The following is a 56,008-nucleotide window of genomic DNA, read 5'->3' on the forward strand; positions in this document are numbered from 1 at the left end:
GTCCATGCGGAACTTCCGGCGCAGCCTGTCCTCTTCAGGAATGATGAAGCGGCGTTCGATGATCCACACGAACACCGGCAGAAGCGGCAGCGCCAAGGGCGCGTCGAACCTTAGGATGAACCCCAGCAGCATCAGCGCGTCACCAAGGTAGATCGGGTTGCGCGTACGCCTGAAGATACCCGACTGGACGAGCCGGTCGGCCTCCATATGCGGAATGATGGTGGTGCGCTGCTTGCGCATCTCTAATGCTGCAAGAGCAATAAGAATAAGGCCGCCGCCGATGAAAATGCCTGCCAGAAGGCCGATCCAGTCACCGCCGAAAGACAGCCCGAAAAGCTCTGCGCGACCGATCCACCAAGACAAGGCAACGAACGCGGCCCACCAGACCGGAGGTATGTCGATCCACTTCATACGTGCACAGTGCAACGCGACGTGTGCCTTGTCACGGGATCAAAGACGTATGAGGGTGCGGCCAAATACCCTTATGACGAAAGTAGCCGCCCGATGACCGATTTTGCAGCAACCCGCAAAGCCTTCGACCTGCCCGACGGGGTAATCTATCTGGACGGAAACTCGCTCGGGCCGCTCCCGACTGCGGCCAAGACCAAAGTTGCAGCCAGAATGCAGGATGAATGGGGCGAAATGCTCATCACGGCGTGGAATCGCGCGGGCTGGATGGGAGAGCCGCGTCTGATCGGCGACCGCATTGGAAAGTTGGTTGGCGCCCCGAAAGGGTCCATCGTGATGGGCGACACGCTCTCGATCAAAGTCCATCAGGCGCTGGCCTCTGCATTGGAGCTACGACCTGACCGCCGCGTGATCCTGTCGGACACGGGCAACTTCCCGTCCGACCTCTATATGGCGCAGGGCATCGTGCGGACGCTGGACAAGGGTCACGAGCTCAAAACCGTCGCGCCGGAGGACGTGCTGGCCAATATCGACGAGACCGTCGCCGTCGTCATGATCACCGAGGTCGACTACCGCACGGGCCGCAAGCACGACATGGCAGCGATCATCGAACGCGCCCATGAAGCAGGCGCTCTGGTGATCTGGGATCTCGCTCACTCCGCCGGCGCGATCGAGGTCGACCTTGGCGGCACCGGCGTCGATTTCGCCGTGGGCTGCACCTACAAATTCATCAACGGCGGTCCGGGCGCGCCTGCGTTCATCTATGTCCGCCCTGATCTAGCCGATCAGTGCCGCCCCGCGCTGTCGGGTTGGCTGGGCCACGAAGCGCCGTTCGCCTTTGATCTGGACTACCGCGCCGGTGATGGCATCGACCGGATGCGTTGCGGCACCCCGCCCGTGCTGGCGCTCGCCGCGCTGGGTGCAGCGCTGGATGTCTGGGATCAGGTGGATATGGCCGATCTGCGTGCGCGGTCCATCGAACTGTCCGAGCGTTTCATCAAAGGTGTCGAGGCCGCCTGCCCCGCCCTCACCCTCGTCAGCCCGCGCGATCCAAAGGCGCGCGGCTCGCAGGTGTCGTTCGCGTTCCCAGATGGTTACGCCGCGATGCAGGCCGTCATTGATCGCGGCGTCATCGGCGACTTCCGCGCGCCCGACATCATGCGCTTCGGCATCACACCGCTGTATCTGAACGAGGACGACATCGACAAAGCGGTCGAGATCATCGCGGACGTGATGAATAACGAACTGTGGAAAGACGCGAAGTACCAGACCCGCGCCGCGGTCACTTAAACCTTCAGGCCGCGCCCGATGAGGCCCGCAACCTGACGGATCGAGGCTTTGTAGGCGTCAAAGCTATCGACCTGCTCCTTGATCCCGAACCACAAACGCTGGATCAGCAGCGCCATATCCTCGGCGCTGTTGTCCGTCTCGCGCAGGCTGATGCGGTTCGCGCCCGCCTCTTTCGTGAGCCACGCCGCGACCTTGGTGCGCAGGAGCGCCGCCCACTCCGCGATCTCTGTCGCCGCGACGGAGCTTTTCGCCTCCAGCAGCTCCTGCCCGTGAGTCGTGGACAGCATCAGTTCAATCGCAGGCCCGCCCGCAGCTTCGAACACCGCGAGGATCGCCTCGGACGGATCGCGTGCGGGGGTCAGTTCACGCTCCAGCGCCTCCGCCCCCTGCGCGAGGTAGAGCACGGTCAGAGAGCGGAAAATGTCTTCTTTATTGCGGTAATGCAGGTACAGCGCCGCCCGCGACATGCCCGCGCCCTTGGCGATATCCTCCATCGAGGTCCGCCGATAACCGTACTGGCTGAACGCGACGATGGCGGCGTCCATGATCGCCTGCACGCGCGGATCTGATTTGAGCGATATCGTGTCCATACTGACCACCTGACATTTCACGTTTATTTTGTCAATTGACACCCTGACATTTCACGACCATTTTGTCAGAAACGGATAACGGAGGGACAGATGGCCCATTCGCTGAAGATCAACGGCCGGACGCACAGTGTCGACACGCCGGACAACGTGCCTCTTTTGTGGGTGCTTCGCGACGAGCTGAGCATGACCGGCACCAAATACGGCTGCGGCGTTGCCGCTTGCGGCGCGTGCACCGTGCAGATCGACGGTGAGGCCGTGCGGTCCTGTCAGGTCGCCGTGGCCGATGTCTGGGGCGAGGTTACGACGATCGAAGGCGTGGGCACTCCCGACAATGTCGCGACCATCCAGCAAGCGTGGATCGACCATCAGGTTGCCCAATGCGGCTACTGCCAGTCGGGCCAGATCATGCAGGCCGCCGCGCTGCTGGCCGAGAATCCCGCCCCCAGCGATCAGGACATCGACGACGCGATGCAAGGCAACCTCTGCCGCTGCGGAACATACCCGCGCATCCGCGCCGCGATCCATGACGCCGCCCAGCGCATGAAGGAGGCATAAGATGTCCCGCATCGGTAAAATCGCCCGCCGCACGTTCCTTTTCGGCGCTGTCGCCGTCACCGGCGGCGCGGCCTTCGGCTATTACAAACTGGTCGAAACGCCCCCGAATCCGCTGAAACCCACCGAGGGCGTAGCGCTGAACCCCTATGTCATCGTGGATGGCAACGGCGTGACCGTCGTGGCTCCGCGCGCTGAAATGGGTCAGGGCATTTCGACGACCCTCGCCGCGCTGGTGTCCGAGGAACTGGACGTTGCCGTCGAGGATGTGACCGTCATCCATGGCCCGCCCGCCAAGGCTTATTTCAACCAAGCCATCATGGGCGCTGCGTTCCCTGTCCTTGAATACAAGCGCAAGGACTGGCAGGAGGACGCCGCACATTTCGTCGGCAACGCTGCCAAGTTCTTTAACATGCAGATCACGGGCGGCTCGTCCTCGACCAAGGACGGCTATGTGAAGATGCGCGAAGCCGGTGCGCAGGCTCGCGAGATGCTGAAAGAGGCCGCGGCGAAGCGTTTGAGCGTGGCGGCGGATCGCCTCGGCACGGATAACGGCGCTGTAGTTGCGCCTGATGGCACACGCATTCCCTATTCCGATCTGGCTGGCGAGGTTGCAGGACTTGAGCCGCGCGAGGTTGCGCTGCGCGATCCGTCCGATTGGAAAGTCTTGCGCACGTCCCAGCCGCGCACTGATATGGTCGGCAAATCCACGGGCACCGCGACCTTCGGCATCGATGTTCGCGTGCCAGGGATGAAGTTCGCCACCGTCCGCATGAGCCCGCGCCGTGCGGGCATGGTGACGTTCGATGCCTCGGACGCGATTCTGATGGACGGGGTGGAGAAAATTATCGACCTCGGCGATGGCATCGCTGTCGTTGCGCAGAACACTTGGCTCGCCATTCAGGCGGCTGAAGCCGTGTCGATCACTTGGGCAGATGCGAGCTATGACGGCAGCACCGAACAGCACATCGCCGCGCTGATCTCGGGTTTCGATACCGAGCCGAACAACACCGGCCGCGACGAAGGCGATGTCACGCAGGACGTGGCAGGCACCGAAGTCACGGCGGAATACACCGTGCCGTTCCTCGCCCATGCGACGATGGAGCCGATGAACGCCACAGCGCTCTACACCGGCGACGCGCTGGAGGTCTGGGCCCCGAACCAAGCCCCCGTCAAGATCCGCGATGGCTGTGCAGAGGCCGTCGGTCTGAATTCGGACGCGGTGACCGTTCACACGACGCTCATGGGCGGCGGTTTCGGGCGGCGCGGCGAGTTCGACTATGCCGTTATCGCGGCCCGCGTCGCACACGAAATGCCGGATGTGCCGGTTCAGGTCACATGGTCACGCGAAGAGGACATGCGCCACGACTACTACCGTCCCGCCGCGATGGCGCGGATGCGCGGCGTTGTGGATGGCGGGAAGCCTGTGCTGCTGGACGCCAAGGTGTCCTCGCCTTCGGCAACCCACCAGGCGATTGGCCGCATGATGGGCATGAACATGAGCGGACCGGATGCGGAGATCACGGCGGGGATGCACGACCAGCCATTCGCGATCCCCAACTACCGGACCACGGCGCATATCGCGGATATCGGCGTTCCGATGGGCTTCTGGCGGTCGGTCGGCGCGAGCTACAACGGGTTCTTCACTGACTGTTTCATCGACGAGATGGCGGTTGCGGCTGGCGCAGATCCGCTCCAGTTCCGTCTGGACATGGTCCGGCCCGAGCATGAACCCTCGGCCAAAGTGATCGAGGCCGTCGCGGAGATGTCCAACTGGGGCAGCGCCCTGCCCGCAGGCACCGCGCGCGGTGTGGCGTTTACCTATTCCTTCGGCACCCCCGTCGCGCAGGTGATGGAGATTGCGGAGACGGGCTCCGGCATCAAGATGAACAAGGTCTGGATTGCCTGCGATCCGGGTATCGCGCTCGACCCGCGCAATATCGAAGCGCAGATGACCGGCGGCTGTATCTATGGCCTCTCGGCGGCGCTGCACGGGCGGATTACGTTCGAGGACGGTGAGGCGCAGCAGTATAACTTCCCCGACTATGACGCGGTGCGGATGTACAACACCCCCGCCTTCGAGGTGCGTATTCTGGAAAATGCGGGCCGCGTCAGCGGTGTAGGAGAGCCCGGCACGCCCCCTGCTGCCGCCGCGCTGGCCAACGCTCTTTTCGCTCTGACCGGCAAACGTGCGCGGAGCCTTCCGCTTTCTGAAGAATACGCTCTAATTATTTAAGATTGTACATAAAAACCTGTGGTGGCGGATCGCTTTCCGCCGCCATTGAATCGCCCCATTAGCCTCATATTTACGCCTTTCGCGCTTAATAACCATCCGAATGGATAGGTGTGCCACCTCCTTCGTCGGGCACACAAAGGATGGAAGACGCATGGCCGATATTACCGGTTTTAAGCTCAATAATGGATCGCTTGGTCCGTATCTGAACCTCAAGAACGCGACGTACGACGCACTCGAGCCTGTCTATGCCGGCAACGTCACGGTCTATTACGTCAACAGCAACGGCGACACGGTCACAACGACAGTCAGCGGCACGTATTATGTGGCCTCGACCGGCGACGTCGTCTTCGTCCCTTCATCGTCGTTCCCGCAGAACCTCGTTTACATCACGCTGGATGATGCGACGCGGGACTATCTGAACTCCATTCCCAAGGGTGATGCGTCGAACAATACGTTCAACGGCAGCAACAACCCCGACTACTACTGGGATGGCCGCGGGGTCGAGCAAGCCTCCGGCGGCGGCAACGACACCATTAACACCTACGGCGGCAACGACCGTGTGTTCTCTGGCAAGGGCAATGACACGATCAATGCGGGCACGGGCAACGACTTTGTCCGTGCGGGTGGCGGCAACGACCGCGTAATTGCGGGCGACGGTGATGACACCGTTTACGGCGGTGCCGGTCAGGACACGATCTTTGGCGGAGCTGGCAACGACTCCATCTACGGCGGTGCAGGTCAGGATTCCATCGACGGCGGCGCTGGCAATGACGTGATCGACGCACATACCGGCGGCGAGAAAGAGTACTTCAGCTGGACCAACTTCGATCAGTCCGGCGCCCAACAGGATATTTCGGGCGGGTTCACGCAGAACACCGGCTCGATGAATGTCACGTTCACGCAGAAGAACGACGGCTTCCTTCAGGAAACGAAGACATATGTCGGCGACGATGCCAGGAGCATTTCGCCGCTCTATACCGAGAACGGTGAGCCGTATGACCCCTACTCTGCCGTGTTCATCCGCGGTCAGGGCGGCGAGAACGTCTCCACCTCGACGCTGACGTTCGACGCGCAGGATGGCTCCGGCCTTCAGGATAACGTCTCCAACGTCAACTTCCGCATCAACGATATCGATACCGGCGCATTCACTGATCAGGTGATCATCCGCGCCTATGACGCGAACGGCAATCCGGTCCACGTCGACCTGACGGGCGCCTCGGGCCACATCGTCACCGACGGCACGACCGCGACTGTCACGGCGAACAACCCGGGCACCACGCAATCGAGTGGGACTGGCTCGGTCAAGGTTGAAATCGCGGGCCCTGTCAGCCGGATCGAGATCGAGTTCAATCAGGTCTCCGGTACGGGCGACCAGAACGCGATCTATATCACCGATGTCCACTTCGAGACCCTGCCCGACACCACCATCGGCGACACGGTCGAGGGCGGCCTCGGTCAGGATACGATCTACGCAGGTGCAGGTGCCGACTGGATTTCGGGCGGCGATGATGCCGACCTGATCTATGCGGGCGATGGCGCGGACACGATTTATGGCGGCGCGGGCAACGACCGCATTTTCTATGGCGAAGGCGCGGATACCGTTTATGGCGGTGACGGCGACGACACCATCGACGACGTGGGCGGCTATGCCCACAACACCGCGTCGACCATTTACGCTGGCGCGGGCAACGACCTTGTCTACGGCACTTCGGGCGGCGATTCCATCGACGGCGGCAGCGGCAACGACAACATCTTTGGCGAGGTCGGCGCGGACTCGATCACGGGCGGCGCGGGCAACGACTACATCGACGGCGGCAGCCAGAACGACACGCTGGACGGCGGCACAGGCGACGACCGCGTCTACGGTGGCGACGGCTCGGACGTCTTCCGCCTGAGCGACAACTTTGGCCACGATACACTCGTTGGCGGCGAAGGAGCCGAGGTTGATTTCGGCGACGTCATCGACGCCACCGGTCTGTCAAACGGTGTCACGGTCGATTTCTCGGCTCCCGAAACCGGCGTTATCTCTGACGGTACGAATGACGCGAACTTTTCCGAAATCGAGGCCCTGCTCCTCGGGGCCGGCGACGACACGGTGTACGGCTCGGATGGCGCGGACTACGTGTCGACCGGCGCGGGCAGCGATTATGTCGACGGTGGCGCGGGCGATGACATTTTCGAGCTCGGCAACACGCTCACAGGCGTTGCGGACAATTCGTCGGACACGATCTACTTTGCCGATGGTGACGGCCACGACCTGATTTACGGCTTCGCCTCTCCGCAGCTCCAGCCCGACGGCACCTACTACGCCCAAGACAAGATCGACGTCTCGGGGATGCACGACGCCAACGGCAATCCGGTCAATATCTGGGATGTCACGGTCGAGGATTACGGCGGCAACGCCCGTCTCCTCTTCCCCAACGGCGAGTCGCTCACACTCTATGGCGTCAGCCCTGCGACGATGCAGGACCCCGTTGCGCTGCTCGCGGTCGGCATTCCTGACACCGACGGCACGATCGAGGGCTCCGACGGCGCGGACGTCATCGACTTCAGCTATACCGGCGATCCCGACGGCGACCGCGTCGATCACGACGATAACTTCAAAGGTGGCGAGCGCAACGCTGACACCATCGAAGCCAAAGGCGGTGACGACACCATTTACGCAGGCGTCGGCGATGACGTGGTCTACGGCGGCACCGGTGCGGATACGATTTACGGCGGCATGGGCGCGGATACGCTCTATGGTAACGCCGATGACGACGACATCTTCGTCGGTGCTGGCGATGAGGCTTTTGGCCAGCGCGGCAATGACGATTTCTATGTCACCGACACCGGCGATGACCCCGCTGACATCCATATCTACGGCGGGTCCGAAGATGACGACGGCGACGGCGATACGCTCTACCTCGGCGATATGGCCGATATGTCGACGCTGGTCCGCAACCAGAATCCCGACGGCAGCTACAGCGGTTCGGTCCAGCTCAAGAACGGCTCGACCCTCACCTATGACAATATCGAGAACATCATCTGCTTTACCCCCGGCACGATGATCCTGACGCCTTTTGGTGCGCGGGCGATTGAAACGCTGGAGCAAGGCGATCTGGTCATCACCCGTGACAACGGTATCCAGCCGATCCGCTGGATCCAGCACCGCACGGTGCCCGCGTTCGACAATTTTGCGCCGATCCGCATCAGCAAGCACGCTCTGCCAACGTTGGATCGTGACCTGCTGGTGTCACCGCAGCACCGGATGCTCCTTGATGGCTACCAGACAGAGATACACTTCGGCGAAGACGAGGTTCTGGTCGCGGCGAAGCACATGATCGACGATGCGCATGTGACGGTCCAGCAAGGCGGCTTCGTCACCTATTTCCACATGATGTTCGACAAGCACGAGATCGTCTATGCCAACGGCGCAGCGAGCGAGAGCTTTCATCCCGGTGAAATCGGTCTGTCGGCTGTCACGGATGCCGCGCGCGAGGAACTCTTTGGTCTGTTCCCCGAACTTCGCGCGAGCCCCGATGCCTATGGCGATACCGCGCGTCGCTGCCTGAAGCGTCACGAAGCGCAGCTGCTCATGCCAGCGAAGCCGAAGCTATCGGCTGGGATTTACGCGGCTTAGGCTGAGGCGAGCTCTGCGGACTTGGCGGCCTGCCACTTGCGGGCCGCATCGCCCAACGCTTCGAACAGCGGGCGGGACACCGGATCATTGGAGGCATTCCATTCGGGGTGCCACTGGACGGATAGGGTAAAGCCCGGCGCGTCCTTGATATAGATCGCCTCGGGCGTGCCGTCGGGAGCGTAACCGTCGACGACCACGCGGCTACCCGGTTCCTTGATCCCCTGCCCGTGTAGCGTGTTGGTCATCACCTTCGGACTCCCGAGCAGCGCGGCGAACGGGCCGTTTTCGCTGAGCGATACGCAGTGGCGGAGGGCGAACTTTTCCTCCAGCGTGCCGTCGGGCGGCATCCGGTGGTTATCACGTCCGGGAAGATCACGGATTTCGGGATAGAGTGACCCGCCCATCGCGACGTTCACCTCTTGGAAACCACGGCAGATGCCCATGATCGGCTGGCCGCGCTCGACGCAGGCACGCACCAGCGGCAGCGTGATCGCATCGCGGTTTTCGTCGAAATCGCCGTAAGCGGGCGTGGGAACTTCGCCGTACTGGCTGGGGTGAACGTTCGGGCGACCACCCGTCAGCAGAAAGCCGTCACAGGTTTCCAGCAGTTCCTCGACCGTGACGACCGTGGGGTCGGCAGGAATAAGGAACGGGATGCAGCCTGCGACCTTGGAGATCGCCTGACTGTTCATCTGCCCGCCGGTGTGTGCGGGGTACTGGCCGTTGACGAGTTCGTTGTTGCTGATGATCCCGATGATTGGGCGCGCCATTTACGTGGTCCTTTCGCTCTTACAGCAAAAATAACCATGAAACGGCGCACGCAAAAGGACTTTGAAATGCGCGGTTAGTCTGCGTCAAAGCACTGAGTGGATCAGTCTTCGCCCACAAAACCCGCAGCTTTGATGCCTGCGAGGGCACAAGTTGCATCGTTGTCGCTGGTATCGCCGGTCACGCCGACCGCGCCGATTAGGGTGCCTTCGCCGTCGCGGACCAGAACGCCTCCCGGAACCGGAACGACTTTGCCGTCAAAGAGGCCGTTGATCGCGCCCATGAAATAGGCCTGTTGTTCGGCGCGGGCCATTTGCGCACGTCCACCCATGCCGAGCATGATGCAGCCGTTGGCCTTGCCGCGGGCGATTTCGAAACGACCGGCAGAGGAGCCATCCTCGCGCTCGAACGCGATAACGTGGCCGCCAGCGTCCAGAACGACGACGGACATCGGCTTGAAGCCGTGATCGCGGGCGGTTTGCAGGGTCACTTCGACGATTTTACGGGCAGCGGCGAGGTTGAGAGCGGTCATGATGCGGGTCCTCCAATCAGATTTGGCGAGAGCCTATCACCGCCGACGTCAGGCGCCAGCGGCAAGTTTCGTTTGCAAGATCTTCAACCTGTGCGACAGTTTGCGCGTTACATTTCATGGAGGCCAAGATGGCCGAAGATACAGACCTGTCTTTCACTCACACCCTGCCCGTGTCCCGCGAAAAGGTGTTCACCTGCTGGACCACGCCCGAGCACATCAAACACTTTTTCGTCCCGCGTCCGCACAAGGTGCTGGATTGCGTGATCGACCTGCGGCCTGGCGGCGCGTTTAACACGACGTTCGACATCGACGGTACCGTCATGGAGAACGGCGGCGTTTGGCTGGAGGTCATTCCGAACGAAAAACTGGTGTTCACCGACGGTTATACGAGCGGCTGGAAACCCTCGCCCGAGCGTTTCATGACCGCGATCATTGAGTTGTCGGACGCCCCTGACGGCGGCACGGTCTATACCGCGACGGCCCGCCACGCGAATGCGGAAACCGCTCAGCGCCATAAGGACATGGGTTTTTACGAGGGTTGGGGCACGGTCGTCGACCAGTTGGTCGAATACGCGCAAACGCTGGACTAGGCCTTGGGTTTACGCTCGGCGCGGCAACGGTCGGAGCAATAACGGACGTTTTCCCAGTCCTTTGCCCACTTCTTGCGCCAAGAAAATGGCCTGCCGCAGGTTTCGCAGATCTTCTGCGGCAGGTCGGATTTTTTGCGCATCCGCGCCATGGTGTCAGCCGCCGTTGGTGACCGGATCGACAGTCGTGGCTTCGGTATCGGTACCCGGCGCTACGGTGTCGGCGGGCATACCGCCCGAGAACACGCCGCCCATCCACGCGAAGAAGACGACGACGACGATGGCGACTGCGATGCCCATTCCGATGAGCGGACCGCTATGACGCTTTTCCTGTTTCTTGAGATTGGTGTCAGGAGCTGACATGAATAGACCTCTTTAATTCATATGATCCCGGCCCGTTGAAGGCCATCTGGTTACGGCCTACCTAGCTAGGACAATAAGAACTGCAATCAACTCGTTCGTGCGAGATCGCAGCAGGAGAATTTAATGAAAGATGCTACACCGCAGACCATTTATCTGAGCGATTACAAACCGTTCGGTTACAATGTCGAAGCTGTCGAGCTGACGTTCCGGCTTCACCCGACTCGCACCCGCGTGATTTCCAAAATCAAGTTCACTCCCAAACCTGATGCGAAAGATGGCGACTTTTTCTTGCATGGCGAGAATATGACGTTGATTTCGGCGAAAATTAACGGTGCCGACATCTCGCCCGAGATCACCGCTGAGGGTCTGCGCGCCAATGCACCGAGCGATCCCTTCGTTTGGGAAGCAGAGGTCGAAATCAGCCCCGAGACCAACACCGCGCTCGAAGGTCTTTATATGTCGAACGGCATGTACTGCACCCAGTGCGAGGCCGAGGGCTTCCGCAAGATTACCTACTATCCCGACCGCCCCGATGTGATGAGCGTCTTTACCGTCCGCATCGAAAGCGATCTGCCGGTGCTGCTGTCGAACGGCAACCCCGTGAAGATGGATAACGGCGTGGCCGAATGGCACGACCCGTGGCCGAAGCCCGCGTACCTCTTCGCGCTCGTGGCCGGTGAACTCGTCAACTATTCCGGCGACTTCACCACGATGTCTGGCAAAAAGGTCGACCTGAACATCTGGGTCCGCGAAGCCGATCTGGGCAAATGCGCCTTCGGCCTTGAGGCGCTGAAGCGTTCGATGAAATGGGACGAGGACGTTTATGGTCGCGAGTACGACCTCGACGTGTTCAACATTGTGGCCGTTGACGATTTCAACATGGGCGCGATGGAGAACAAGGGTCTCAACATCTTTAACTCGTCCTGCGTTCTGGCCTCGCCGGAGACGTCGACCGATGCGAACTTCGAGCGGATCGAGGCGATCATCGCGCACGAGTATTTCCATAACTGGACCGGCAACCGCATCACCTGCCGCGACTGGTTCCAGCTGTGCCTGAAGGAAGGTCTGACCGTGTTCCGCGACCAGTCCTTCACTGGCGACATGCGCTCGCACGCGGTCAAGCGCATCGACGACGCGATCATGCTGCGTGCCCGCCAGTTCCGCGAGGACCAAGGCCCGCTCGCGCACCCAGTGCGTCCCGAGAGCTTTGTCGAGATCAACAACTTCTACACCGTCACCGTCTACGAAAAGGGCGCCGAGGTTATCGGGATGCTCAAGCGTCTGGTGGGTGACGAGGCGTATAAAAAGGCGCTCGACCTCTACTTCGACCGTCACGATGGCGAGGCGGCGACCATCGAAGACTGGATCAAGGTGTTCGAAGACTCCACTGGCCGCGATCTGTCCCAGTTCAAGCTGTGGTACAGCCAAGCGGGCACCCCGCACGTCCACGTCACCGACAGCTTCGAAGACGGCACCTATTCGCTGACGCTGCGCCAAGAACACAAGCCGTCGCCGGGTCAGGACACCAAGAAACCGATGGTTATTCCGGTGGCCGTTGGCCTCCTGTCCCCCAACGGTGACGAGGTCGTTCCGACCACCGTTCTGGAACTGACCGAGGAAGAGCAGACGTTCACGTTTGACGGTCTGGGCGCAAAGCCGATCCCGTCGGTCCTGCGCGACTTCTCGGCGCCTGTTGTGCTGCACATGGACCAGTCAGACAAGGATCGCGAGTTCCTGCTCGCCCAAGACACCGACGCGTTCAACAAGTGGGAAGCGGGCCGCACGCTCGCCCGCAACACGCTGATCGACATGATTAGCAATAACGCCGAGCCGAACGCCGATTTCCTTGCCGCTCTGGAAAGCGCGATCAAGGACGAGAGCCTCGAGCCTGCATTCCGCGCCCTGCTGCTGGGTCTTCCGAGCGTCGATGACCTCGCCCAGACCCTCGCCGGTGCTGGCGAGACGCCCGATCCGTGGAAAATCCACGCCGAGCGTGACCGTCTGAAGCGCGCGATTGCGGAGCACTGCAACGACACGCTGGCCGACCTCTACTTTGCCCATCAGGTCGAAGGCGAGTACGAGCCGGATGCCGTCAGCAGCGGCAAACGTTCGCTGACCAATGCGGCGCTGGCCTACATCACGCTGGTCGACGGCGGCGAGACCGCCCAGCGGCAGTTCGCGGCGGCCAACAACATGACGCAGGAGCTTGCGGCTCTGTCCGCGCTGATCACCATCGGCATGGGCGAGGAAGAACTCACGGACTTCCATAACCGCTGGCAGAACGACCGCCTCGTTATGGACAAGTGGTTCAGCCTCCAGACCGCGCTGGCCGCGCCCGAGGATGCGAGCGGCATTGCCCGCCGCCTCACCGAGCACGCTGCGTTCGACTGGAAGAACCCCAACCGCTTCCGTTCGCTGTTCGGCGGCCTCACATCGAACACCGCCGGTTTCCACAATCCCGATGGTTCGGGCTATGCGCTGCTGGCTGACTGGCTGATCAAACTCGACGCGATCAACCCGCAGACCACCGCACGTATGACCACCGCGTTCGATACGTGGAAGCGTTACGACGAAGAGCGTCAGGCGCAGATGCGCGGCGAACTGGAGCGTATTCTGGGAACAGAGAACCTGAGCCGCGACACCTACGAGATGGTGTCGCGTATGCTCAAAGCCTAACCTTCGGGCGGCGCGGCCATGGCTTCGATGAAGTCGGGTCGCGCCCTCGGCGCAGGCATGTTGTAGGACACGCAATAGTCCTGCTCTCGCGTCCATGCCGCAATCGCATCGACCATTGCTTCGTTGCGCATCGGCCCCCAATCGGCGGCCAGCCCCCTCCAACGCCCGTCATGCAGCGCGATCGCGTTATCGCGGCGCACCGTGTAGGTCATGATCTTTGCCGCACAGCGCAGATTGGCCATCGGGAGCTTCAAGGCTTCACCCGTGGTGGCTCTGCAATCGAAGTGCTGCGCGGTCGGCGGCGCGATCTGCAACAGGCCGAACCACAGCCCCCCGCCCCCGACGGCTTCAGGGTTATAGGTGCTTTCATATCGCGATAGCGCCGACATGAGGCCGACCCAGAACGCATTGCGCTTCGCATCGTTGTTTTCCGCATAGGCAGGGCAGAAACGGTCGATGTCGCGGGGGATGACGGATTCGAGCGGGCGCGGATGGTTGCCCAGCGCCGTGAGCATCGCCATCGTCCACATATCCCCGTCCCCATCAGCATGACCGACCCAGCGGGCGCGCGGGACGTAGAACGGGCGCGGCATGGGCGGGAGCGACGACACCACAGGACCGGCGACAAGCTGCGGCGGCTCCGGCCGAAGCTGCGGCGCGCTGACCGCCACGGGAGCATTGTCGATGAGGTGAATCCCAGTGACAGCCTCGTCCGGAACGGCACGAACCTGATCGGCCAGCGGCAGCAAGGCCGCGGCGAGGCAAAGGGCTCTGGTCAACATAAGGCAAGTCTGCCCGACAACAGCGGCATCGGGCAATCCTCGTTAGCCGCTACAATAGTCCTGATTCCGCGTCCATTGGACCATATCGCTACGCTTACGGCTGCTCAGGAACGGCGCCCAGTCAGCGGCCAGCCCTTCGCGGCCCGTACCGACGTAGCCATCGCGGGGCACGGTGACAGCAGCGATCTTGACCGCGCAAGCGAGGTTCGCAGCACCGTCTTTCAGTTCTGCGGCAGTGGTTGCCTCACATCCGTAGGCGCGCGCGGTAGACGGGGCGATCTGCACCAGTCCGATCCATTGGCCGCCGCCGCCCGAGGCTGCGGGGTTCCACGTGCTTTCATGCTTGGCGAGGGTCGAGAGGACACCGGACCAGAACGCAGCGCGTTCGTCGGCATCGGCCTCGACGTAGTGGGGGCACCATTCTCCGATGTCGTTGGGCACTTCGGACAGAAGGGTCGCGCCGTAGGTATGGAGCGCGTCGAGCGTCGTCTCCGTCCATTCATCGGCTTCGGGCCTGTGATCCCACCGCATCAGGGGGAGTGCATCGGGCACCGCGACATCGACAACAGGCTCCTGCATCGTTTCGGCACAGCCGGCCAGCAGGGCAAGGGACAGAATGACACCAGAATAACGCATTTTTCTACCGAGCGCAGTTTCTCCGGCGTTGAGTTCTGACAGGTATTTTAGAACGGTCGAGTCATTTGGTTCCAAACCGGCGACAATGGGCGGGGAATAGCCGAGCGATAGGCGGGTCTCCCCCCTTGCCCACGTGCGAGGTAGCTTCTAAGAGAGTTTCGACGCGGAAAAGGAACGAAATATGCTCGACCTGACCTATGAAGCCCCGAAACCCAAGGTAATCGCCGGTGCAAAAGGCGACTGGGAACTTGTTATCGGTCTCGAGGTCCACGCCCAGGTGGCGACCAAAGCCAAGCTCTTCTCGGGTGCATCGACCCAGTTCGGCGCAGAGCCGAATTCGAACGTTGCGTTCGTGGATGCCGGTATGCCGGGTATGCTGCCTGTCATCAACGAAGGTTGCGTGGCGCAGGCTGTCCGTACCGGCCTCGGCCTGAAGGCAGAGATCAATCTGTGGTCCGCTTTCGACCGCAAGAACTACTTCTACCCGGACCTTCCGCAGGGCTACCAGATTTCCCAGCTTTACCACCCCATCGTCGGCGAAGGTGAAGTGCTGGTCGAAATGGGTGACGGCAAGGCTCGCCTCGTCCGTATCGAGCGTATCCACCTTGAACAGGACGCAGGTAAATCGATCCACGACATGGACCCGAACATGTCCTTCGTCGACCTCAACCGTACCGGCGTCGCGCTGATGGAAATCGTCTCGCGCCCCGACATCCGTGGTCCCGAAGAAGCCGCTGCATATGTGGGCAAGCTGCGCCAGATCATGCGCTACCTCGGCACCTGCGACGGCAACATGCAGAACGGTAACCTGCGCGCCGACGTCAACGTGTCGGTCTGCAAGCCGGGTGACTACGAGAAGTTCATGGAAACCGGCGATTTCGGTGTCCTCGGCACCCGCTGCGAAATCAAGAATATGAACTCGATGCGCTTTATTCAAGCGGCTATCGACTACGAAGCACGTCGCCAGATCGCGATCATCGAGGACGGCGGCTCCATCGTTCAGGAAACCCGTCTCTACGATCCGGACAAGAACGAAACCCGTTCGATGCGTTCGAAGGAAGAAGCACACGATTACCGCTACTTCCCCGACCCCGACCTGCTGCCGCTCGAAATCGAACAGGCTTGGGTTGATGACATCGCAGCGTCCCTGCCGGAACTGCCGGACGAGAAGAAAGCCCGTTTCATCAACGACATGGGCCTGTCGGACTACGACGCTTCGGTTCTGACCGCAGAAGTCGCGAACGCGAACTTCTTTGAAAAGGTCGCAGAAGGCCGTGACGGCAAGCTGTCGGCCAACTGGGTTATCAACGAACTGTTCGGCCGTCTGAAGAAGGACGACAAGGGCATCGAAGACAGCCCCGTGTCGCCCGAGCAGCTCGGCAAGATCGTCGGCCTGATCTCCAAGGGTGACATCTCGGGCAAGATCGCCAAGGACCTGTTCGAGATCGTCTACACCGAAGGCGGCGATCCGGAGGCTCTGGTCGAAGAGCGCGGCATGAAGCAGGTCACCGACACCGGCGCTATCGAGACCGCCGTTGACGAAGTCATCGCGGCCAACCCTGCGCAGGTCGAAAAGGCCAAGCAGAACCCGAAGCTGGCTGGCTGGTTCGTCGGTCAGGTCATGAAGGCCACCGGCGGTAAGGCGAACCCCGCTGCAGTGAACCAGATCGTGGCGCAAAAGCTCGGTATCTGAGTTTTCAGACCCTAGAATGCGAAACGGCGGCCTCTCGGGGCCGCCGTTTTCATTTGGTGCGCAGCGTTCTTAGCGGTTCATCATCATCTCGTGGACCGCATCCATGCCGCGATCAGCCATGGCGCTGACCTCGCCCGCGTGTGTGTGGAGCGCAGCGACCATTTCGGGATCGTCGGAGGTCTGCGTGACGACGATGCCCTCTTCCGTCACGTCGATATCCGTGGTGATCGCCTCGGGCCGGTCGAAGAAGATGTCGAGCGTCGGGCTCTGGATCAGGATCTGCGGATCACGGCCATCCTCGACTCGGGCGATCATGCCGACAACGTGGCTGACCAGCGTGTCCATGACGTCGGGATCGGACGACGCGGTAACGGTACGGATGCCGTTCGGCAGTTCCTCGACCGTGCGGGTGATGGTTTCGAAGTTGTTGAACATCACCGCAAGCTCGGCGCTTTCTTCGGGCGTCGCATCGCCGCCGCGCAGGCCAGGCATGTTGGTCATGTCGTGACCGCCGCTTGCATGCATCCGGTCGTGCATCGCCTTGTGATCGCCCATGCCCTGCGCTTGAACGCTGCCGACGGCACTGCCTGCGAGAGCCGCGACGAGCGCGATAGTACGAAACGATGTGAACATGGCGATCTCCTCCTGAGGCGAAGATAGCAATCACATTTAATTTTGTGAATGTATATGCGGCAATTTAGCCGAGGATCTTGTCCTTATGCTCCGCAAGATAAATGCGCAGCCAAGGAGTGTAGATCGCTGGGTTTGCGGCGATGTCCGCCTCAAGCTCAGCAAGTGGCATCCAGCGGGTTTCCCAGACCTCATCGGGATTGATGGTGATCTCGGGCTCGCCGTGTCCGACGTAGACATCGACGACTTCGTGCTCGGTCAGCCCGCCGCCCACATCAGCGCGGTATTCGATCTGCTCGCGCCATTCGAGGTCGACACCCGAGATACCCAGTTCTTCCTTCAGTCGGCGGTCCGCGCAGTGCTCTGGGCTTTCGCCCCAATGGGGGTGCGTACAGCAGGTGTTCGCCCACAGACCGGGGGTGTGATACTTGCTCGCCGCGCGGCGCTGGAGGAGGATACCGCGGTCCGAAACGATGAAAACGCTGATCGCCGGATGGCGTAGGCCACGACGATGCACCTCGAGTTTGTCAAGGGGACGAAGGTTGTCTTCAAGCCAAGCAGGTATGCGCGTATCCATATTCGGCGCTATGCCAAGTTACCGCAGGATTTTCCAGCCCCCACTGCATACGCGACGTAATGGCGCGGGGGCTTTCGGTGCACCCCTGCAAGGACTAACCTAGGCAACAACGCACGCCGGACGCGAAAAGACCGGCTCGGATGAGGAGACTTTTATGCAAATTTTGAAACTGTCCGCCCTGCTGGCAATTGCCGCCGCTCCGGCCTTTGCCGAAGGTGATGCAGCCGCCGGCGAGCGTGCTTTCCGCCAGTGTGCAAGCTGCCACCACGTCGTCAACGACGAAGGCGAAGTTCTGGCTGGTCGCGTAAATACCAAAACCGGCCCGAACCTTTATGGGATCGTCGGTGCTCCGGTCGCGCACATGGGCGAGGACTTCAACTACGGCGACGGCATTCTTGCTGCGAACGAAGCTGGTCTGGAGTGGACCGTCGAGGATCTGGTGACCTACGTTCAGGACCCGACCGCATGGCTGCGCGAAGCTACTGGCGACAATGGTGCCCGTTCGAAGATGTCTTTCCGCGTGCGCAAAGCCGAGGATGCCGAAGACATCATCGCTTACCTCGCTTCGCTCGCTCCGGCACCGGAAGAAGCCGAGGAATCGGCTCAATAATCCTCGAAACGGATTATTGGCATTCTATGTTTCGAGAGGCGGCCTTCGGGTCGCCTTTTCCATGTGCAGCGGGATGACAATCGGTTCAATGAAGGGTGATCCGGTCTTGGTCGCGCCGCGCTTTGCTGGTAAATCCGGCTCGGTTCATTGAAAGGGCATTTGATGTCGAATTACGAATACAAGGTCGTCCCTGCGCCCAAGCGCGCGGCAAAGATCAAATCCGCCAAGTCGGGCGACGAGCGTTTTGCACAGACCGTCGAGACCGCGATCAATGAAATGGCCCGTGGCGGCTGGGAATTCCAACGCTCCGAGAGCCTGCCTTGTGATGAACGTAAGGGCCTGTTTTCGCGCGAAACTATCGTGCACACCGTGCTGGTGTTCCGCCGCGAACTGACTGAGACCAGCTCTGCCGCGCGTTCGCTGTCGGCGGTTGATGCGACACCGAAGAAAAAAGCACCGAGCGAGCCGCAGATCGCTGCGAAGCCGTCGCACATCGGCCGCGACGAACCCCGTCTGGAGCACGCCGCAGACGATAGCGAGGATTGATCAGCGCACGTCGCTGGACAGTGCGTGGATGCGGTCGATGATGTCCTTTCCCAGCGCCGCGTGAATCGCGCGGTGACGGGCGATACGGCTCATGTCGTTCAGCGCTTCGGCGGCGATGACGATGCGCCAATGGCTCTCACCGCCCTCCTGATATCCGGCGTGTCCGATGTGCTGTTCGCTTTCGTCGTGAACTTCGAGTTGCCTCGGCGCAAAAGTTTCGCTCAGACGCGTTTCCATCTCTTTGGCAATACCCATTATTTTCGCAATTCCCCTTCAATATTCGGACCCATCTATTAAAGTGCTGTGTCCGAGTCGGAAAGATGAGGCTGCACATGGCTAAGACTGACCCCTTTGGTTTCGACATGTCCGTGTCGAGCTCCAAAAAGAAAAATCCGCGCGGTCGGCGCGGTATGACGGGCGCGTTCGAGACGTCGACCCGTGTATGTGAACACGAGGGTTGCGAAGAAGCAGGCCAGTTCCGTGCTCCAAAAAGCCCGGACGTGCTGGATGAATTCTACTGGTTCTGCAAAGAGCACGTTCGCGAATATAACCTGAAGTGGAACTTCTTCGAGACTGCGACTGAAGCCGAATACATGGCGCAGGTCGACAAAGATCGCGTCTGGGGTCGTGAGACCAAGGCGTTCAAGAAGTCCGTGGAAGAACAGGCATGGGCGCGTCTGGGTATCGACGACGCACACACCGTGCTGGGCGAGAACGCGACCCGCAATCCTGGTAAAGGCAATGCTGCCGGCAACGGCCACACCCGCCGCCTGCCCTCGACCGAGCGCCGTGCGCTTGAGGTGCTGGATGCCAGAGACACCATGACCAAGGCCGAGATCCGCAAGATCTACAAGGGTCTGATCAAGGTTCTACACCCCGACATGAACGGCGGCGACCGCTCTCAGGAAGAGCAGCTGACCGAAGTTGTCTGGGCTTGGGATCAGATCAAGTCGAGCCGTAGCTTTAAGGATTGACCGGTGTCAGCGGAGGAAACTTCGCTGGAACGTCGGATTTGGGAGCGGCGCGCCGAGGTTCGGCCGCCGCTTCTTTTATGCGCTCGAAGAAGCGGTCCTGCTTGCTGCGATAGCCCCACATTAAAACGTGGATCGCGAGGAAATTCGCGAACCACAGCAGCGCCAGTTCTGGCGAGCCGACAAACGTGATGCCGAGCATCAGCGGCGCGAACATGGTGCCATAGAGCGGAAGTGCCAGCGTACCGGCGATGATTGCACCGACGCAAGTGATCCAGAGCGCACCGTAAAACGCACGCACCAGACCGCGGATGCCTTTGCCGCCCATTTTGTTACCAGCGAGAACGAGGGCCGAAAGACCGCCCAAGCCGCAAGCCATGGTGACCCACAGATCAAATGCGCCGACATCGGGAAACCCGCCGGAATGTTTCAGCCGCAGGGCCGTCAGCAGACCGGCGACAGCCGAGAAACCGAAGACCGCGCCGTGGGCGAGCCACACGCATTGGCCGTCCACAATAATGCGGAATGGCGTGAGCGACCCGTTGCGGGCCATGCGGAAAAGGGAGCGAGCACTAGATAACATCGTCTACCTTTGCCAGATAACCGTGCGAATAGCGACAAGATCAGGTGAAACTCAGTGTTTCCGAAACGTGCCTATTGCCGCAATTCTGCCAAATAGTCAGCGCCCCCCTTTTCCTCGTCGTTTGCGGCTGTATGTTGCATCCGAAACCAAGACGTAACGAAAGCCGCGCTCCATGCTGGACCAGAACGCCAAGCCTACCGAAGAAATCAATGTCCGCGATGTTTTCGGCATCGACTCCGATATGAAGATCAAGGGTTTTGCCGAACGCACCGAACGCGTCCCCGCCATTGATCCGACCTATAAATTCGATCCCGACACCACTTTGGCCATTCTTGCAGGCTTCGGCTACAATCGCCGCGTCATGGTTCAGGGCTACCACGGTACGGGTAAATCGACCCACATCGAACAGGTTGCCGCCCGCCTGAACTGGCCGACCGTGCGTGTGAACCTCGACAGCCACATCAGCCGTATCGACCTCATCGGTAAGGACGCGATCAAGCTGAAAGACGGCAAGCAGGTCACCGAGTTCCACGAAGGCATCCTGCCGTGGGCGCTGCGCAACCCGACCGCGATCGTATTCGACGAATACGATGCCGGCCGCGCCGACGTGATGTTCGTGATCCAGCGTGTTCTGGAAACCGACGGTAAGCTGACCCTGCTCGACCAGAACGAGATCATCACACCGAACCCGTTCTTCCGCCTGTTCGCCACCGCGAACACCGTTGGTCTGGGCGACACCACCGGCCTTTACCACGGCACCCAGCAGATCAACCAAGCACAGATGGACCGCTGGTCGCTCGTCGCGACGCTGAATTACCTCAGCCACGACGCCGAGACCGCGATCATCCTGTCGAAGGCACCGCACTACAACAACGAGAAGGGCCGCAAGGACATCAGCCAGATGGTGACCGTTGCCGACCTGACCCGCACCGCCTTCATGAACGGCGACCTGTCGACCGTCATGTCGCCGCGTACCGTGATCGCCTGGGCCCAGAACGCGGAAATCTTCCGCGACATCGGCTATGCGTTCCGCCTCACCTTCCTCAACAAGTGTGACGAGCTTGAACGCCAGACCGTGGCCGAGTTCTACCAGCGTTGCTTTGACGAAGAGCTGCCCGAGTCGGCTGCCAGCATCGCGATCTGATCCGGCACTCCAGAATTGACGAAAGGCCCGTGCGATCCGCGCGGGCCTTTTTCGTTGGGCGAGGCAAAAGGATAGCTATCCCGCCGAACCTTTGCGTGCCCGCGCATCGCGCTACATGCTTAAAGTATGAGCAGTTTGCGAACTTTAGCGTTGGCCACTGCAATGGCCCTCTCGCTGCCCCTATCGGGACAGACGCAGACGGTCGGCCTGAGCGGCGATCCCCTTCGTATCTTCGCGACTTGCACCGGCAGGCTCTCGGCCCTCATGGAATTCCAGTGGATGTTCGACGGCCCATTATCCGAGCAAACCGAGGCCGAACGCGCCCGCATGATCGACCTTATCGATGCGATCATGCCGCCCGAAAAGGGCCGTGACGTGCTGGCGTGGCGCATCAATGCCAAATACGCGCAATCGCGGCTTTTGACCCGTGCGCGCTTTGCCAGCGACAGCCATGATGCGACTTGGGCCGCGGAGCAGTCGGAGCGCATGATTTCGGAGTGCCGCGCCCTCATGCTGAGCTGAGGAAAAGGCGCGGTCCCACTGGCAATCCCCTTTGACGCGGTCTAGGTTGCAGCGGAACACTATCCGCAAGGCAGACTGCATGAAACCGAGCGACAATCCCGCTGATCCGTTCAAGAAAGCTTTGGCCGAAGCCACCAAGGTAATGGCTGACGATCCGGAGCTTGCGGTCACCTATTCGGTGGACCCTCCGGGGCTGTCCAAGGACTCGGTACGCCTTCCCCAGATCAGCCGCCGCATGACCCGCGACGAAGTGCTGCTGGCCCGCGGCACCGCCGACGCGCTGGCGCTGCGTCACAAGTTCCACGACGCCGCCGTGTCGAACCGCTATCTGCCGCAAGGCCAGTTGGCCCGCGATATCTATGACGCGATGGAAACCGCGCGGATCGAGGCTATGGGCGCCCGCTATATGCCAGGCACCGCGAGCAACATCGACGCCAAGATCGGCGCCGAAGCCCGCCGCAAGGGCTACGAGCAGGTTACCGAGCCGTCGGGCGCGCCGCTGTCGGTCGCTGCCGGTTATCTGATCCGCCACCTCGCCACCGGACGGCCGCTGCCCAAAGGCGCGGACAATGTCATGGAGCTATGGCGCGGCTTTATCGAGGATCAGGCAGGCGAGACGCTTGAGAACCTGCAGGGCTCGCTGGGCGACCAGAAGGCCTTTGCGAAGTTCGCGCGTCAGGTGATCGAAGACCTCGGCTACGGCGACCAGCTTGGCGACGATCCCGATCAGGAAGACGAAGACCAGCAGGACGAAGCCGAAGAGCAGGATCAGGACGAGGAAGATCAGGATTCGCCGGGCGAGGAGAACTCGGACGACGAGGAAACCGAAGCCAGCCCGGAGCAGGAACAGGAACAGCAGCAGGACCAGTCGCAGGCCAAAGTCAGCGCCGACGACATGGCCGACAGCGAGTTCGACGAAGAGTCCGAGATGCCCGAGAGCGAGGCTCCGATGGACCCGCCTCCGCCGCCGTCCTACTCCGACGCGGACCCGAACTATCAGGTCTACCGCACTGATTTCGATGAAGAGATCGGCGCCGAAGAGCTCGCCGAAGCTGCCGAACTGGAGCGCCTTCGCGCCTACCTCGACCAGCAGCTCGAACCGCTCAAGGGTGCCGTGTCGCGCCTCGCGAACAAACTGCAACGCCGCCTTCAGGCGCAGCAGAACCGTTCGTGGGAGTTCGACAAGGAAGAAGGCATCCTCGACGCTGGCCGCCTTGCCCGCGTGGTCGCGAACCCGACCACCCCGCTGTCGTTCAAGTGGGAAAAGGACACCGAATTCCGCGATACCGTGGTGACGCTGCTGCTCGATAACTCGGGTTCCATGCGTGGCCGTCCGATCTCGATCGCGGCGATCTGCGCGGACGTTCTGGCACGTACGCTGGAGCGTTGCTCGGTCAAGGTAGAGGTTCTTGGCTTCACCACCAAAGCGTGGAAAGGCGGGCAGAGCCGCGAGAAGTGGCTGGCCGAAGGCCGCCCGCAGCAGCCGGGTCGTCTGAATGACCTGCGCCATATCGTCTACAAATCCGCAGACGCTCCGATGCGCCGCACCCGTGCGAACCTCGGTCTGATGATGAAAGAGGGTCTGCTGAAGGAAAACATCGACGGCGAGGCGCTCGAATGGGCCTACCGCCGGACGCTGGCACGCCGCGAACAGCGTAAGATCCTGATGGTGATTTCGGATGGCGCACCGGTCGACGACTCGACGCTGTCGGTGAACCCCGCGAACTACCTTGAAAAGCACCTGCGCGACGTGATCGCCATGATCGAAAAGCGCGGCGCGGTGGAACTGAACGCCATCGGCATCGGCCACGACGTCACCCGCTACTACCAACGCGCGGTGACGATCACCGACGCGGAACAGTTGGCGGGCGCGATGACAGAACAACTCGCCAACCTGTTCGACAGTGACCCGCGCAAAAAGGCACAGGTCCTCGGTATGGCGAAAGCACGATAACACAGGCACTTACAGCCTGATCATAAGGCCCTCGGCATCACATCGGGGGCCTTCTTTTATTCTGAAAGGGGCACATTATGTTCCAGCAATTCACCAACACCCACTCCGGCAAGCACGGCCCCGAACGTCTGGCGGCGCTGCGCGAACAGATGAAGGCCGAGGGTCTGGACGGGTTCATCGTCCCGCGTTCCGACATGTTCCAAGGCGAGACCGTGGCCGATTGCGACGACCGTCTGGCGTGGCTGACGGGGTTCAGCGGCTCGGCTGGTTACGCGATTATCCTTGCCGATCAGGCGGGCATTTTCGTCGATGGCCGCTACCGTTTGCAGGTCCGCGAACAGGTCGAGGATTGCTACACCCCCGTCGATTGGCCCGAAGTGACGCTCCGCGACTGGCTCGAACAGAACGCGGCGGGCAAGGTCATCGGCTTTGACGCGTGGCTGCATCCAGTGAACGAGATCAAGACGCTTCGGGACAACAAAGCGGACGTCGAGTTGAAGGCCGTGGACAATCTGGTCGACAGGATCTGGACCGACCGCCCCGCCCCGCCCGCTGCCAAATTCTTTGCCCAGCCCGAGGAATTCGCAGGTGAAAGCGCCGCGTCGAAGCGCACCCGCCTTGCGACAGGACTGCGTAAGGCAGGCACCACTGCTGCGGTCATCACGCTGCCGGACTCGATTGCGTGGCTGCTGAATATCCGCGGCGAGGACGTGTCCCACACCCCTGCCCCGCACGCGTTCGCGATCTTGCACGACACCGGTCGCTGCGATCTGTTCGCCCGCGAAGGCAAGGCGGACGAGATCATGGATCACCTCGGCGAGGACGTTGCTGTCCTGCCGTTCGAAGGGTTCGAGGCGGCGCTGCTGCAACTTTCCAGCCCTGTGCTGATCGACGCCAACTCCTGCCCGCAGATCGTGGCAGAGGCGCTGGCGGGTGCCGAAGTCGAGACCGTCGAGGGGCGCGATCCTTGCGTTCTGCCCAAGGCGCTCAAAAACGAGACCGAGCTTGCAGGCATGCAGGCCGCGCACGACCGCGACGCGATTGCGATGTGCCGCTTCCTTGCGTGGTTCGAAGCGAATAGCACCAGCGGCATCACTGAAATCGACGTGGTGAAAAAGCTCGAAGGATTCCGCCGCGAAACCAACGCGCTGCGCGACATCAGCTTCGATACGATCTCTGGCGCGGGTCCGAACGGCGCGGTGATCCACTACCGCGTGACCGAGGAAACCAACCGCACACTGGGGGAAGGCGAACTGATCGTCGTCGACTCCGGTGCGCAATATCAGGACGGCACCACGGACATCACCCGCACGCTCGCCATTGGTGAGGCTGGCGCGGACGAGCGTCACTGCTACACCCAAGTGCTGCGCGGCATGGTCGCTGTCAGCCGCGCACGGTTCCCTGTGGGCGTCAACGGCGGGCACCTTGATGCGCTGGCACGTCAGTTCCTTTGGGCCGAGGGCATGGACTACGACCATGGGACCGGTCACGGCGTCGGCGCTTACCTCGGTGTGCACGAAGGCCCCTGCGGCATCTCGCGCCGCGCCGCGCAGATCCCTCTTCAGCCGGGGATGGTGCTGTCAAACGAGCCTGGATATTACCGCAACGGCGCATTCGGCATCCGCTTGGAAAACCTCATCTTCGTTGCAAATGTAGAGGGTGGCATCGACACCCACCGCAACTTGTTGGGGTTCGAGACACTTACCTATGTTCCTTTCGAAAGAAAGCTGATAGATAAGGCCCTCCTCTCCAAAGAGGAGGTGGCGTGGATTGACGCATATCATGCGAAGGTGCTGGACAAAGTAGGTCCGCATCTCGATCTTCCCACCCGAGGATGGCTGTCAGCGGCATGCGCGCCGCTTTGACGTCAAACTGATATAAAGGCGGACTATTATCCGCCTGTTACAGTTCAGGGAAGGAGACCGAAGTGGTCGATCATATTAAAATCCGCCCCGCGGGCGGAACGTGGGTCGTTCGCGCCGGTGGTGCGGTTATTGGCGAAACCGAAAATGCGTTGGAACTGACCGAGGGCGAAAACACCCCCGTCATCTATTTCCCGCGCGGCGACATCGCTATGGCTTTCTTCGAGCCCAACGACTCCGTCAGCACCGACCCGCACAAGGGCACGGCGCGTTACTTCTCGATCATCGCGAAAAGCGGCCCGATTGCCGACGCCGCATGGTCGTTTGAAGAAACCCGCGATGGTCTGGAGCAGATCGCCGAACACATGGCGTTCTACCCGTCGAAAGTGACCATCGAACAAGTCTGATTAGGAATGTTCTTCCGCTGAAACCGCAGCCATGGCGCGGTTCAGCGCGCGGAGCGCATCAACATGGAACAGGGCGCCTCTCACTTCGGGAAGCGCCCCGTTTTTTGCGGGCATGACGATGGGGATGTATTCCTCGCCCGTGCGGTCGAACAGCGGCATGGCTTGGTCTAGCGTCGCGCCGAATTCGATGTAGGCCCCCTCTTTCACCAGCGCTTCGCAGCGTTCGGGATCGCCGCCATTGGGCGTGTCGGTTGCGCGGAGCATTGCGCCCACGCGGATCGTTGACAGCAGGTAGGCTTGCGGACCAGCGGAGACGTGGATGTTGCGGCGTTCAAGCTGGGTGAGGAAGAACGACTTCTCCACCAACCGCGAGGAGATCGCGGTCGACAGCGACACGGCGACCATCACGGCCAGACCCGTCTGCCAGTCGCCCGTCAGTTCGAACACGATAAGCGTAGTGGAAATCGGCGCGCCGAGGACGGCGGCGGCCACGGCCCCCATCCCTGCCAGCGCGTAGAGCGTGGCGCTGCCCGAATAGGTCGGCAGCAGGCCCGTCGCCACGATGCCGAAAGCCAGCCCCGACATGGCACCGATCCCCAGCGCGGGCGAGAACACACCGCCACCCATACGGCCACCCATGGTGATGGCGACCGCGATGATCTTAACGATGACAAATATGATCGCCTGCCAGAACAGGATACGCCCCGTCAGCGCGTCCGAGGTGATGCCGTAGCCCACGCCGATGATGTGTGGGAACTGCGTAGCGATCAGGCCCAGCAGCATCCCTGCGATAGCAGGACGCAAGTAACGCGGCATCTTGGTCGCGGTTTGGAGTTTGGTGCCGAGCGTATCCATGAAGAAGATCGACTTCATCAGGACAAACGCGATGATCCCGCTGAAAAGACCGAGCAGCATGAAGGCGGGCAGTTCGACGTAGAACTCAAACGTCGTCGCGGCAGAGAGTTGGTATTCCGTCAGATCGCCGTGGATGATGCGCGAAATCACCGTGCCGGCGACACTAGCAATCGCGATGGGCGCGAAGGCACGGACGGCAAAGTGGCGAAGGACGACTTCGAGCGCAAAGATCGCGCCGGCAATCGGGGCATTAAAACTGGCGGATACACCGGCCGCCACGGCGCAGCCCAAAAGGTCGCGCGAATTGACCGCGTTCGCGTTCATCAGGCGGCAGATATAGGTGGAGATCACGGCGGCAAGGTGGACGACAGGCCCCTCTCGACCAGCCGAGCCGCCGGTGCCGAGGGTAATCAAACTGGCGAAGGCGGAGGCGATGCCTTCCTTGCGGTCGACGCGTCCCTCACGCAGCGCGGCCCCTTCGATGACGTCGGCCACAGCGCGGACGCGGCCGTCGAGCGTGAAAAAGTGCAGGATCAGACCAACCAGCAGCCCACCGCAGGTCGCGACCAGCACCAGCCACCACCACGGCAGATCGAATGCGAAACGGTGCAGCGTGGACGGCTCATGGGTGCGGTAAACGAACCGCTGGATAGCATCAATGCTGAGGCGGAAACCCAGAGCCGCCAGACCGCCGAGGATGCCCATCAACAGCGCGATCAGCCAGAACTGGACTTGGCTCGGCCCCTTTGTCCGCACGGTACGGATCGAGGATCGAACCTCGGCCATCGCCGCATCGAGCTGGGATTTCAACCATTTGGGTTTCGGATCGGTCACGAGATCCCTTTTCCCTGTCCTGAGCCTGACTTACAAGTACAACGACGACGGGAGGAACCATGAATATTAGTGCAGCAGTCGACGCCCTATCCCAATTACTAGGTGAACGCCTCAGTCGCTCCAAGAGCGATCTGGATAATCACGGGCGTTCGGAGTCCCATTTCCCTCTCACGCCTCCCGATGCGGTCGCCTACCCCGAAAGCACGGAAGAAGTCTCGCGGATCATGAAGATCTGTCACGAGCACGAATGCCCCGTCGTGGGCTGGGGCGTGGGCACCAGCCTCGAAGGTCACGCGCTTGCGGTGAAGGGCGGCGTGGTCGTCGACTTTACCCGCATGAACAAGATTATCGAGGTCTCGCCCGAGGATATGGACGTCCGCGTCCAGCCGGGCGTCACCCGCGAGGACCTGAACGTGGATCTGCGGGCCACGGGTCTGTTCTTCCCCGTCGATCCGGGTGCGAACGCAACGCTCGGCGGTATGGCGGCAACCCGCGCAAGCGGCACGACGGCGGTCCGCTATGGCACCATGCGGGACAACGTGATCGGACTGGAGGTCGTTCTGGCCGATGGCCGCATCATCCGCACCGGCACCCGCGCCCGCAAATCCTCGGCTGGCTATGACCTGACAGCGATGTTCGTCGGCTCCGAAGGGACGCTCGGCCTGATTACCGAATTGACGCTGCGCCTTCACGGGCAGCCGATGGCCATGTCCTCGGCTGTTTGCGCGTTCGACACCATCGACGGTGCGGTGAATGCGGTGATCGAGACGATCCAGATGGGCATTCCGATGGCGCGGATCGAATTCGTGGACGCGGCAGGCACGAAGGCAGTCAACGCCTACTCCGGCACCAATTTCCCCGCTGTTCCGCACCTGTTGGTCGAATTCCATGGGTCGGACAGCGCGGTGGCCGAACAAGCCGAAGAGTTCGGCGAGATCGCTCGCGAACATGGTGCCACCAACTTTGATTGGGCCACCAGCGAGGAAGACCGCAAGCGGCTCTGGGATATCCGCCACAAGGCGTACTACGCCATGCTGGCCAGCCGTCCGGGAAGCCGCGCGATTGTCACCGACGTCTGTGTTCCGATTTCGCGCCTTGCCGAAGCAGTCACCGAAACCATCGCGGATATCGAGGAAACCGGCATCCCTGCCCCGATCCTTGGCCACGTGGGCGACGGCAACTTCCACTCCGCAATCCTGATCGACGAGACGAACCCAGACGAGGGCGCCGCTGCCAAGGCGCTATCGCATCGGATGGCCGAACGTGCCCTGCGACTGGGCGGCACCGTCACCGGCGAGCACGGAATCGGCATGGGCAAGCTCGGTTACATGCGGGCAGAGCACGGTGACGCGTGGGATGTGATGGGAACGCTGAAGCAGGCACTCGACCCTAAAGGTGTCCTCAATCCAGGCAAGATTATCCCGCAGGGCGAGTAATTGCACAAAGAATAGGCAGAACTATTCACAAGGTTAGACGATTGTAACCGATGGTGCAGTTTGCGTTGGAAAACCGTTACACGAATCTGCTATCTAGAACGTGTTGAACAGAATACGTATTCCGACCTCCGGGTTGCAAAATTTTAAACCGGTTATGCGTGAGTGGCGTGCTGGAAAGTTTTTTAAAGTAATGGCGGGGCCCTCGGGCTCCGCCTTTTTCATTCTGCATAGGTAAATTTAAGGAATTATCCGAGCAGAGACCGCGCTGCAGCGCGGGCTTCATCGGTGATCCGGTCGCCCGAGATCATGCGCGCGATTTCATCGACGCGCTCGCCCTCATCAAGCGGCACCACCGTAGAGAGAGTCTGCGTATCGGTTTGGCGTTTCTCCACGCGCCAATGATGGCCGCCCAACGCAGCCACCTGCGGCGAGTGCGTGACGACCAGCACCTGGCCCCCGTCCGCCAGTTCGGCCAGTCGGCGCCCCACCGCGTCGGCAGTTGCACCGCCGACACCGCGGTCGATCTCGTCAAAGATCATGGTGATGCCGCTATTGCCTTCGGACAGGCAGACTTTGAGCGCGAGGAGGAAGCGGCTAAGTTCGCCGCCCGACGCGATCTTGTTCAGTGGCCCAGCGGGCGCTCCGGGGTTGGTGGCGACGGTGAACGCAACCTCGTCCTGCCCGTCGGGGCCTGCTTCGCCTGCGGTGACGTTGGTGCGGAAGACAGCGCGCTCCATCTTGAGCGGAGCGAGTTCTGCGGACATCGCGGCATCCAGACGACCGGCCGCTTCGGTGCGAGCGGCAGTCAACGCGTCCGCGGCAGCTTGGTAGGCTGTCTCTGCTTTCGCGACGGCATCGCGCAGGGCAGCGAGGTCACGCTCACCGCCGTCAAGTACGTTCAGCTTGGCACGTAGGTTGTCGGCGAACGTCGCCAGTTCGTCCGGCATGACGCCGTGTTTACGGGCGAGGCCACGGATCGCGAAGAGGCGCTCTTCGGCCATCTCCAGCTCTGCGGGATTGAATTCGAGCGCGTCGAGGCAATCCTCGATCCCGCGCTGCGCGGCGTCGAGTTCATCCATCGCGCGGGCCAGCGCGGCGAGCGGTTCGTCAAGTCGTCCTTCGGCCTTGTCCGCTGCGCCGTCGAGCCAGCGGATCGCGGAGGCGGCCATGCCCTCTGCCCCATCGCTGCTAACGGCGTTCAACGCCTGCGCGACGTCGGCGCGGATCTTCTCTGCCGCTTGCATGAGGCGGCGGCGCTGGTCGAGCTCGGCTTCCTCGCCCTGTTGCGGGTCGAGCTTGTCGAGCTCGCCAACGGCGTGGCGCAGGAATTCTTCTTCGGCCTTGGTTTCGGCGATCTTCGCCTCCGCCGCATTCAGCGCCTTGCGGGCAGCCGCGAGACCACGCCAAGCGGCGCGGGACGCATCGAGCAGAGGCGCGACACCTGCGAAATCGTCCAGCAGCAGGCGGTGCCCGCGTGGGTTCAGCAGGCCGCGGTCGTCGTGCTGGCCGTGCAATTCGATCAGTGTTTCTGAAAGCTGGCGCAGCACCTCGCCCGACACGCGGCGATCATTGACCCACGCGGTCTTACGTCCGTCGGCGGTGTTCACACGGCGCAGGATGAGCTCGCCTTCATGCTCGATGCCAGCCTCGTCCAAAACGGCCTCGGCCGCGTGGCCACGGGGCATATCGAACACTGCGACAACCTCGCCCTGATCGGCGCCCTGACGCACCAGATCGGCACGTCCGCGCCAGCCAAGCACGAAGCCAAGCGAGTCGAGCAGGATCGACTTACCTGCACCCGTCTCACCTGTGAGCACGTTCAAGCCCGGCTGGAACTCTAGCTCCAACCGGTCGATGATGAGCATGTCTCTGATATCAAGACCACGCAGCATGGTGATTTTGTCCGGCGGCGTACTTACCGCCGCTCCTTACAGCCATTCGCCACGGATCATTTGACGGTAGATAGCGGCAAGCCAGCTATCACCGACGAGGCTCGGCTCCAGCCCCTGACCCGAGAGCAGATCGTAGCTGTCCTGATACCACTCGGTCGCCTGATAGTTATGACCAAGGATCGCACCGGCGGTGCGGGCTTCGTCGTTCAGGCCGAGCGCGAGGTAGCTTTCCACCAGACGGTGCAGCGCCTCGGGCGTGTGGGTGGTGGTCTGGAAGCTTTCGACCACGACGCGGAAGCGGTTGACCGCAGCCATGTAGTGACCGCGCTTCAGATAATAGCGACCGATCTCCATCTCTTTGGCGGCGAGGTGATCGAAGGCCAGATCGAACTTCAGCATGGCCGAGCTGGCGTATTCGCTGTCGGGATACTGTTCGATCACGGTGCGCAGCGCCTGAAGCGCTTGGAAGGTCAGGCCCTGATCGCGGCCAATCTCGTCGATCTGGTCATAGAACGACAGCGCCAGAAGATACTGGGCGTAGGCGGCATCTTCGGTGCGCGGGTAGAAGTCGAGGTAGCGCTGCGCGGCTGCTCGGCTTGCCTCGTAATCCTTGTCGCGGTGGTAGGAATACGCCTGCATGATCAGTGCGCGCTGGGTGATCTGGGCGTAGGGATAGAGACGCTCGATCTCACCGAAGTAGAAGGCAGCGTTATCCGCCTGCCCGCGTTCGAGCTCGTACTCGCCGCGCTCGAAGATCTCGTCCGCAGTGTAGGTTTCCAACGCGCCTTCGCTACGCGGATCAAAGTCGCCGCAACCTGCAAGCACGGTCAGCGACAGAGCAGCAGTACCGAGGAAAGTTCTCAACGTGACGCCCCGAATTCGGCCTGACATGAACATCCCCCAAAAGTGAATTAGCTAACTGGTCCGCAGACATATAGCCGCGGTTCAGCGTTGGTCTAGCATAGAAAAATGCCGCGCAAAATGCCTTTTGGCATCACGCTCCTGTGGCGCAAAGCACAGATGTCAGGCAACAGCCGCAAGGTCGGTGAGGCGAACGCCAACGCCCGGCAGGCGGGACGACAGCGTTGCGTCGCAATGCACCCAGCGCCAAGCGCCCGGAGTGTCGAACATCGCGCGCAGAAGCTTGTTCGTGAGCGCGTGACCGGCGCGCACACCGGTGTAACGGCCAATGATAGGCGCGCCAGCGGTATAGAGGTCGCCCAGAGCGTCGAGCATCTTGTGACGAACGGCTTCGTCGTCGTGGCGCAGACCGCCCGGCGTTAGAACCTGATCGCCTTCGACAACGACAGCGTTGTCGAGCGAGCCGCCGAGAGCCAGACCCGCTTTGTGCATGGCGATGACGTCGCTGTTGCGACAGAACGTGCGGCTATCGCACAGCTCGCGCACGAACGCACCGTTAGCCATGTTGAGTTGCTTGGCTTGGGCACCGATGGCCTCGTCAGGGAATTCGATGCTGAAATCGATTTGCAACGAGGTCGCGGGCGACAGGCGGGCAATCGCGTCGCCGTTCGATACTTCGATGGTGTCCAGCACTTCGATGACGCGGAGCGGCGCAGGCTGACGCTTGATGCCGGTAGTCATGATCGCTTTGACGAATGGTGCAGCCGAACCGTCAAGGATCGGCACTTCGGGGCCGTCGATTTCAACGAGGACGTTGTTGATGCCCGTACCCGCGAGAGCAGCCATCAGGTGCTCGATCGTGGCAACGGAAACGCCTGCTTCGTTGACGAGGCGGGTGTTCAGCGGCTCTTGGTTCACGTTCGACCAAAGGGCGGCGATCTCGTTGTTGTCGGTCAGATCGCTGCGACGGAAGACAATACCATGCCCTGCCGGCGCCGGATTCAACACAAGGCGCGCCGGTTTGCCGGAGTGGAGTCCGACACCGTCAAGGGTCACTAGTTCGTTCAGAGTCTTCTGCAAGGCTTCCTCGCGCGTTAACTTTCCTTTCAGGTAAGGAAACTTGCGCGGAGGTACAACTCACTCTTTGCAACGCGCTGTAACATTCAGAAACATGGCGCAAAGCCCTTGTTTTCAAAGCAAAAGGCCGCCCGATGGGCGGCCTTTGTGTCAGCTATTGCAACAGCCTTAGTTGGCTTGGCGACGCAGGAATGCGGGAATTTCGATCCGTTCCTGCTCGTCATCGTTGTCATAGGCTTCTTCGCGCGGCGCTGCGACCTGCGGCTGCTGTGCCTGACGCACTTGCGGCTGCGGCTGCTGCGGAGCGCGCGGCTGCTGTTGGCCTTCGTTGTGGCCAGCCATGCGGTGAAGCAGGTTGTTCAGGCCGAAACCACGGCGCTGTTCGGGCTCTGCTGCGGGCTTCGGTGCCGGAGCGGCAGCCTGCGGACGTTGTTGGGCGGCGGGAGCCGAACCGACAGCGTTCTTCAGGCGGGCCAGAGCTTCGGCCGAGGGTGCACCAGCCTGAGCGGCAGGAGCGCGCGGAGCAACGAATTCGTTGGCTTCCGGCTCGGGACGCGGCTGGTAAGCCGGCGGCGGCAGGTCGTCTGCTGCGTTTTCTTCGAAGGCATTGAAGACGTCTTCTTCCGGTGCCTGGAAGGTGTCTTCGAACTGGGCACGCTGCTCGCGCTGAACCGGCTGCTGGGCTACCGGCGCGGGCTGCTGCTGAACCGGAGCGGCCTGCGGTGCAGGAGCCGGAGCTTCTGCGCTGACCTGCTGGGTGAGCGGCTGGGCCATCGAGCGACGCGGGGTCGGCATCTCTTCGCGCTTTTCGCTGGCGTCGATGCCGGTGGCAACGACCGAAACGCGCATGGAGCCTTCCATTTCCGGATCGAGGGTCGAACCGACGATGATGTTGGCGTCCGAGTCCACCTTTTCGCGGATCTTGTTCGCAGCTTCATCGAGTTCGAACAGCGTGAGATCGTAGCCGCCGGTGATGTTGATAAGAACACCACGTGCACCTTCGAGGCTGATTTCGTCGAGGAGCGGGTTGGCAATCGCCTGCTCTGCCGCGTCGATAGCGCGGTTTTCGCCGTTGGCTTCGCCCGTACCCATCATCGCCTTGCCCATCTCGTCCATGACCGAACGAACGTCGGCGAAGTCGAGGTTGATAAGACCCGGACGGACCATAAGGTCGGTCACGCCTTTAACGCCCTGGTACAGAACGTCGTCGGCCATTGCGAAGGCTTCGGTGAAGGTGGTCTTTTCGGTCGCCAGACGGAACAGGTTCTGGTTCGGAATGATGATCAGGGTATCGACGACCTTTTGCAGGGCTTCGACGCCTGCTTCGGCCTGACGCATACGCTTGCCGCCTTCGAACTGGAACGGCTTGGTCACGACACCGACGGTCAGAACGCCAAGCTCGCGTGCGGCCTGAGCGATGATCGGAGCAGCGCCGGTGCCGGTGCCGCCGCCCATACCGGCGGTGATGAAGCACATGTGAGCGCCAGCAAGGTGGTCAACGATCTGTTCGATCGACTCTTCGGCGGCTGCTGCACCTACCGAGGCGCGGGCACCAGCGCCCAGACCTTCGGTGACCTTGAGGCCCATCTGGATGCGTGCTTCCGACTTCGATTGCTGCAGCGCTTGGGCGTCCGTATTCGCGACAACGAACTCCACGCCTTCGAGTTGCTTTTCGATCATGTTGTTGACGGCGTTACCGCCTGCACCACCAACGCCGAAAACAGTAATCCGGGGCTTGAGTTCTTCTTGCCCGGGCATGGAAAGGTTCAATGCCATACTCAGTCCGCCTGTATTTTGTTGCCCGTCCCAACGGGAGTTTATACCGATTTAATCCCCAGTCTAACGTCACACGAATGCAACGTCACGGGAAAAAAGGGATACGAGCCACAAAATCTGGAGGAATCGAAGGCGTAAACGTCGCTATCTCGGCCAATCGGCAAGATTTAGCGCATTACCAGTTGTCCTTGAACCATTTCACCGCTCGGCGCAGGGAACGTGCCGGATAGATGGTGTCCGGCACCTCGAAATCCCACCACTCGTCCTGCGGATGAGCCGCGAACATGGTCAGACCTACCGCCGCTGCAAATGCAGGGCCCGTCGCCGCCTGCGGAAGACCGCTGACGCGCATCGGACCGCCCAGACGAACCTGCGTGCCGAGGATGCGCGTGGCAAGCTCGTCGAGGCCCGGAATCTGACGTCCGCCGCCAGTAAGGACGATCGCCGGATTATGCAAGCTGTCGAAGCCCGCAGCATCGAGGCTGTCCTTCACCTCTTCGAGAATTTCTTCGACGCGCGGACGCATGATGCCGATCAGTTCGGCCCGGGTCACACTGCGGCGGTCGTGGTGCCAGTCGCCGGAGTTGCCGCCGATCTCGATGACTTCGCGGTCATCGAGGCTGGTCGCGACAACTCCGCCGTAGAAGGTCTTGATGCGCTCGGCGGTCGCTTCGGGCACGCCAAGGCACTTCGAAATGTCGTGGGTGATCAGATCGCCGCCCATGCGCACGCTGTCGGCGTAGATCATGTGGTTCTTGAGGAAGATCGACACGCCCGTGGTGCCGCCGCCCATGTCGATACAAGCCGCGCCGAGCTTCTGTTCGTCCTCGATCAGCGAGGAGATACCCGCGACATACGCCGACGAAGCAATTCCGGCGAGTTCGAGGTCGCAGCGACGAATACAGTGAACGAGGTTCTGGAGCGCCGCCTTTTCAACGGTCAGCATGTGCAGGTCTGCCGACATCTTGTTACCGGAGTGACCACGGGGGTCGGTCAGGCCGGAACGCTGGTCGAGCGAGAAGTTGATCGGTTGGGCGTGGAGCGCCTCGCGGCCTTCGCCAAGGTCTGGCACATCGCAGGCGGCCAGAACGCGGCCGATGTCCTGATCGGTGACGACTTCACCGCCCAGCTGGATATCCCCGGCCAATCCGTAGGATCGCGGGCGTGCACCCGACAGACAGGCGATAACGTGGTCGACACGCTCGCCGGCCATTTTCTGGGCCGACTGGACGACGGTGCGGATTGCGCGCTCGGTTTCCTGCATGGCGTCGATATCGCCGAAGCGGACACCGCGCGAACGGGTGGTCGAGGCACCGATGACGCGGTACTGCGCCTGCCCTGCCAGCGAGCCGACGCCATCTTCGGCGCGGAAACGGTCAGGGCCATCGAACCGGAGAACCAGACAGGCAACCTTGGACGTGCCCACGTCGAGGATCGCGATCAATCCGCGTTGCAGTGCCGCTTTGCGCATATTCCGCATGGCGCGCTGGTTATCGTACAGATGATTCATCATTTGCCTGCCCCCGACAAAGCGGCGTTCAGTCGCCGCATTTCTTCTGTGCCTGTGATGCCCAATTTTAGGGTCGGTCGGTCATCGTTGCGCATATCGACCACCTGAACGTCACGGCGCAGCAGATCCTGCGTTTGAGCCATGACGATCACGCGTTCCAATGCAGTGACCGCATTTCTTTCGGGCAACATGATACGCTGGTCGCCGTCCAGGACCACGTCCCAGCGGCGTTCGCCCATGCGCACCAGACCGCGGACCTTGTCCTTGATCGGCGCAGCGGCGGCGAAGAGCGCCATTGCCTCGTTAATTGCTTCTTTCGCGCCGTCGCCTGCAATGAGCGGCAGTTCGGGGCGTTCGCTGCGGGCCTGTACCGAAGCGACGAAATTGCCTTCGCCGTCGATCATGCGCAGCCCGTCATCCAGACGCCAGATGGCAACCGGAACGCGGGGGGTGACGTCGACTTCGAGCGCGCCGCCGGAGGTGACACGCAGGATCGCCTTTTCGACGCCCGCGATCTGCTCGACCGTGGCGCGCATGGCGGCGAGGTCCATGTCGAAGGATGAAATCGGGAATTCGATGGGAAGGGTCGCTACGATCTCGGTCGCCAAGCCATCGCTTGCGCCTTCAACGGTCAGTTCAGCGACCATGAATTCGGGGCGGTGCTGGAACGCGTCGACCCAGTCGTTGACGTGATCGGTCACATAAGTGCGGCGGCCCTCGTCCACCGCGACAAACGCCACGGCGCAAGCCAGCAGAGCGACCGGCGGGCCAACGCGGAACAGGCGGCGATACGCAGGCGTGAGCATCCAGCGTTCATAGCGATACGACCAGCGCGAGGGCGCGGGATCACGGCGAAGCTGATTGCCACGGCTGCTCATCGATCGCATGAAGCGTCCTCCACCAGCCACTTACAGAACGCGGGGAAGTCGAAACCGGCGTAGGCCCCCTGCTCCGGCGCGAGCGAGGTCGCCGTCATGCCGGGCTGGGTGTTGGTTTCCAGAAGGAACAGGCCGTTCAGACCGCGACGTTCGTCCCAACGAAAATCGGTGCGCGAAATGCCACGGCACCCCAGCGCCTGATGCGCCCTGAGCGCGTAGTCGAGGCAGGCGTTATAGATCTCGGTCGGGATGTCGGCGGGGATCTGGTGACGCGAGCCGCCTTCTTTGTACTTGGCGTCGTAGTCGTACCAACCCGTGGTGATGATGTCGGTGACGCAAAGCGCCTTGTCACCCATCACGGTGGTCGTCAGTTCACGTCCCGGAATGTAGGCTTCGACCATAACGGTCTGCGGCATTTCTTCGGACAGTTTCGGCGGCGTGTTCGCGCCTTCCTGCACCAGATAGACGCCGACGCTGGAGCCTTCGTTGTAAGGCTTCACGACATAGGGCGCGGCCATCAGATGACGGGCGGAAACGTCGTCTTTGTCAGCGAGGAAGCTTTCGGCGAACGGCAGACCGGCGGCGCGGTAGACGCCCTTGGTCTTTTCCTTGTCCATGGCAACGGCAGAGGCCAAAACGCCCGAGTGGGTGTACGGAATGCGGAGCCATTCCAGCAGGCCCTGAACGCAGCCGTCTTCGCCCCAGCGGCCGTGCAGCGCGTTAAACACAACGTCAGGCTGGATGCTCGTCAATTGCTCCGGCAGATCATTGCCAGCGTCAATTTCTACGACTTCGAACCCTGCGGTGCGGATCGCTTTTGCGCACTCCTTACCCGTGCTGAGGGAAACCTCACGCTCGGATGATGGACCGCCCATCAGAACAGCAACCAAGGGGTTTGCCCTGCTCGACATTCCCACTGCCTCTTTTGCACGCCTTTGTGGCGTATCAGTTTTTGAAAACATGCCCTGCGTTAGTTAACGGAGCATGAAGCCTGTCTTTTATTTTTATTCGGAAGGGGCCGGTTCACCGACCCTCATGATTTCCCACTGTAGCGTGATACCGCTTGAATCGTAAACCTTTTTCCGCACAGCCTCACCTAGCCCTTCGAGATCAGCCGCCGTTGCGTCACCCGCGTTGGTGAGGAAGTTCGAGTGCTTCTCATTCATGACCGCGCCGCCGATGGTCGCGCCGCGCATTCCGGCGTCGTCGATGACCTTCCACGCCTTCAGTTCGTGCGTATCGTCCGCCTGCCCCGTCGACGAATAACCGGCGGGATTGCGGAAGGTCGAACCGGCGGTCCGGTCCTTGGTCGGCTGCGTCTCGTCCCTTTTTTTCAACTGGTCTTCCATCCTTTGACGGAGAGCCTCGGGATCGCCTTCGGGCGCATCGAAGGTCGCGGAAATGATGATCGCCCCTTCCGGCAGCGAGGACTGGCGGTACTGCATCCCCAATTCGCTGACCGGTAGAATTTGGCGGGAGCCGTCGCGCATAATGACTTCGATCTCGCGCAGAACGTCCGCCGTGTAGGTGCCGTAGCAGCCCGCGTTCATCGTCACAGCGCCACCAATGGTGCCGGGAATGGTGCGTAGGAACGTCAGATCGAGCCCCGCATCGGCGGCTTTCCGCGCAACCATCGCGTCGAGCAGCGCAGCGCCGGCTTTGACCGTGGTGCCGTCAATCTCGATCCCGTTGAAATTGCGGCCCATGCGAATGACCACACCGCGAATACCGCCATCACGCACGATGAGGTTAGACCCCACTCCCATCGGGAAAACGGGCACCGCAGGATCGAGCTCTTTCAGGAAGTCGGCGAGGTCATCGGGATCGGCGGGCTGGAAGAACACATCCGCAGGACCACCGACGCGCATCCACGTCAGATCGGCAAGATTACGGTTTTCGGTGAGCGTGCCACGAACGGGCGGAAGTGCGAATTCAGTCATGCTTCGGATGTAGCGCGGAGGCATGAATCTGCCAAGCGATCAGAGCCGAAAATCAACCGCGAATACGTTTCCAGAGGAAGTAGACGGGCCAGCGGAGCACGGACATCGCGCCAAAGAGCACCAGCAGACCGATGATCGGCCCGTTTTCCCATGTCACCCAGCCGAGGAGCGGGATACCGGTCGCAATCAGCACGTATGCCCGCGACCAGTGATTGTCCCTGCTGGGGATCAACGCGGCGACATTGGCCGCGATGAACCAGCAAAAGGCGACGACAAGGGAGAGTGAGATCATTTCTCCAGTCGGGCGGGCAGATTGTTCGCCCACTGACCGATGGTACCCGCGCCAAGGCAGACAACGATGTCACCAGGACGGGCCTGTTCACGCACAAGGCGCTCCAGATCGTCTTCGGAGATAATTGCACGCGCATGGCGGTGACCGTGACGGATCAGACCGGCAACGAGGTCATCGCGGCCTGCGCCTTCGATGGGTTGTTCGCCTGCGGAATACACCTCGGCGATGGCAACCACGTCGGCCTCGTTAAAGCAGCCGCAGAAATCCTCGAAGAGGCTCGCCAGACGGCTGTAGCGGTGCGGCTGGTGAACAGCGATCACGCGGCCTTCTGAGGCGTGACGCGCGGCTTTCAGAACGGCAGCAATCTCGACCGGATGGTGGCCGTAGTCGTCGATAATGGTCACGCCATCAAGGACTTCGCCGACCTTGGTGAAGCGGCGGTTCACGCCGCCAAACTTGGCCAGCGCCTCGCGGATACCGTCTTTCGACATGCCGAGGAAACGCGAGACAGCCACAGCGGACAGCGCGTTCGATACGTTGTGGTCACCCGGCATCGGGAGCGAGCAGCCTTCGATCACGTCGTCTTCGGCCTGAAGCGCGATATCGAAGTGAGCGACGCCCTTCTCATAGCGCAGGTTGATCGCGCGCACGTCGGCCTGAGCGTTGAAGCCAAAGGTGATGACGCGGCGGTCGGTGATTTTGCCGACGAGGTTCTGCACCTCGGGGTGGTCGGTGCAGCAAACCGCAACGCCGTAGAACGGGATGTTCGATACGAAGTCGTAGAAGCCCTTACGCAGGTTCTCGATGCTGCCCCAGTGCTCCATGTGTTCGGGGTCGATGTTGGTGACGATAGCGATGGTCGCCGGAAGGCGGTTGAACGTGCCGTCGGATTCGTCGGCTTCGACCACCATCCACTCGCCCTCGCCCACGCGGGCATTGGAGCCGTAGGCGTGGATGATACCACCGTTCACCACAGTCGGGTCAAAGTTGCCGTGATCAAGCAGCGCAGACACCATGGTGGTGGTGGTGGTCTTACCGTGAGTACCGGCCACCGCAACGTTCGACTTCAGGCGCATCAGCTCGGCGAGCATCTCTGCGCGGCGCACAATCGGCAGGCCGCGGCGGCGCGCTTCGTCAAGTTCGGGGTTGCCCGGTTTGATAGCAGACGAAATGACGATCACGTTCGCATCGGCGAGGTTGTCTGCCGACTGGCCCTCGAAAATCTTCACGCCCATACCGGCCAGACGGTCGGTGATCTTGGATGTTTTCGCGTCCGAGCCCTGCACGGTGTAACCGAAGTTGACCAGCACCTCGGCGATACCGGACATGCCGATGCCGCCAATACCGACGAAATGGATTGCGCCTACATCGGTCGGCAGTTTGGTAGCGGTCGAGTTCATTCTTCAGTCTTTCTTCTGTGCCAGGTCTTCGACAAGCATAACTAGCCGTTCTGTAGCGTCCGGCAAGGCGCAAGACAGCGCGGCACCCGCCATTTGGGCAGCGCCCTGCGGGTTGGTGAGCACCAATTCGATCTGATCCTTGAGCGCCTCGGCGTTCATTTTGCTTTCCGGCATAAGGATCGCGGCACCCGCTTCGACCAGCGCACGTGCGTTGGCGGTCTGGTGGTCTGCGGTCGCTGCAGCGAACGGCACAAGTACAGAAGGACGACCGATGACCGAGATATCGGCAACCGACGACGCACCCGAACGGCTGATAACCAGCTGCGCTTCGGCCATGCGTTCCGGTACGTCGGTGAAAAAGCTCTGCACGTCGGCACGCACGCCACAATCGGCGTAGGCGGCATTCACGCGGTCCAGATCCTCGGGACGCGCCTGATGCGACACGCGCAGGTGCTGGCGAATAGGTTCGGGCAGCGCGGCAACGGCGGCGGGCACGACATCGGACAGGATGCGCGCGCCTTGGCTTCCGCCCATCACAAGCATCGACATCGGATAGGCACCCGGTTCGATGTAGCCAGCCGCATGGCGCGACAGCACCGAGCCGCGCACCGGATTGCCGGTGTGGTCGCCCTCTACCCCGTCGGGGAGCGCAGTCGGCCATGTGCCGCAAGCGATCTTGGAGACATGTTTCGCGAACACTTGATTCACGCGGCCCAGCACGCCGTTCTGTTCGTGGATCATCCGCGGCAGACGCAGCACGGTCGACGCGGCCATCGCGGGGATCGACGGGTAGCCGCCAAAGCCGACAACAACAGCGGGCTTGTCACGCATCATGCGGCCGATCGCACCGATGATGCCGCCTGCGATCTTGAACGGAACCAGCGCCTTGGCCGCAATGCCGCCACGGGCAAAGGTCGCGCTGCCAAGTTCGATGACCTCAACCTCTTTGGGGAAGCCGCCGGTATAACGCGCGCCGCGCGCATCGGTCGTCAATTGAACGCGCCAGCCCTTGACGAGCATCGCCTCGGCCAGCGCTTGGGCAGGAAACATATGGCCGCCGGTACCACCGGCGGCAATAATGAGCAGCGGTGCCGCCATGGTTAGCGTCCCCTTCTGAGTAGAATGTCGCCGATATCACCCTGCGAACGGGTCCGCGTCAGCGCCAGCAGCATCCCGATCAGGATGCCCGATGCGATGACGGACGAACCGCCATAGCTGACGAACGGAAGGGTCATGCCCTTGGCAGGCAGAAGGCGTACGGCCACGCCCATGTTGATCACGGCCTGAATGCCGAATGCACATGCGAGGCCCGTACCGGCGAGACGGATGAACGGATCGCGCTCTTTCGTCAGGCGATAGAGTGAACGGATCACGATGGTCATGTAAAGAAGCGCGATGCAGCCGACGAGCACGAGCCCGTACTCTTCTGCGGCAACCGCGATGATGAAGTCGGTGTGTGCGTCGGGCAGGTTCATTTTGACCTGACCTTCGCCGATGCCGACGCCAAAGAAACCACCTTCGCGGATCGCATTGGTCGCAAAACCAAGCTGCGTCCGCGGGTCCAGATCGGCGCTGAGGAAGCCGTCGATACGGCGGGCGAAGTGTTCCGAATTGCCGTAGGCGAACATGCCCGCGCCAATGGTCAGACCGGCCACACCGACGAGCAGGAACATCGGCGCACCGCCGACGAAATACATCACGCCCCACGCAAAGAGCACCAGACAGGCTTGGCCAAAGTCGGGCTGGAGCGCGAGCAGCAGACACACAGTCGCCGCCAGAATAGCCGAATACATCCGCCCCGGAGGGCCACCGAGGTCATGCGCCGAGGCCATAAGCCACGCGGCCACCACGATAAATCCGGGCTTGAGGAATTCCGAAGGCTGGACCGAGAAACCGCCCAGCGACAGCCAGCGCACAGCACCCTTGCCAAAGTCAGTACCGATGAACGGCAGCGCGATGATGATGGCAAACGTCACGCCAAACCCCAGCGTCGCAAGGCGGCGCACCAGCTTGGGGGACATCATCGAAGTGATGAACATGGTGATCATCGCCAGCATCCCGAACTGGGCCTGCTTGATCACGTAATAGAACGGCGCCATGCCCGTGCGCTCTGCCAACGGCGGAGACGAGGCAAGCCCCAACAGAATACCGATACCGAACAAACTCAGCACGCATGTCAGCGCGAATTTATCGATTGTCCGCCACCAACGTGGAAGAATGGGATCTCCGGTGGATACCGGGATCGTGCCATAGACCATCTCAGTCATGGGTGTACCGCTTTTCTGCCTCGTGATCGTCCGTTTGCCGGATCTGATGGGATGAAGTGTAGTGCCAACGCAGGTTCTTTGCCAGTAAAATAAAGGCGGGGTTTCCTGCCCCCTTGCGCCTTTCCGCTTTTCCCGTCAGGTGACGCCCATGCGAGTGAGAACCCTTATCATCGGTGCCGGAGCAGCCGGCATGTTCTGCGCGGCGAATGCCGGTCCTGACGTTTTGATCGTCGATCACGCCAAAAAACCGGGCGAGAAAATCCGGATTTCGGGCGGCGGGCGCTGTAACTTCACCAACCTCGATGTGAAGGCGTCCAATTACATCAGCCGCAATCCGCACTTCGCCAAAAGCGCCCTCGCTCGTTACACGCCATGGGACTTCATCGGTCTGGTAAGCGGCCACGGCATCGCCTGGCACGAAAAGACGCTCGGCCAGCTATTCTGCGACGATAGCGCCAAAGACATCATCGCCATGCTCCAGTCCGAAATGGACAATGCAGGCGCAAAGCTGATGCTGGAGACATCGGTCGAAGCGATCGAATACGACGGCAGCCACTACACGGTGATCCTCCAGCGCGGCGGCAGACAGACGATCTGCAAGGCAGAGAAACTAGTCATCGCGACGGGCGGCAAGTCGATCCCGAAAATGGGCGCAACGGGTTTTGCGTATAAAGTTGCCGAGCAGTTCGGCCTATCGCTTACAGACACCCGCCCCGCGCTCGTGCCATTCACCTTCTCGGATAACCGCTTCGCCGCGATCTCCGGCATCGCGACACCTGTCACCGCCCGCGCCGATCAAGGCCCCGCTTTCGCCGAAGCGATGCTCTGCACGCACCGCGGCCTCTCCGGCCCCGCGATGCTGCAGGTCTCCAGCTATTGGCAGGAAGGCGAGGACATCCACATAGACCTCGCGCCCACGACCAAAGTCACCGACGCGCTGAAGCAGGCCCGCAAGGACAGTCCGCGCAAATCGATGACTACCGCGCTCGGCAAACTCCTCCCTGCCCGCTTGGTCGATCTGCTCAAGGACGAACTCGCCGTCACCGGCAACTGCGCCGAATGGTCCGACGCACGCATCGACACGCTGGCCTGCGCGCTCTCGAACTGGTCGGTCAAACCGACGGGCACCGAAGGCTACCGCACCGCCGAAGTCACCCTCGGCGGCGTCGACACGGAAGGTTTGTCCTCGCAAACGATGGAAGCGAAAAACGCCCCTGGCCTCTATTTCATCGGTGAAAGCGTCGACGTCACAGGCTGGCTCGGCGGCTACAATTTCCAATGGGCATGGGCCTCTGCCCACGCAGCAGGACAAGCGATCGCCTGACCTGCCTTTGTGCCCCCAAATATCCCGGGGTGAATGCCGCAGGCAGAGGGGCAGCGCCCCTTAGGCCGCCTCCTCTTTGAGCACCAGCCCACCGATATCGACGATGTAGGACACGATCTCTTCGGGTCCGATCCCATTGCGCAGCTCGCAGAACACGAACGGCTTGCCTTTGCGGTGCTCGGTCGCGTCACGCTCCATCCTCGCGGTGTCCGCACCGACATAGGGCGCAAGGTCACGCTTGTTGATAACCAGCAGATCCGACTTGGTCAGCGCAGGGCCGCCCTTGCGTGGAATGTCGTCCCCTGCTGCCGTGTCGATCACATAAATCGTCATATCTGCCAGCTCGGGCGAGAACGTAGCCGATAGGTTGTCGCCGCCGCTTTCGATCAGGATCAGGTCGAGGTCCGGAAACGCCTCGTTCAGCTCCGCAACAGCCGCAAGGTTGATTGAGGCATCCTCACGGATTGCTGTATGCGGACAGCCGCCTGTTTCCACCCCGCGCACACGCTCGTTCGGCAGAACCTGCGCACGCATCAACGCTTCAGCGTCTTCGCGGGTGTAGATGTCGTTAGTGATGACCGCCATGGAGCAGCGATGCGCGAGCTGCTTGCACAGCTCTTTGGTGAGGGTCGTTTTACCGGCGCCGACGGGACCACCGATCCCGACGCGCAGCGGGCCGTGAGGAGAACTCATAGCGCCATTCCTTCCATGTTCAGACCGCCCGTCATGTGCGGTAGATCCGTGTCGTTTGTGTCTCGTGCGCGATCGCCGCGATGTCCGCCGCCATAACCGCGCTGCCGAGGTCATCTTCGCTCGCCGTCATTGCCTCGGCGGCAATGGCCTCGATGACCGGTGCGGCGCTGCGCAAAACGCGTTGCGCTTCAGTCTGCCCGATGGGCACGCAGCGGGCAGCGATAGTGCAGAGGTTACCCGCGAAGGCTTGCAGGTAGAACGTCAGCGTCTCGGCCAACGGCAACCTTTCGGCCTTGGCCGCAGCGCCTGCGATTACAGGCAGCGGCCAAGCCTCTTTCGGGCCGTCCCATACGTCCGACACGACATTGCTGAATGCCCGTCCCTGCGCGGTCGTTTCCAGATGCCTCTCACGCGAACTGCCCAGCGCGATGGCGAGTTCGGCTACCTCAGACGCGTCGCCCCTATAGGCCAGCGCCAGCAAAATAGCGTCCTGACGCCCCGCCCCGCGCTGCAATACATCAAAAAGCCATGGGGAAAACGTCTTGGCGTCCGAGACCTTGCCCGCTTCACACATCGCCTCAAGCCCGTGGGAGTAGGCGAACGACCCAACGGGGAAGTTCGCGCCGAACCACTGGGACAGCGTGAGAATGTCAGTGCTCGTGGCCATGCGTCCGTCCGTGGCCGTAGGCGCCGCCTTCGGGGGTGAAGGGTTCGGTGACCTTTTTTACCTCTGCGCCGAGCAGCTTCAGCATGTCCTCGATGACGTGGTCATGCTTGATGAGAATACGCTCATGCTCGATCTGGCAGGGGGTGTGGCGGTTGCCGATGTGCCACGCCAGACGGCTGAGGTTATGGCCGCGCACCTCGATCAGATCCTCGGCAGCGGCTAGGACCATGACGCCGCCATGTTCGGTTTCGAGCACGTCGCCCTGGTTCAGTGAGGTGGTCTCTTTCAGGTCGATGAGGATCGACGCACCGCTATCGGTGTCGAGCTTCTTGCGCCGCAGGAAGCGGTCCTCATAAGTGAGCGTCAGCGTATCCGGCGCGGTCAGGTTGGGACCGCGCGAAACGGTGCGGGCGACGGGAAAAGTGATCTGGGTCACAGGCATTCTCCGGCTCCCCGATCAGAACATGAAATAGCGCTGCGCCATCGGAAGCTCCGATGCGGGCTCGCAGGTCAGCAGTTCGCCGTCGGCGCGGACCTCATAGGTTTCAGGGTCGACTTCGACTTTGGGCATGAGGCTGTTGTGCACCATGTCAGCCTTGCCGATGTTGCGGCAGTTTTCGACCGGCAGAACCTCTTTACCGAGCCCCTGCCCCACGCCAGCCTCGTAGGCTGCCTTGGACACAAAGGTCACGCTGCCTGCCAGCAGGGCCCCGCCAAAGCCACCGAACATCGCGCGGCTGTAGACGGGCTGCGGGGTCGGGATCGAGGCATTGGTGTCACCCATTTGGGCCACGGCGATGGTGCCGCCGAGCAGAACCATCTCTGGCTTTACGCCAAAGAACGCAGGCGACCAGAGCGCGAGGTCGGCGCGCTTGCCAACTTCGATGCTGCCGATGTGCTTGGACATGCCGTGGGCGATGGCGGGGTTGATGGTGTACTTGGCGATGTAGCGTTTGACGCGGGTGTTGTCGTTTGCGCCCTGCTCTTCGGCCAGACGGCCGCGCTGGACCTTCATCTTGTGCGCGGTCTGCCATGTGCGGATCAGCACCTCGCCGACGCGGCCCATGGCCTGACTGTCCGACGCGATGATCGAAAACGCGCCCATGTCGTGCAGGATATCCTCTGCCGCGATGGTTTCCTTGCGGATGCGGCTTTCGGCGAAGGCCACGTCTTCGGGGATCGACTGGTCGAGGTGGTGACACACCATCAGCATGTCGAGGTGCTCTTCGAGCGTGTTCACCGTGTAGGGGCGCGTCGGGTTGGTCGAGGACGGGATGACGTTCGGCTCACCGCAGACCCGGATGATGTCGGGCGCGTGACCGCCGCCTGCGCCTTCGGTGTGGAAGGCGTGGATGGTGCGGCCCTTCATCGCCGCAACGGTATTCTCGACAAAGCCGGATTCGTTCAGCGTGTCGGTGTGGATCATGACCTGCACGTCCATTTCATCCGCCACGGTCAGGCAGTTGTCGATGGCGGCGGGGGTAGTGCCCCAGTCTTCGTGCAGTTTCAGACAGGACGCGCCCGCGTTGATCATCTCTTTCAGCGGCGCGGGGAGCGAGGCGTTGCCCTTGCCCGCAATGCCCGTGTTCATCTGAAGACCGTCGAACGCGCGGAGCATCTGGCCGATGTGCCATGTGCCCGTGCAGGTCGTCGCCAGCGTGCCGTGAGCCGGCCCCGAGCCGCCGCCGATCATGGTGGTGACGCCCGAATGCAGCGCGTCGTCGAACTGCTGCGGCGCGATGTAGTGGATGTGGCTGTCGATGCCGCCAGCGGTGAGGATACGCCCCTCGCCCGCAATGGCTTCAGTGGCGGGGCCGATGACGATATTGACGCCCGGTTGGGTGTCGGGGTTACCCGCCTTGCCGATGCCAGCGATGCGGCCGTTCTTCAGACCGACGTCGGCTTTGTAGATGCCGGTGTGGTCAACGATCAGCGCGTTGGTGATGACAGTGTCGACGGCGCCTTCGTCGCGGGTGCGCTGGGACTGGCCCATGCCGTCGCGGATGACCTTACCGCCGCCGAATTTGACCTCTTCGCCGTAGGTGGTGAAGTCCTTCTCGACCTCGATAATCAGATCGGTGTCGGCCAGACGGACCTTATCGCCGGTCGTCGGTCCGAACATGTCAGCATAGGTTGCGCGGGAGATTTTCGCGGGCATGACTTATTCCTTTTTATCGAGCCCCAAGAGGACGCGTCGCGGGCCGTCCCGATGGGAATACAATTTGCGCGCCCAGAGCGCGAAAAGCGGGGTCAGAACGCCCGCGTCTATGGTGATGTTTTCGTCGAGCCGACTACCCGAACCTTCGGGCGTAATGTTCAGACGGTGCTGCCAGGTTTTGACACCCGCGCCGACCTCGTCGGACTCGAACTGCATGGCTTCGTCGTCGCAGCGCACGACCCGCATCCGGTAATCCTGTGCAGGCAAGCGCCCGAAGAGGCGCACCTTGACGGTAAAGTCCTGCCCTTCCCTGACCCTGCCTTCGGGAAGCCCTTCGAAGGCCAGCAGCGGCTGGCAAACCTCGGCCAGCGCATCGTAGTCGGTCACAACGTCCCACAGTTTTGCGGGCGGGACGTCGTACCAGTGGGAAAGGTTTACCGTCTTCGTCATCGTTACTTCAGCTTCGGAAAGCTCGGGCCTTTCTTGGCCAGTCGAGCGCTATTCGATCTGGTCTTGGCGCGTAGCGGTTTAATCATGGCCATCGCGACCTCGTCGGGGCGCTTGCCGCTGACGGCAGCGGACATTCCGGCAGCGGCGGACTTTGCGAAAGCGGGGGGCTTTTCGCTAAACATCCGTGCGTTTTCGGACGGCGTGACGGACCAGAGCCCCATCATGCCAAGCACACGCATCGACATCACGGCGTTGGTTTCCCAGACCAGCATGGTCAGGGCCGTCGATGCGCCGATTAGCTCTGCTGGGGTTGCGACCTTCATAGCGCGCCCATGACTTTCTGGTTGAAGCCGTAGACTTTGCGATCACCAAGCAGAGGGATGAGGTTCACCTCACGCTCCTGCCCCGGTTCAAAACGAACAGCGGTTCCGGCCGCAATATCGAGGCGTTTGCCATGTGCGGCGTCACGATCAAACGACAGCGCGGGGTTTGTTTCGGCAAAGTGGTAATGGCTACCCACCTGCACCGGACGGTCGCCGGTATTTGCGACCAGCAGCGTGGTCACTTCGGCACCGGCGTTCAGTTCGATCTCGCCTTCGGCCGGAAAGAGTTCTCCTGGGATCATCTTCTTCTCCTTAGCGGATGGGGTGGTGAACGGTGACGAGCTTTGTGCCGTCAGGGAATGTCGCTTCGACCTGTACGTCGTGGATCATCTCGGCGATGCCTTCCATGCACTGCTCTTTGGTGACGACATGCGCGCCTGCCTCCATGAGGTCGGCCACGCTGCGGCCATCTCGGGCGCCTTCGACCACGTAGTCGGTGATCAGCGCGATCGCTTCGGGGTGGTTGAGCTTGACGCCACGCTCAAGGCGGTTGCGGGCAACCATTGCCGCAACCGAAATCAGCAATTTGTCTTTTTCGCGAGGGGTGAGGTTCATCGGGCCTCCTTTACATAGTCCAGACGCGGGGCAACGGCGCGCCGCGAAAACGGGTCAGAAATTCAGTCATTTGGCGGCGCAGTTTCAGCGCGTCATCGGCCAGCAATCGTACGACAAGGCGGCCACCCCAAGCGGAGGCGTTGACGCCGTAAGTGCGCGCTTCTTCCAGTCGGTCTTCGGCGTCGCTTGCCACATAGAGGATAGTGGCGCTGGCGCGGGCATTATCGAGGGCACCGATCCCCTGATAGGCGGAGAACGGACCGTTGATCCGTGTCGCCTCGGCGTGAACCAGCCTGCCGCCCTGACGGATGCGCCATTGGTCGGCGAAATTGACGGTGTCCAGCGTCTCACCCATCGCGCGGCGGCCGTAGACAATCGGCTCGACGATCAGCAGGCGGCTGGCTTCGTCCATCTCTGCCGTGATCTTGCGAGCAATCGCGCTGCGGTCGAAAAGGATGGTCTCCTGCGGCATCCAGCAGAGTGTTCCGCTACCTTTGACGGTGAGGCTTACATTCATTTGCGCGACACCTGCGGAGGCTTTGTAGACACGCTCCGCCGTTTGCGTGGCGACATTGACCGAAGCGCCGTCCAGCGCCTCGATGCTCACAGAATAATCGTCGCCGCCCGTCAGCCCGCCTGCGGTGTTCACAAGCACCAGATCCGGCACAGGCGCGTGGTTGCGCGGGAGAAGCGCCTTCAGGCTGCCCGACTGGTGCAGATCGCGCAAACGGTTGCCGGCACCGGAAAAACCGGCGCGCGCCTTACCCTTGGCGCGTTGCATCCCCGCGATCATCGCTGTGTCGAGCATATGTCCCCCGCTGTTACCGACAGCTAGACACCCGATTGCGACAGGCGGTAGCGCGACCTTCGTCTTGCGCTCAAATGATATGCAGCAGCGCGCACGACAGCCCGCGAAATGAGCGCATTGCCCAGATTTTACGCACTCAGGAAATCAGCTCGAATTTGTGCACATCGACCATCCCGCGGTCGGTGATTTTGAGCGCGGGAATGACGGGCAGCGCGAGGAACGCGAGCTGGAGGAACGGCTCTTCGAGTGTCACGCCCAGCGAAGTCGCAGCAGACCGCAGTTCCACCAGATGATCGCGAACGACCTCGAACGGCTCAAGGCTCATGAGGCCCGCCACCGGCAGCGCCAGTTCAGCAAGGATTTCGCCGTCCTTCACCACAACGAACCCGCCTTCAATCTCTCCCAAACGGTTGGAGGCCACAGCCATGTCGTCGTAATTCGCGCCAACCACCGCGATATTGTGGTGATCGTGACAAACGGTAGAGGCAATCGCACCTTCTTTGAGCCCGAAGCCTCTGACAAAGCCAGTCGCGATATTCCCGTTCTTTCCATGGCGTTCGACAACGGCAATGCGGATCAGGTCGCGGTCCGTGTCCGGCTTTTTGTCACCATCGGTCGAAGGGATATCCTCGGTCAGAAACTCGGTGATGATCTTTCCTTCGAGGATGCCGATCACAGGCGTTTCAGGGTTGTTGCCGCCGTGGCGGAACTGCTCTGCCACGACCTTCGGCGCTTTGACCGACTGGCGGCCAACGGGTTCGATCACCTCGCGCCCCGCGAATGCCGCGTCGTTCACCACCGTGCCGCCGCAGAGCACCAGCTTGGCATCACAGCTTTGCAGCGATCCGACCGCCACGATGTCCGCCCGCTTACCCGGCGCGATTTGTCCGCGATCCTTCATCCCGAACGCCTCCGCCGCCGATAGCGACGCCGCACGGTAAACCGCAGGCACCGGCGAGCCCAGCGCGATCAGCGTATGGATCATGTAATCGAGGTGCCCGTGCTCTCCGATGTCCAGCGGATTGCGGTCGTCGGTGCATAGGCACAGATAGGCAGACGTCAGATCATTCAGGATCGGCTGGAGTGCGTGAAGGTCTTTGGACACCGAACCTTCGCGGATCAGAACGCGCATCCCTTTGCGCAGCTTCTCCAGCGCCTCTTCAGCGGTTGTCGCCTCGTGCTCCGTTCGGATACCAGCCGCGATGTAGGCGTTGAGGTCGTTGCCCGACAGCTGCGGACAGTGCCCATCTATGTGCCCGCCTTCGAAGAGGCGAAGTTTGTCCATACATTCCGGGTCGCGGTGGATGACACCGGGGTAATTCATGAACTCGGCCAGACCGACGTTCGACGGGTGACCCATCACCTCGGCGATGTCGTCCGCAAGCAAGGTCGCGCCCGTCGTTTCCATATGCGAGGACGGCACGCAGGACGAAAGCTGCACCTTGATATCCATCACCGTCCGCTCGCTCGCCGACTGGAAATAACGGATACCGTCGAGGCCGATGACATTCGCAATCTCGTGTGGATCACAAATCGCCGTCGTCACCCCGCGCGGCGCAACGCAGCGGTCGAATTCAAACGGCGTGACGAGGCTACTTTCAATATGAAGGTGCGTGTCGATGAAACCGGGAACGAGAGTCAGGCCCGAAACGTCGATGACCTTCTTGCCCTCGTAGCCCTGCCCCACGCCGACAATCGTATCGCCACAGATGGCGACATCGGCGCTGGTGACGGCTCCGGTGACAACGCAAAGCACCTCTCCGCCCGAGAGTACCACATCAGCCGGAATATCCCCGCGGCCCATCGCAATTCTGGTCTCGAGAGTATCCATGCCTGTCTCCTGCACTGTCTTTCAGGCAGTAGACACGAATGGCAAAGGGCCAACAAGGTCAGAAGCCGAACGCGACCTCGGGCACCTGCGGACTGCCGGCTTCTTGCTCGGCCACGAACTCTTCGTCACATTCTTCGGGCAGACATTCGACAGGCTGGACCGCCAGAGGCTCATCGGCCATCGGCACAAGCATCTCGATCGCACGCGCGGACATGACGTGCTGAGGCACAAGCACCGGCATCGCGGACACCATGGCAGGCGCCAGACAAAGCAGAATTGTTAACCGTAAAACCATCACACTACCCGTATTTCGAGACTTTCCCCGAAATACCCGCAAAACGTGCGAGTCGCCCGCACCCGCACGGATCAAAGGCGAGCAACTATCGGTAGGGTGGCATGCTAAAGTAGTAATGAAACGTTGAATTCGCTCCCACGGCGCCTAACTGTCGGACACCTTGCGCGGGAACGCATCATAACGGGCGGGCACATACAAAAAACCGCTCAAAACAGACATCAAGCGTGGCCACCTGCGAAATCTCGGTATAGGTCTGCGGTTGAAGTTATCGAGTTGGATTTTCCATAGACGTGCCGATGCAAAAGATCAGTTTTCTTTGTCTAATCACAGCCTTGAATGCGCCTGCCGCGTTTGCAGAGTCCTACACAGTGCAGGGTGGCGACACTCTTTACGGCATAGCAGCGCGCGAGCTGGGCAACGGCGCGCGATGGCCGGAAATTTGTACGGCCAATGAGACGAACCTGGCGGATTGCGAGAACATCTATCCGGGGCTTGTTTTGGAGATTCCGAACGGTCAGCAGGAGACTGAAAGCAGCGGTTCCGATTTGCTTGATGCGATGCCTGAGTGGGCAGCGGCTTTGGCTGCGAGCGCTGACGGGGACACTGTTGCTCAGGACGACAGTGAAGAGTCTACCGAGGAAGATGCGGAGCCTGCTCTGCCCGAGCCGGAACCGGTCATCGAGATCGAGGAGGACGTCGAAGTGGCGGAGCCCGAGCCTGATGCGACGGTCATTGACGCTCCGGGGATTTTCCTGATCACCGATCCGGTCGAAATGGCGAATGCCTTCGGCACGACAGCGCCAAGCATTCAGGTCGAGGGTGCGGACAATGGCGCGATGCTTTCGGGCAGCGTCCCTACCACCGGTAGCCCGCGCATTCAGGGCGCCTTCCTGACGCTCGACGCCGAGCAGACCGCGAGCCTAGCGGGTCAGCGCGTAACCGCGATCCTGAGGGTCCAGTCGGAGCACACAGGCATGGTGGGCGTGATCGGCGGACTGATTGACGGCGCAAATTCTGGCTGGAAGATGACCCGCCTGAGCGAAGGGCCGAATTTCCTGCCGCTGAACTTCAATCTGCCTGAAGACACCACGGACCATGTCTTTGCGATCGGCGTGCAGCCCGATCCGAACGACGAAGGCCAGTCGATCACCGTGACCTCCGTCGCGATTGGCGTCAGCGACTAATTACATCATCGCAGCTTACGCCGCTTCGATTTCGGGGACGCTTGATGGCTCGTCGCCCATCGCCAAGGCGAAACCTTCGTCGATCCAACCAGTGACGCCGCCGATCATCTCTTTGACCGGACGGCCCATGCGGGCCAGACGCACGGCGGCTTTGTTCGCGCCATTGCAGTGCGGACCGGCGCAGTAGACGACGAACAGCGTATCGTCGGGCCACTCGGACATCTTACGTTCGGTCATCTTGCCGTGCGGCAGGCTGATTGCGCCCGGCACGTGGCCTTCGCGGTAAAGCGCGGGGCCGCGAACGTCGAGCAGGACGAAATCGGTAGCTCCGTTCGACAGCGAATGATGGGTGTCCCAGCAGTCGGTCTCGAAGGTCAGGCGCTTTGAGAAATGGGCGAGCGCATCTTCGGATGCTGCGGCGGGCGTTTCAGCGACGGCGGACGGGGTAACGGCGGTCATCAATACTCTCCAAAGGTAATGCGCAGACCGTGGCACAGGATGCCGCGGACGCAAAATCAGATTATTTGATGGAGTCCATTCGTTTCCGAAATCGTCCCGCTTTGCCTACGAATTGGGCCGCCCGATGGGACCGGGGGAAGTCACCGACCCACGTAGGATCAGGTCAGGCATGATCAGCTCTTCTTCGGCAGGCGCGTTGTCGGCTTCGCCCTCAATCATTGCAAGCAACCGAATAATAGCAGTGCGCCCGATGAGGTTGCGCGGCTGGCGGATCGTTGTCAGCGGCGGCGAGATAAATGTCGCCTGCGGCACGTCGTCGAAGCCGATCACCGAGAAATCCTGTGGGATCGTATAGCCGCGCGCGGCAAGGCCGTTCATCACGCCGATTGCGGTAATATCGTTCACACACATGAACGCGGACGGCACATCATCGCGGATGAACAGCAGTTCGACCGCGTGACGCCCGCTTTCGAGCGAGCCATCCCCCGGCACGATAACGCGGTCTTTTTCGGGAATACGCGCGGCATCCATCGCCTGATCGAAACCCTCGCGGCGGCGGCGATAAGACATACGCGACAGCGTGTCGCCGACAAAGGCGATGCGGCGATGACCGGCTGCCAAGAGGTGCTCGGCAGCTTTTCGGCCCCCTGCCCGATCATCAACGCCGACGTAGGTAAAGCTGTCGTCGCCAGCAGGCTCGAATGCGGAGACGACCGGCGGCAGGCTGATGCCTTCAAGGCTCTCGAACGGCAGGCGACCCGTGAACAGGATCATCCCCGCGAGTTTGTGGGAGGCGACATAGCGCAGGTAGTCGAGGCTGCGTTCGGGATCGTTCTGGGTATGCCCGATGAGAATCGCATGGCCGCGTGCGCGGGCTTCGTTCTCGATTCCGATGAGGGTCGTCGTAAAATTCGGGTCGCCGATATCTGGCGCTAGGACGAGGATGATGTTGGTCCGCCCCATCCGCAGGCTGCGCGCCATAGCGTTGGTCGTGTAGCCGGTCACGAGGATGGCTTCGTTGACCTTCTTGCGCGTGGCTTTGGCCACCTTTTCAGGGTTGTGGACGGCACGACTGACCGTTGCGATGGAGACGCCCGCGATACGGGCCACGTCCTCGATTGTCGCCGTAGGCTTTGCTGCCAAGTCCCCGTACTCCTTGCCCGTGCTGCCCTAGCGGCCCGGCGTTCACTGCCAGAATAGCGCCTCAAATGCCACGATGAAAAGCTTTACACAAATTATGAAAAGGTTTACACAAGCCGCTAGGGAAGAGGAAATAGGAATACTGTGATGTCCGCGATCGGAGATCAGGGCCCGGTGCCGGTTTTGGCAGCGCGGGGGGTGTCTAAGTCATTCGGTGAAGTGCCGGTACTTTTCAGTGTCGATCTGGAAATACTCCCCGGCGAGGTTCATGCCCTCATGGGCGAGAATGGTGCAGGCAAATCCACGCTGGTCAAAATTCTATCGGGGTTTGAACAGCCTACGGCAGGTCAGATCCTGCTGGACGGCAATGCTGTCACCCTGCCCGGTAACGGCCACTCCGAACGGCTCGGCATTGCGCTGATTCACCAGGAACTCAACCTCGCCGAACATCTGACTGTGACTGAGAGCCTGTTTCTGGGCCGCGAGATTACCAAGTTTGGCT

57 protein-coding genes (2 of these 57 only partly in view) are annotated in these 56,008 nt (G+C 61.4%); 19 read left to right on the forward strand and 38 right to left on the reverse strand.

Annotation, left to right across the window (positions count from 1 at the left end):
• On the reverse strand, positions 1-411 hold the 5' portion of the coding sequence (locus IF204_RS08120) for a methyltransferase family protein (RefSeq protein WP_194096051.1). Its footprint begins 39 nt before the window's first position; only the first 411 of its 450 coding nucleotides appear in the window; its start codon is at positions 409-411; its stop codon lies beyond the left edge, outside the window.
• A 93-nt stretch (positions 412-504) separates the two neighbouring features.
• Between IF204_RS08120 and kynU the strand changes: the two genes are divergently transcribed.
• Complete coding sequence (gene kynU, locus IF204_RS08125) at positions 505-1,698, forward strand: kynureninase (protein WP_194096052.1); 1,194 nt, start codon at positions 505-507, stop codon at positions 1,696-1,698.
• On the opposite strand, the gene IF204_RS08130 is transcribed toward kynU, so the two are convergent.
• The gene (locus IF204_RS08130) at positions 1,695-2,288 is read right to left on the reverse strand and encodes a TetR/AcrR family transcriptional regulator (RefSeq protein ID WP_194096054.1); all 594 of its coding nucleotides are present in this window, start codon (positions 2,286-2,288) and stop codon (positions 1,695-1,697) included. The genes kynU and IF204_RS08130 overlap by 4 nt on opposite strands.
• Positions 2,289-2,378: 90 nt before the next feature.
• Between IF204_RS08130 and IF204_RS08135 the strand changes: the two genes are divergently transcribed.
• The 3 genes from IF204_RS08135 (at position 2,379) to IF204_RS08145 (ending at position 8,698) form a co-directional block, all read left to right on the forward strand.
• Positions 2,379-2,843 carry a (2Fe-2S)-binding protein gene (locus tag IF204_RS08135; RefSeq protein WP_194096056.1) on the forward strand — a complete coding sequence of 155 codons (465 nt, stop codon included), beginning with the start codon at positions 2,379-2,381 and terminating at the stop codon, positions 2,841-2,843.
• A 1-nt stretch (position 2,844) separates the two neighbouring features.
• Complete coding sequence (locus IF204_RS08140) at positions 2,845-5,076, forward strand: xanthine dehydrogenase family protein molybdopterin-binding subunit (RefSeq protein ID WP_194096058.1); 2,232 nt, start codon at positions 2,845-2,847, stop codon at positions 5,074-5,076.
• Positions 5,077-5,227: 151 nt separating this feature from the next.
• Positions 5,228-8,698, forward strand: coding sequence for a Hint domain-containing protein (locus tag IF204_RS08145; protein ID WP_194096060.1), 3,471 nt, complete (start codon positions 5,228-5,230; stop codon positions 8,696-8,698).
• Here IF204_RS08145 and IF204_RS08150 read toward each other — a convergent pair.
• Together IF204_RS08150 and IF204_RS08155 are read right to left on the reverse strand one after the other, a co-directional pair.
• Positions 8,695-9,468 carry a gamma-glutamyl-gamma-aminobutyrate hydrolase family protein gene (locus IF204_RS08150; protein WP_194096061.1) on the reverse strand — a complete coding sequence of 258 codons (774 nt, stop codon included), beginning with the start codon at positions 9,466-9,468 and terminating at the stop codon, positions 8,695-8,697. The two genes, IF204_RS08145 and IF204_RS08150, sit on opposite strands and share 4 nt — an antisense overlap.
• A 101-nt stretch (positions 9,469-9,569) precedes the next feature.
• The gene (locus IF204_RS08155) at positions 9,570-9,998 is read right to left on the reverse strand and encodes a GlcG/HbpS family heme-binding protein (RefSeq protein ID WP_194096062.1); all 429 of its coding nucleotides are present in this window, start codon (positions 9,996-9,998) and stop codon (positions 9,570-9,572) included.
• Between the two features lie 128 nt (positions 9,999-10,126).
• Here IF204_RS08155 and IF204_RS08160 point away from each other — a divergent pair, with 128 nt between their 5' ends.
• On the forward strand, positions 10,127-10,588 hold the full coding sequence (locus IF204_RS08160) for an SRPBCC family protein (protein ID WP_194096064.1): 462 nt from the start codon (positions 10,127-10,129) through the stop codon (positions 10,586-10,588).
• On the opposite strand, the gene IF204_RS08165 is transcribed toward IF204_RS08160, so the two are convergent.
• Both IF204_RS08165 and IF204_RS08170 read right to left on the reverse strand, forming a co-directional pair.
• Positions 10,585-10,737, reverse strand: a complete 153-nt coding sequence (locus IF204_RS08165) for a DUF2256 domain-containing protein (protein ID WP_194096066.1) — start codon at positions 10,735-10,737, stop codon at positions 10,585-10,587. The genes IF204_RS08160 and IF204_RS08165 overlap by 4 nt on opposite strands.
• Positions 10,738-10,741: 4 nt before the next feature.
• Positions 10,742-10,948 carry a hypothetical protein gene (locus IF204_RS08170; RefSeq protein ID WP_167637863.1) on the reverse strand — a complete coding sequence of 69 codons (207 nt, stop codon included), beginning with the start codon at positions 10,946-10,948 and terminating at the stop codon, positions 10,742-10,744.
• Between the two features lie 123 nt (positions 10,949-11,071).
• Between IF204_RS08170 and pepN the strand changes: the two genes are divergently transcribed.
• The gene (pepN, locus tag IF204_RS08175; protein ID WP_194096068.1) at positions 11,072-13,624 is read left to right on the forward strand and encodes an aminopeptidase N; all 2,553 of its coding nucleotides are present in this window, start codon (positions 11,072-11,074) and stop codon (positions 13,622-13,624) included.
• On the opposite strand, the gene IF204_RS08180 is transcribed toward pepN, so the two are convergent.
• Together IF204_RS08180 and IF204_RS08185 are read right to left on the reverse strand one after the other, a co-directional pair.
• On the reverse strand, positions 13,621-14,406 hold the full coding sequence (locus IF204_RS08180; RefSeq protein WP_228069122.1) for a transglycosylase SLT domain-containing protein: 786 nt from the start codon (positions 14,404-14,406) through the stop codon (positions 13,621-13,623). The two genes, pepN and IF204_RS08180, sit on opposite strands and share 4 nt — an antisense overlap.
• A 42-nt stretch (positions 14,407-14,448) precedes the next feature.
• A complete protein-coding gene (locus tag IF204_RS08185) occupies positions 14,449-15,042 on the reverse strand; it encodes a lytic transglycosylase domain-containing protein (protein WP_194096070.1) in 594 nt (197 codons plus the stop codon).
• Positions 15,043-15,223: 181 nt separating this feature from the next.
• Here IF204_RS08185 and gatB point away from each other — a divergent pair, with 181 nt between their 5' ends.
• A complete protein-coding gene (gene gatB, locus IF204_RS08190; protein WP_194096072.1) occupies positions 15,224-16,735 on the forward strand; it encodes an Asp-tRNA(Asn)/Glu-tRNA(Gln) amidotransferase subunit GatB in 1,512 nt (503 codons plus the stop codon).
• 69 nt (positions 16,736-16,804) lie between these two features.
• Here the strand turns inward: gatB and IF204_RS08195 are convergent, their stop codons facing one another.
• Both IF204_RS08195 and idi read right to left on the reverse strand, forming a co-directional pair.
• Positions 16,805-17,368: a hypothetical protein gene (locus IF204_RS08195; RefSeq protein ID WP_228069123.1), complete on the reverse strand. Its 564-nt coding sequence runs from the start codon at positions 17,366-17,368 to the stop codon at positions 16,805-16,807.
• Positions 17,369-17,432: 64 nt separating this feature from the next.
• A complete protein-coding gene (gene idi, locus IF204_RS08200) occupies positions 17,433-17,942 on the reverse strand; it encodes an isopentenyl-diphosphate Delta-isomerase (RefSeq protein WP_194096074.1) in 510 nt (169 codons plus the stop codon).
• A gap of 154 nt (positions 17,943-18,096) precedes the next feature.
• Here idi and IF204_RS08205 point away from each other — a divergent pair, with 154 nt between their 5' ends.
• Positions 18,097-18,552 (forward strand): c-type cytochrome, encoded by a 456-nt coding sequence (locus IF204_RS08205; protein ID WP_194096076.1) that lies wholly within the window; start codon positions 18,097-18,099, stop codon positions 18,550-18,552.
• Positions 18,553-18,714: 162 nt separating this feature from the next.
• Positions 18,715-19,098, forward strand: a complete 384-nt coding sequence (locus IF204_RS08210) for a DUF4177 domain-containing protein (protein WP_194096078.1) — start codon at positions 18,715-18,717, stop codon at positions 19,096-19,098.
• Here the strand turns inward: IF204_RS08210 and IF204_RS08215 are convergent, their stop codons facing one another.
• A complete protein-coding gene (locus tag IF204_RS08215) occupies positions 19,099-19,353 on the reverse strand; it encodes a BolA family protein (protein ID WP_194096080.1) in 255 nt (84 codons plus the stop codon).
• Positions 19,354-19,430: 77 nt separating this feature from the next.
• On the opposite strand from IF204_RS08215, the gene IF204_RS08220 reads away from it, so the two are divergent.
• Positions 19,431-20,072, forward strand: a complete 642-nt coding sequence (locus IF204_RS08220; protein ID WP_194096081.1) for a J domain-containing protein — start codon at positions 19,431-19,433, stop codon at positions 20,070-20,072.
• On the opposite strand, the gene IF204_RS08225 is transcribed toward IF204_RS08220, so the two are convergent.
• Positions 20,062-20,652, reverse strand: a complete 591-nt coding sequence (locus tag IF204_RS08225; RefSeq protein WP_194096083.1) for a hypothetical protein — start codon at positions 20,650-20,652, stop codon at positions 20,062-20,064. The two genes, IF204_RS08220 and IF204_RS08225, sit on opposite strands and share 11 nt — an antisense overlap.
• A 172-nt stretch (positions 20,653-20,824) precedes the next feature.
• On the opposite strand from IF204_RS08225, the gene cobS reads away from it, so the two are divergent.
• The 5 genes from cobS to IF204_RS08250 all read left to right on the forward strand — a co-directional run bounded on the left by cobS (position 20,825) and on the right by IF204_RS08250 (position 26,541).
• Positions 20,825-21,796 (forward strand): cobaltochelatase subunit CobS, encoded by a 972-nt coding sequence (gene cobS, locus IF204_RS08230; RefSeq protein ID WP_194096085.1) that lies wholly within the window; start codon positions 20,825-20,827, stop codon positions 21,794-21,796.
• 162 nt (positions 21,797-21,958) lie between these two features.
• Entirely contained in the window at positions 21,959-22,318 is a 360-nt protein-coding gene (locus IF204_RS08235; protein WP_194096087.1) for a hypothetical protein, read from the forward strand.
• Between the two features lie 79 nt (positions 22,319-22,397).
• Positions 22,398-24,272 carry a cobaltochelatase subunit CobT gene (cobT, locus tag IF204_RS08240; RefSeq protein ID WP_194096089.1) on the forward strand — a complete coding sequence of 625 codons (1,875 nt, stop codon included), beginning with the start codon at positions 22,398-22,400 and terminating at the stop codon, positions 24,270-24,272.
• A 77-nt stretch (positions 24,273-24,349) separates the two neighbouring features.
• Positions 24,350-26,137: an aminopeptidase P family protein gene (locus IF204_RS08245; protein WP_194096090.1), complete on the forward strand. Its 1,788-nt coding sequence runs from the start codon at positions 24,350-24,352 to the stop codon at positions 26,135-26,137.
• Positions 26,138-26,199: 62 nt separating this feature from the next.
• Positions 26,200-26,541, forward strand: coding sequence for a DUF427 domain-containing protein (locus tag IF204_RS08250; RefSeq protein WP_194096092.1), 342 nt, complete (start codon positions 26,200-26,202; stop codon positions 26,539-26,541).
• On the opposite strand, the gene IF204_RS08255 is transcribed toward IF204_RS08250, so the two are convergent.
• Positions 26,542-28,182 carry a chloride channel protein gene (locus IF204_RS08255; RefSeq protein WP_194098181.1) on the reverse strand — a complete coding sequence of 547 codons (1,641 nt, stop codon included), beginning with the start codon at positions 28,180-28,182 and terminating at the stop codon, positions 26,542-26,544.
• A gap of 107 nt (positions 28,183-28,289) precedes the next feature.
• Here IF204_RS08255 and IF204_RS08260 point away from each other — a divergent pair, with 107 nt between their 5' ends.
• Complete coding sequence (locus IF204_RS08260; protein WP_194096094.1) at positions 28,290-29,666, forward strand: FAD-binding oxidoreductase; 1,377 nt, start codon at positions 28,290-28,292, stop codon at positions 29,664-29,666.
• 245 nt (positions 29,667-29,911) lie between these two features.
• On the opposite strand, the gene recN is transcribed toward IF204_RS08260, so the two are convergent.
• From recN to IF204_RS08320, 12 genes are all read right to left on the reverse strand, one after another.
• Positions 29,912-31,558: a DNA repair protein RecN gene (recN, locus tag IF204_RS08265; protein WP_194096095.1), complete on the reverse strand. Its 1,647-nt coding sequence runs from the start codon at positions 31,556-31,558 to the stop codon at positions 29,912-29,914.
• A gap of 36 nt (positions 31,559-31,594) precedes the next feature.
• Positions 31,595-32,449 (reverse strand): outer membrane protein assembly factor BamD, encoded by an 855-nt coding sequence (locus tag IF204_RS08270; protein WP_194096098.1) that lies wholly within the window; start codon positions 32,447-32,449, stop codon positions 31,595-31,597.
• A 132-nt stretch (positions 32,450-32,581) separates the two neighbouring features.
• On the reverse strand, positions 32,582-33,499 hold the full coding sequence (lpxC, locus tag IF204_RS08275; RefSeq protein WP_194096100.1) for a UDP-3-O-acyl-N-acetylglucosamine deacetylase: 918 nt from the start codon (positions 33,497-33,499) through the stop codon (positions 32,582-32,584).
• A gap of 165 nt (positions 33,500-33,664) precedes the next feature.
• Positions 33,665-35,272, reverse strand: a complete 1,608-nt coding sequence (gene ftsZ, locus IF204_RS08280) for a cell division protein FtsZ (protein ID WP_194096102.1) — start codon at positions 35,270-35,272, stop codon at positions 33,665-33,667.
• 175 nt (positions 35,273-35,447) lie between these two features.
• Entirely contained in the window at positions 35,448-36,782 is a 1,335-nt protein-coding gene (gene ftsA / locus IF204_RS08285) for a cell division protein FtsA (protein WP_194098182.1), read from the reverse strand.
• Complete coding sequence (locus tag IF204_RS08290) at positions 36,782-37,669, reverse strand: cell division protein FtsQ/DivIB (RefSeq protein WP_194096104.1); 888 nt, start codon at positions 37,667-37,669, stop codon at positions 36,782-36,784. The genes ftsA and IF204_RS08290 overlap by 1 nt, the downstream gene beginning before the upstream one ends.
• Positions 37,657-38,571 carry a D-alanine--D-alanine ligase gene (locus tag IF204_RS08295; RefSeq protein ID WP_194096106.1) on the reverse strand — a complete coding sequence of 305 codons (915 nt, stop codon included), beginning with the start codon at positions 38,569-38,571 and terminating at the stop codon, positions 37,657-37,659. The genes IF204_RS08290 and IF204_RS08295 overlap by 13 nt, the downstream gene beginning before the upstream one ends.
• Positions 38,572-38,664: 93 nt before the next feature.
• On the reverse strand, positions 38,665-39,600 hold the full coding sequence (gene murB / locus IF204_RS08300) for a UDP-N-acetylmuramate dehydrogenase (RefSeq protein ID WP_194096108.1): 936 nt from the start codon (positions 39,598-39,600) through the stop codon (positions 38,665-38,667).
• 52 nt (positions 39,601-39,652) lie between these two features.
• A complete protein-coding gene (locus IF204_RS08305) occupies positions 39,653-39,889 on the reverse strand; it encodes a DUF2484 family protein (RefSeq protein ID WP_194098183.1) in 237 nt (78 codons plus the stop codon).
• Positions 39,889-41,292, reverse strand: a complete 1,404-nt coding sequence (gene murC, locus IF204_RS08310) for a UDP-N-acetylmuramate--L-alanine ligase (RefSeq protein WP_194096110.1) — start codon at positions 41,290-41,292, stop codon at positions 39,889-39,891. Before murC ends, IF204_RS08305 begins: the two co-directional genes overlap by 1 nt.
• Before the next feature lie 3 nt (positions 41,293-41,295).
• Positions 41,296-42,390, reverse strand: coding sequence for a UDP-N-acetylglucosamine--N-acetylmuramyl-(pentapeptide) pyrophosphoryl-undecaprenol N-acetylglucosamine transferase (locus IF204_RS08315; protein ID WP_194096112.1), 1,095 nt, complete (start codon positions 42,388-42,390; stop codon positions 41,296-41,298).
• Positions 42,391-42,392: 2 nt separating this feature from the next.
• Entirely contained in the window at positions 42,393-43,559 is a 1,167-nt protein-coding gene (locus IF204_RS08320) for a peptidoglycan glycosyltransferase FtsW (RefSeq protein WP_194096114.1), read from the reverse strand.
• Between the two features lie 148 nt (positions 43,560-43,707).
• Between IF204_RS08320 and IF204_RS08325 the strand changes: the two genes are divergently transcribed.
• On the forward strand, positions 43,708-44,883 hold the full coding sequence (locus IF204_RS08325; protein ID WP_194096116.1) for a BaiN/RdsA family NAD(P)/FAD-dependent oxidoreductase: 1,176 nt from the start codon (positions 43,708-43,710) through the stop codon (positions 44,881-44,883).
• Positions 44,884-44,943: 60 nt separating this feature from the next.
• Here the strand turns inward: IF204_RS08325 and ureG are convergent, their stop codons facing one another.
• The 11 genes from ureG to IF204_RS08380 form a co-directional block, all read right to left on the reverse strand.
• Complete coding sequence (gene ureG, locus IF204_RS08330) at positions 44,944-45,576, reverse strand: urease accessory protein UreG (protein ID WP_194096118.1); 633 nt, start codon at positions 45,574-45,576, stop codon at positions 44,944-44,946.
• Positions 45,577-45,607: 31 nt separating this feature from the next.
• A complete protein-coding gene (locus IF204_RS08335) occupies positions 45,608-46,243 on the reverse strand; it encodes an urease accessory protein UreF (RefSeq protein WP_194096119.1) in 636 nt (211 codons plus the stop codon).
• Positions 46,227-46,679, reverse strand: coding sequence for an urease accessory protein UreE (locus IF204_RS08340; RefSeq protein WP_456085617.1), 453 nt, complete (start codon positions 46,677-46,679; stop codon positions 46,227-46,229). The genes IF204_RS08335 and IF204_RS08340 overlap by 17 nt, the downstream gene beginning before the upstream one ends.
• A gap of 21 nt (positions 46,680-46,700) precedes the next feature.
• Positions 46,701-48,401, reverse strand: coding sequence for an urease subunit alpha (gene ureC / locus IF204_RS08345; protein WP_194096123.1), 1,701 nt, complete (start codon positions 48,399-48,401; stop codon positions 46,701-46,703).
• A 3-nt stretch (positions 48,402-48,404) separates the two neighbouring features.
• Complete coding sequence (locus IF204_RS08350) at positions 48,405-48,851, reverse strand: SRPBCC family protein (RefSeq protein ID WP_194096125.1); 447 nt, start codon at positions 48,849-48,851, stop codon at positions 48,405-48,407.
• Between the two features lie 2 nt (positions 48,852-48,853).
• Entirely contained in the window at positions 48,854-49,174 is a 321-nt protein-coding gene (locus IF204_RS08355; RefSeq protein WP_228069128.1) for an antifreeze protein, read from the reverse strand.
• Positions 49,171-49,476: an urease subunit beta gene (locus IF204_RS08360; protein ID WP_167639273.1), complete on the reverse strand. Its 306-nt coding sequence runs from the start codon at positions 49,474-49,476 to the stop codon at positions 49,171-49,173. Before IF204_RS08360 ends, IF204_RS08355 begins: the two co-directional genes overlap by 4 nt.
• 10 nt (positions 49,477-49,486) lie before the next feature.
• The gene (locus IF204_RS08365) at positions 49,487-49,789 is read right to left on the reverse strand and encodes an urease subunit gamma (protein WP_194096127.1); all 303 of its coding nucleotides are present in this window, start codon (positions 49,787-49,789) and stop codon (positions 49,487-49,489) included.
• Positions 49,790-49,799: 10 nt separating this feature from the next.
• Positions 49,800-50,597 carry an urease accessory protein UreD gene (locus tag IF204_RS08370; RefSeq protein WP_194096129.1) on the reverse strand — a complete coding sequence of 266 codons (798 nt, stop codon included), beginning with the start codon at positions 50,595-50,597 and terminating at the stop codon, positions 49,800-49,802.
• Positions 50,598-50,733: 136 nt separating this feature from the next.
• Positions 50,734-52,428: an adenine deaminase gene (ade, locus tag IF204_RS08375; protein WP_194096131.1), complete on the reverse strand. Its 1,695-nt coding sequence runs from the start codon at positions 52,426-52,428 to the stop codon at positions 50,734-50,736.
• Between the two features lie 58 nt (positions 52,429-52,486).
• Entirely contained in the window at positions 52,487-52,723 is a 237-nt protein-coding gene (locus tag IF204_RS08380) for a hypothetical protein (RefSeq protein WP_194096133.1), read from the reverse strand.
• A 296-nt stretch (positions 52,724-53,019) separates the two neighbouring features.
• Here IF204_RS08380 and IF204_RS08385 point away from each other — a divergent pair, with 296 nt between their 5' ends.
• Entirely contained in the window at positions 53,020-53,907 is an 888-nt protein-coding gene (locus IF204_RS08385) for a LysM peptidoglycan-binding domain-containing protein (protein ID WP_194096135.1), read from the forward strand.
• A gap of 15 nt (positions 53,908-53,922) precedes the next feature.
• On the opposite strand, the gene IF204_RS08390 is transcribed toward IF204_RS08385, so the two are convergent.
• Together IF204_RS08390 and IF204_RS08395 are read right to left on the reverse strand one after the other, a co-directional pair.
• Positions 53,923-54,366, reverse strand: a complete 444-nt coding sequence (locus tag IF204_RS08390; protein WP_194096137.1) for a rhodanese-like domain-containing protein — start codon at positions 54,364-54,366, stop codon at positions 53,923-53,925.
• A 105-nt stretch (positions 54,367-54,471) separates the two neighbouring features.
• A complete protein-coding gene (locus IF204_RS08395; RefSeq protein ID WP_194096139.1) occupies positions 54,472-55,509 on the reverse strand; it encodes a LacI family DNA-binding transcriptional regulator in 1,038 nt (345 codons plus the stop codon).
• A 144-nt stretch (positions 55,510-55,653) separates the two neighbouring features.
• Here IF204_RS08395 and IF204_RS08400 point away from each other — a divergent pair, with 144 nt between their 5' ends.
• A protein-coding gene (locus tag IF204_RS08400; protein WP_194096141.1) for a sugar ABC transporter ATP-binding protein crosses the window boundary here: on the forward strand, positions 55,654-56,008 show its start. It continues 1,166 nt past the right edge of the window; only the first 355 of its 1,521 coding nucleotides appear in the window; the start codon lies at positions 55,654-55,656; the stop codon falls past the right edge of the window.

Source organism: Marivivens aquimaris, assembly GCF_015220045.1.
Classification (GTDB): Bacteria; Pseudomonadota; Alphaproteobacteria; order Rhodobacterales; family Rhodobacteraceae; genus Marivivens; species Marivivens aquimaris.

What these genes read in the sequence shown, in the direction of transcription:
- kynU (WP_194096052.1), top strand. Translation starts at nt 505, where the DNA reads ATGACCGATTTTGCAGCAACCCGCAAAGCCTTCGACCTGCCCGACGGG.
- IF204_RS08130 (WP_194096054.1), bottom strand. Translation starts at nt 2,288, where the DNA reads ATGGACACGATATCGCTCAAATCAGATCCGCGCGTGCAGGCGATCATG.
- IF204_RS08135 (WP_194096056.1), top strand. Translation starts at nt 2,379, where the DNA reads ATGGCCCATTCGCTGAAGATCAACGGCCGGACGCACAGTGTCGACACG.
- IF204_RS08140 (WP_194096058.1), top strand. Translation starts at nt 2,845, where the DNA reads ATGTCCCGCATCGGTAAAATCGCCCGCCGCACGTTCCTTTTCGGCGCT.
- IF204_RS08145 (WP_194096060.1), top strand. Translation starts at nt 5,228, where the DNA reads ATGGCCGATATTACCGGTTTTAAGCTCAATAATGGATCGCTTGGTCCG.
- IF204_RS08150 (WP_194096061.1), bottom strand. Translation starts at nt 9,468, where the DNA reads ATGGCGCGCCCAATCATCGGGATCATCAGCAACAACGAACTCGTCAAC.
- IF204_RS08155 (WP_194096062.1), bottom strand. Translation starts at nt 9,998, where the DNA reads ATGACCGCTCTCAACCTCGCCGCTGCCCGTAAAATCGTCGAAGTGACC.
- IF204_RS08160 (WP_194096064.1), top strand. Translation starts at nt 10,127, where the DNA reads ATGGCCGAAGATACAGACCTGTCTTTCACTCACACCCTGCCCGTGTCC.
- IF204_RS08165 (WP_194096066.1), bottom strand. Translation starts at nt 10,737, where the DNA reads ATGGCGCGGATGCGCAAAAAATCCGACCTGCCGCAGAAGATCTGCGAA.
- IF204_RS08170 (WP_167637863.1), bottom strand. Translation starts at nt 10,948, where the DNA reads ATGTCAGCTCCTGACACCAATCTCAAGAAACAGGAAAAGCGTCATAGC.
- pepN (WP_194096068.1), top strand. Translation starts at nt 11,072, where the DNA reads ATGAAAGATGCTACACCGCAGACCATTTATCTGAGCGATTACAAACCG.
- IF204_RS08180 (WP_228069122.1), bottom strand. Translation starts at nt 14,406, where the DNA reads ATGTTGACCAGAGCCCTTTGCCTCGCCGCGGCCTTGCTGCCGCTGGCC.
- IF204_RS08185 (WP_194096070.1), bottom strand. Translation starts at nt 15,042, where the DNA reads ATGCGTTATTCTGGTGTCATTCTGTCCCTTGCCCTGCTGGCCGGCTGT.
- gatB (WP_194096072.1), top strand. Translation starts at nt 15,224, where the DNA reads ATGCTCGACCTGACCTATGAAGCCCCGAAACCCAAGGTAATCGCCGGT.
- IF204_RS08195 (WP_228069123.1), bottom strand. Translation starts at nt 17,368, where the DNA reads ATGTTCACATCGTTTCGTACTATCGCGCTCGTCGCGGCTCTCGCAGGC.
- idi (WP_194096074.1), bottom strand. Translation starts at nt 17,942, where the DNA reads ATGGATACGCGCATACCTGCTTGGCTTGAAGACAACCTTCGTCCCCTT.
- IF204_RS08205 (WP_194096076.1), top strand. Translation starts at nt 18,097, where the DNA reads ATGCAAATTTTGAAACTGTCCGCCCTGCTGGCAATTGCCGCCGCTCCG.
- IF204_RS08210 (WP_194096078.1), top strand. Translation starts at nt 18,715, where the DNA reads ATGTCGAATTACGAATACAAGGTCGTCCCTGCGCCCAAGCGCGCGGCA.
- IF204_RS08215 (WP_194096080.1), bottom strand. Translation starts at nt 19,353, where the DNA reads ATGGGTATTGCCAAAGAGATGGAAACGCGTCTGAGCGAAACTTTTGCG.
- IF204_RS08220 (WP_194096081.1), top strand. Translation starts at nt 19,431, where the DNA reads ATGGCTAAGACTGACCCCTTTGGTTTCGACATGTCCGTGTCGAGCTCC.
- IF204_RS08225 (WP_194096083.1), bottom strand. Translation starts at nt 20,652, where the DNA reads ATGTTATCTAGTGCTCGCTCCCTTTTCCGCATGGCCCGCAACGGGTCG.
- cobS (WP_194096085.1), top strand. Translation starts at nt 20,825, where the DNA reads ATGCTGGACCAGAACGCCAAGCCTACCGAAGAAATCAATGTCCGCGAT.
- IF204_RS08235 (WP_194096087.1), top strand. Translation starts at nt 21,959, where the DNA reads ATGGCCCTCTCGCTGCCCCTATCGGGACAGACGCAGACGGTCGGCCTG.
- cobT (WP_194096089.1), top strand. Translation starts at nt 22,398, where the DNA reads ATGAAACCGAGCGACAATCCCGCTGATCCGTTCAAGAAAGCTTTGGCC.
- IF204_RS08245 (WP_194096090.1), top strand. Translation starts at nt 24,350, where the DNA reads ATGTTCCAGCAATTCACCAACACCCACTCCGGCAAGCACGGCCCCGAA.
- IF204_RS08255 (WP_194098181.1), bottom strand. Translation starts at nt 28,182, where the DNA reads ATGGCCGAGGTTCGATCCTCGATCCGTACCGTGCGGACAAAGGGGCCG.
- IF204_RS08260 (WP_194096094.1), top strand. Translation starts at nt 28,290, where the DNA reads ATGAATATTAGTGCAGCAGTCGACGCCCTATCCCAATTACTAGGTGAA.
- recN (WP_194096095.1), bottom strand. Translation starts at nt 31,558, where the DNA reads ATGCTGCGTGGTCTTGATATCAGAGACATGCTCATCATCGACCGGTTG.
- IF204_RS08270 (WP_194096098.1), bottom strand. Translation starts at nt 32,449, where the DNA reads ATGTCAGGCCGAATTCGGGGCGTCACGTTGAGAACTTTCCTCGGTACT.
- ftsZ (WP_194096102.1), bottom strand. Translation starts at nt 35,272, where the DNA reads ATGGCATTGAACCTTTCCATGCCCGGGCAAGAAGAACTCAAGCCCCGG.
- ftsA (WP_194098182.1), bottom strand. Translation starts at nt 36,782, where the DNA reads ATGAATCATCTGTACGATAACCAGCGCGCCATGCGGAATATGCGCAAA.
- IF204_RS08290 (WP_194096104.1), bottom strand. Translation starts at nt 37,669, where the DNA reads ATGCGATCGATGAGCAGCCGTGGCAATCAGCTTCGCCGTGATCCCGCG.
- IF204_RS08295 (WP_194096106.1), bottom strand. Translation starts at nt 38,571, where the DNA reads ATGTCGAGCAGGGCAAACCCCTTGGTTGCTGTTCTGATGGGCGGTCCA.
- murB (WP_194096108.1), bottom strand. Translation starts at nt 39,600, where the DNA reads ATGACTGAATTCGCACTTCCGCCCGTTCGTGGCACGCTCACCGAAAAC.
- murC (WP_194096110.1), bottom strand. Translation starts at nt 41,292, where the DNA reads ATGAACTCGACCGCTACCAAACTGCCGACCGATGTAGGCGCAATCCAT.
- IF204_RS08315 (WP_194096112.1), bottom strand. Translation starts at nt 42,390, where the DNA reads ATGGCGGCACCGCTGCTCATTATTGCCGCCGGTGGTACCGGCGGCCAT.
- IF204_RS08320 (WP_194096114.1), bottom strand. Translation starts at nt 43,559, where the DNA reads ATGACTGAGATGGTCTATGGCACGATCCCGGTATCCACCGGAGATCCC.
- IF204_RS08325 (WP_194096116.1), top strand. Translation starts at nt 43,708, where the DNA reads ATGCGAGTGAGAACCCTTATCATCGGTGCCGGAGCAGCCGGCATGTTC.
- ureG (WP_194096118.1), bottom strand. Translation starts at nt 45,576, where the DNA reads ATGAGTTCTCCTCACGGCCCGCTGCGCGTCGGGATCGGTGGTCCCGTC.
- IF204_RS08335 (WP_194096119.1), bottom strand. Translation starts at nt 46,243, where the DNA reads ATGGCCACGAGCACTGACATTCTCACGCTGTCCCAGTGGTTCGGCGCG.
- ureC (WP_194096123.1), bottom strand. Translation starts at nt 48,401, where the DNA reads ATGCCCGCGAAAATCTCCCGCGCAACCTATGCTGACATGTTCGGACCG.
- IF204_RS08350 (WP_194096125.1), bottom strand. Translation starts at nt 48,851, where the DNA reads ATGACGAAGACGGTAAACCTTTCCCACTGGTACGACGTCCCGCCCGCA.
- IF204_RS08355 (WP_228069128.1), bottom strand. Translation starts at nt 49,174, where the DNA reads ATGAAGGTCGCAACCCCAGCAGAGCTAATCGGCGCATCGACGGCCCTG.
- IF204_RS08360 (WP_167639273.1), bottom strand. Translation starts at nt 49,476, where the DNA reads ATGATCCCAGGAGAACTCTTTCCGGCCGAAGGCGAGATCGAACTGAAC.
- IF204_RS08365 (WP_194096127.1), bottom strand. Translation starts at nt 49,789, where the DNA reads ATGAACCTCACCCCTCGCGAAAAAGACAAATTGCTGATTTCGGTTGCG.
- IF204_RS08370 (WP_194096129.1), bottom strand. Translation starts at nt 50,597, where the DNA reads ATGCTCGACACAGCGATGATCGCGGGGATGCAACGCGCCAAGGGTAAG.
- ade (WP_194096131.1), bottom strand. Translation starts at nt 52,428, where the DNA reads ATGGATACTCTCGAGACCAGAATTGCGATGGGCCGCGGGGATATTCCG.
- IF204_RS08380 (WP_194096133.1), bottom strand. Translation starts at nt 52,723, where the DNA reads ATGGTTTTACGGTTAACAATTCTGCTTTGTCTGGCGCCTGCCATGGTG.
- IF204_RS08385 (WP_194096135.1), top strand. Translation starts at nt 53,020, where the DNA reads ATGCAAAAGATCAGTTTTCTTTGTCTAATCACAGCCTTGAATGCGCCT.
- IF204_RS08390 (WP_194096137.1), bottom strand. Translation starts at nt 54,366, where the DNA reads ATGACCGCCGTTACCCCGTCCGCCGTCGCTGAAACGCCCGCCGCAGCA.